This window comes from Pseudomonas yangonensis (assembly GCF_009932725.1).
Classification (GTDB): domain Bacteria; phylum Pseudomonadota; class Gammaproteobacteria; order Pseudomonadales; family Pseudomonadaceae; genus Aquipseudomonas; species Aquipseudomonas yangonensis.
Genome location: NZ_BLJU01000003.1, coordinates 226315 through 280374 on the forward strand (window position 1 = coordinate 226315; position 54060 = coordinate 280374).

The window sequence follows — 54060 nt, forward strand, 5'->3', positions numbered from 1 at the left end:
GTTCATGCCGATCACCAGCACTGCCATGGCGATGTAGGAGAAGGCCATGGCCGGCACCAGCACGTCGGCGAACTGGGCGATGCGCTTGATGCCGCCGAAGATGATCAGACCGATCACCACAGTCAGGGCGACGCCGCTGGCCAGGGTAGGGATACCGAAGGTGTCATGTAGCGAACTGGCGACAGTGAAGGACTGCACGGCGTTGAAGCCGAAGCCGAAGGTCACCAGCAGCAGGATCGACACGACGATGCCCAGCCAGCGCTGACCGAGGCCGTGCTGGATGTAGAACGCCGGGCCACCGCGGTAACCGCCATCGGCTTCGCGACGCTTGTACAACTGGGCCAGGGAGCACTCGAAGTAGCTGGTGGCCATGCCGACCAGCGCCACGACCCACATCCAGAAGATGGCGCCGGGACCTCCGAGCATGATCGCCACCGACACACCGGCAATGTTGCCGGCACCGACGCGGCCGGCCACCGACAGCATCAGGGCCTGGAACGAGCTGAGCTGGCCCGGCTGACGCTGCAACGCTTCGCTGAAGATGCGGAACATGCGGCCGAAGTAGCGGAGCTGGACGAAGCGCGAGGCGATGGTGAAGTACAGACCGAGACCGATCAGCATCACGATCAGCAGCTTGCTCCAGATGAGGTCATTGAGAAGATCGAGCATGGGAGGCTTTCTCTCTTGTTGTTCTGAATGGGGAATACGCCCCGCCGGGCGGATTGGAATGGTTCGTGATAGAGGCCTCGTCGGGCAATTTCGCAGGTCGCGGCTAGATGACGCGAGTTGATGCTAAAATCGCGTCATTCGCATCAGCTGGAGCGGCCATATGTCCGATTCCCTCGGCGCCAACCTGAAACTGCTCTGCAGCCATTACCGCTCGATTGCCGAGGTGTGTCGCAAGCTGTCGATCAACCGCGCACAGTTCAATCGCTACCTGGTCGGGCAGAGCCGCCCGACCACCCACAACCTCAAGCGCATCTGCGATTTCTTCGGCGTCGAGCCCTTCGAGCTGGCCATGCCGGCCGAGCAGTTCTCCCGCCTGATCGGTGCACGCAGTGGCGATGCACCGGTTCAGAGTAGCAGTGATCCGCTGCTGGAGCTGTTCACCCCACTGCGCCGGCAGGCCAGCCCGATGGAGCGCTACTGCGGCTACTACTTCGAATATTCCAATTGCATGTCGGTGCCGGGGCACGTGCTGCTGTCGCTGGTGCACCTGCGCGAGGAGCGCGGCAACTACCTGTTCGAACGCCAGGAGCGCCAGGAACGCCAGGAATCCACCCGCGGCGGCAGCGAGGACTGGGTGCGCTGTCGCTACCTGGGCACGGCCTTCTTCCTGCAAGACCGCCTGTTTCTGGTGGACTACGAGTCGCTCACCGGCAACGAGATGAGCCAGACCATCCTGATTCCCAGCTTCAAGAGCCGCATCATCCGCCTCAACGGCATCAAGACCGGCGTATCCAGCGGCGACCGCCGCACCCCGGCCTGCACCCGCGTGGTCTGGCAGTACCTGGGCAACGAGATCAACCGGGTCAATGCCTATCGTCAGCTGATGCTCTACGCACCGGACGACGCACGGATCGACGACGACATCCGCCAGCGCCTGGGCGGCGCGCAGCTGCGCGATGGACTCTTCGAGATGGAGTGACTGCCGGACGCCGCTCAGACGCTACGCGGCAGCCACAGCATCATCACCACGCAGAACAGCGTGAGGCCAATGCAGAACCACAGGAAGCGCCGCTGCCGGCGCAGCTGTGGCTGGTGAGTGGGCAAGGGCATGCCACAGTCGCCGCACTCCTGCGCGGAGGCAGATTGTGGGCGTTGGCAGTAGAGGCAGGTGCGGGTGCTCATGGCGCTACTCGAACTGCTCCAGGCGCTGCCGGTCGAGGATGCGAATGACCCGCGCCTGCTGGGTGATGATCTGTTCGTCGATCAGGCGGCGAATGATGCGCGAGAAGGTCTCGGGCTGAATCGACAGATGCCCGGCGATCAGTTGCCGGGCCATCGGCAGTTCCACTTCGTCGCTTTCGCTACGCGCCAGCTGGGTGAGCAGGTAACGCACCACGCGGTGAGTGGCGTTCTTCAGCGACAGCGTTTCGATCTCGTTGATGCGCTGGTGCAGACGAATGCACAGCTTGCCAAGCAGGGCGAAGGTCAGCCGCGAGTTGCCCTGCAGCAGCCGCATGTAGGTGGCATTGGCAAAGCGGTAGAGCTGAGTCGGGCCAAGCGCCTGGGCCGAGGCCACGTAGTCGGGGGTATCCATCAGCATCATCGCCTCGGCGAAGGTGTTGCGCTCGCCGATCACCTCGAAGACCTTTTCCTGGCCATCCGGGGTCAGGCGGTAGATCTTCACCGCGCCGGAGATCACGAAAAAGAACGCGTGCGCCGGCTCGCCCTGCATGAACAGGATGTCACCCTTGTCGAGATTGAGCAGTTGGCTGTCGGCCAGCAGCTCGTCCAGCTGTTCGTCGGCCATTGGCTCGAACAGGTGGTGGCTGCGCAGAATCTGGTGATGAACGCGATGCTGCACCCGGGACGATTCCTGGCTGCCCGACGAGGCGATCATTCGGGTCGCGGTGGTGTTACTGAGCATGCTCTGTCTCCGGGGGTTCGGCATAGCGGGCGATGCCGTCCAGGTCGAGGAGCGCCACATGTTGACGCCCCAGTTCCAGCAGTCCGCGCTCCTTCCAGGCGCTGAGCAGACGGCTGACGGTGTGCAGGGTGGTGCCGGTCATTTCCGCAAGGTTCTGACGCGACAGGGGAAAATCGATGCTGACGCCGTTGCCGGTGCTGCGCCCCGAATGCTGAGCCAGGCGCAGCAGGGCGTGCGCCAGGCGCTGCTCGACGCGCTCGGTGGACAGCTCGCGGATGCGCTGGTGGGCGTCCTGCAGGCGCTGCCCGAGCGCGCGCACCACATGATCGTTCAAGTGCGGGCAAACCCGGCTGAGCGACGCCCACTGCGCCGACGGCCAGCGCAGCACGCTGCTGTTCTCCACCGCGACGGCTGATGCCGGGAAATGGCTCAGCGCCATGGCGCGGGCGATGCCGAACAGCTCGCCGGCGCACACGTAGCGCACCACCACGCGCTCGCCGGCAGGGGTCAGCTGGGAAATCTGCAGATGGCCGCCGAGCAGAAAGAAGAAATGCCGGGCGGGCTCGCCCTGCTGGAAGACGAAATCTCCCGTCAGGACATCGCATTGCTGCGCATGCGCCACGGCGTCTTCGAGCTCGTTGTCGCTCAAGGGCGAGAACAGTGGCAGACGTGCGATCAGCTCGAGTTCGGGTGGCATAAGGCATCAATTCGGGTAATGCGACGGATGTGCTGATCGTAGCGCGTAGCCTGCGCCAGCCGCTGCGGTAAGTTGTCGCTGCCCGCCGCTTCTTTGTTCCAGGACAAAGAAGGCGAAGATGCCTTGCCCTGAAATGGTTCCAGCCAACCATAAAAGGGAACACAGCATGAAAGGCTTCAAACCGTTACTGATCGCCAGCGCCATCGCCCTGAGCTTCACCAGCACCTCGCTGCTGGCCGACACCACCGATGGCCTGGAGCGGGTCAAGGTCAACCTGGTCGCGCCGCCACAGGTCCATGCACATGAGCAGGCCACCAGCAGCAAGCCCAAGGTGGTGCAATTCCGCATGACCATCGAGGAGAAGAAGATGGTCATCGACGGCCAGGGCACCACCCTGCAGGCCATGACCTTCGACGGCTCCATGCCCGGCCCGACCATGGTCGTGCACGAGGGCGACTACGTGGAGCTCACCCTGGTCAACCCGGCCAGCAACAGCATGCCGCACAACATCGACTTCCATGCCGCCACCGGCGCGCTGGGCGGCGCCAAACTGACCCAGGTGGCACCGGGCGAAGAAGTGGTGCTGCGCTTCAAGGCCGACCGCAGCGGCACCTTCGTCTACCACTGCGCGCCGGAAGGCATGGTCGCCTGGCACGTGCTCGCCGGCATGAGCGGCACCCTGATGGTGTTACCGCGCGACGGTCTCAAGGACCCGGAAGGCAAGCCGCTGCACTACGACCGCGCCTACACCATCGGCGAATTCGACCTGTACATTCCCAAGGACAAGGACGGCAAATACAAGGACTACCCCGACCTTGGCTCCAGCTTCCAGGACTCGCGCGACGCCATGCGTACCCTGATCCCGACCCATGTGGTGTTCAACGGCAAGGTCGGTGCACTGACCGGTGACGGTGCTCTGACCGCCAAGGTTGGCGAGACCGTGCTGTTCATCCATTCGCAGGCCAACCGCGACACCCGCCCGCATCTGATCGGCGGCCACGGGGACTGGGTCTGGGAAACCGGCAAGTTCGACAACCCGCCGGAGAAGAATCTGGAAACCTGGTTCATCCGCGGAGGCTCCGCCGGTGCGGCGCTTTACACCTTCAAGCAGCCGGGCGTGTACGCCTACGTCAACCACAACCTGATCGAGGCGATGGAGCTGGGCGCTGCCGGCCACGTCAAGGTGGAAGGCGAGTGGAACGATGACCTGATGAAGCAGATCAAGGCCCCCGGCCCGATCACGGCGAAGTAAGGGCATGGCGATGAGAGCACTGCTGGTGGGTGCGCTGCTGCTCGGCGGCTGTATGCAGACGAGCGGCATCGACGAAAACGACTGGGTACGAATCGCCGCCGGCACCGCCCGGTACCAGGCCGTCGATGCCAGCGGTGCCGCCTTCGAACAGCACAGCGACGGCTTCGCCATCATGCGTCGCCAGGTCAGCCAGGCGGAGTACGCGGCATGCGTCGCGGCCAACGCCTGCCTGCCCCTGGATGGCGACTTGCGCGAGGCCGCCGCTGCCGATCTGGCCGTCGTGGGAGTCAGCTGGATGGACGCCAGCGCCTACGCCCAGTGGCTGACCCAGCGCACGGGCGTGGTTCATCGTCTGCCGACCTACGCAGAGTGGGTCCTGGCTGCTGGCGAGGCATTCCAGGACACTCCGGCACAGGTCTTCGACGACGCCCGCAACCCGGCGCAGCGCTGGCTGGCGGAGTACGAGCGCGAGTCCCGGCGCAAACCGCTGGACCCGAGGCCATTGGCCTTCGGCAGTCAGGGCAGCAACGCCAACGGGCTGCTGGACGTTGCCGGCAATATCTGGGAGTGGACCGACAGCTGCTTCGGCAAGGGCGATTTCTGCGGCATCCGCATCGCTGCGGGGCAACACCCCAGTGGGCTTTCCGACTTTGTCCGCGATCCGATCAGCGGCGCCTGCTCGGTGGGCGTGCCACCGAGCAACCTGGGGTTTCGATTGGTTCGGGAGTGACCAGCGGTCCCAGCCCTCTATTCGACAACAAGCCCGCTTCACAAAAAGCGGCGGCGCTTCGCCAACGGACTTGCCCATGCATGGAACGCCACGCACCAGCGACGCGTCGGGCCCGGCTCAGGCGAAGCGTGGACCAGGCCCGCGGATACAGCCAGAGCGTGCTGGCGATGAGGCAGTTGAAGGGCAGGCGATCATCGAACGCCTGCCCTCCCATTGGTTATCTGGCCGTCGCCGGCCAGGCTTTCACTTCAGCGTCAGCACCCACTCGGCCAGCGTCTTGGCTTCCTCCTCGGTGACCGGGTTTGGCGGCATCGGCATGGCGCCCCAGACGCCGGTGCTACCGTTCTTGATATGGCCGGCGAGCACGTCCGCCGCGCCGTCGACGCCTGCATTCTTCGCCGCCACATCCTTCAGGGACGGGCCGACCAGCTTGGCCTGCACGCTGTGGCAGGCACCGCAGGGCTTGCTCTTGAACAGCTCCTCGCCGGACGCAGCATGAGCATTGGGCAACACCGCCAGACTCAGCAGGGCCGCCAGCGGAATCAGCGCTTTCTTCATGATCACTTCCTCATCGCATGTTTGGCCTGCCGGATGCAGCTGGCGGCGGGCACATTGTTCGGGAGGGATCATAAACAGGGACATTTGCCGCGGTGCTTGACCGCAATCAAGTCTGCCGTGCGTGGTGCTTGAGAGCGCCCATCCGCCACCGCTAGCGTGCAGTCGAACCCGTAGCGAAACAGGAAAGGTCATGCACGACACCCCCTTCTACCAGGTACAGGGCAACGAACAGCTGCTGTTCGAACAGGCCTGGCAGCAGTGCATGCCGGTACTGCTCAAGGGCCCGACCGGCTGTGGCAAGACGCGCTTCGTCCAGCACATGGCGCAGCGCCTGCAGCTGCCGCTGTACACCGTGGCCTGTCATGACGACCTGAGCGCCGCGGACCTGGTCGGCCGCCATCTGATCGGCAGCGAAGGCACCTGGTGGCAGGATGGCCCGCTGACCCGCGCGGTACGCGAGGGCGGCATCTGCTACCTGGACGAGGTGGTCGAGGCGCGCCAGGACACCGTGGTGGTCATCCACCCGCTGGCCGACGACCGCCGCGAACTGTACCTGGAGCGCACCGGCGAAATCCTCCGGGCGCCGCCCGGTTTCATGCTGGTGGTGTCCTACAACCCCGGCTACCAGAATCTGCTCAAGGGCATGAAGCCCAGCACCCGGCAGCGCTTCGTGGCGCTGCGCTTCGATTACCCCGGCGTCGAGCAGGAGTGCCAGATCGTCGCCCGCGAGGCGCAGGTCAACGAGTCGCTGGCGCGCCGCCTGGTCGCTCTCGGCCAGGACATCCGCCGCCTCGAGCAGCACGACCTGGAGGAGGTCGCCTCGACCCGCCTGCTGATCTACGCCGCACGCCTGATCCACAACGGCATGGACGCCCGCACGGCGTGTCGCGCCTGTTTGGCCGAGCCGCTGTCGGATGACGCACAGACGGTCGCCGCTCTGATGGACCTGGTCGATGTCCATTTCGGCTGAGCACCAGGTCGCCCGCCTGCCGGGCGACCTGGCGATGTGGCTGTTCATCCTCGCCGAGCTGACGGTGTTCGCCCTGCTGATCCTCAGCTTCGCCATCACCCAGGCGCTGTCCGGCGCGCAGTTCGCCGCCAGCCGGGCGCTGCTCGACGGCTCCATCGGCCTGGCGCTGACCCTCAGCCTGCTCACGGCCGGTTTCTTCGCTGCGCTGGCGGTACAGCGGGTGCGCGCCGGGCACAGTCGACAGGCCAGCGCCTGGCTGCTCGCCGCGCTGGCCAGCGGCTGCGTCTACGGGGTGCTCAAGAGCCGCGAATTCGGCCATCTGATCGATGCCGGGCTGGGCATGGAGTACGACCGCTTCTTCACCCTGTACTGGATTCTCGGCGGCTTCCACTTCCTCCATGTGCTGCCCGGCCTGCTACTGTTCGCCTGGCTGGCCTGGCGCTGCCGGCGTGGCGTGTACGAACAGGCGGGCAAGCGCGGCGAGCTGGAGTCGTGCGTCCTGTACTGGCACATGATCGATCTGATCTGGGTGCTGCTGTTCCCCTTGCTCTATTTGCAGAGGTAAGCCGGATGAACGCCTTACTGTGCTGGCTGAGCCTGATACTGCTGTCGTTGCTGAGCCTGTGGCTGGTCACCGCGCCGATCGCTTCCTGGACTGCTCTGGCGCTGTCGGCGGCAGCGCTGGGCAAGGCCTGGCTGATCGTCGATGGCTTCATGGAGTTGCGCCACGGCCCGCGCCTTTGGCGCGCGTCGTTGCTGGCCTGGTCCCTGTGCATGGCGAGCGCGCTTTACTTCGCCAAGCCCTGAGCGCTGCCACCAACGGGCAGGTTCTCATCACCGTCCTGAACAGCCCCAGTCCCCTCGCGATTCCGGCTTCTTGATCGCCATCAAGCGGTTTTCCCGAGGCACCGTCCGAAAATGGCCCCGCCAAGCCTTTGAGGACATGACCATGTCGGAAACCTTCACCAAGGGAATGGCCAGAAATATCTACTTCGGGGGAAGCCTGTTCTTCATCCTGATATTCCTGGCCTTGACCTTCCACAGCGAACAAACCTTCCCCGAACGCACCAACGAACACCTGATGAACGAAGCGGTGGTGCGCGGCAAGCTGATCTGGGAGCAGAACAACTGCATCGGCTGCCACACCCTGCTGGGCGAGGGCGCCTACTTCGCACCGGAGCTGGGCAACGTGTTCGTCCGCCGCGGTGGCGAGCAACAGTTCAGCAGCTTCCTGCATGCATGGATGGCGGCCCAGCCGCTGGGCGTTCCCGGCCGCCGCGCCATGCCGCAATTCAACCTGAGCGACAAGGAAGTGGACGATCTTGCCGAGTTCCTCAAGTGGACCTCGAAGATCGATACCAACGACTGGCCGCCAAACAGGGAGGGCTGAGATATGACCACTGCCAATCCGCACCTGAAATTCGCCTCGCAAGCCGTGGCCAAACCCTACTTCGTGTTCGCCCTGATGCTGTTCGTCGGGCAGATCCTGTTCGGCCTGATCATGGGCCTGCAGTACGTGGTCGGTGACTTCCTGTTCCCGTTGATCCCCTTCAACGTGGCGCGCATGGTGCACACCAACCTGCTGATCGTCTGGCTGCTGTTCGGCTTCATGGGCGCGGCCTACTACCTGATCCCCGAAGAGGCCGACCGCGAACTGCACAGCCCGAAACTGGCCATCATCCTGTTCTGGGTGTTCGCCATCGCCGGCGTGCTGACCATCCTCGGCTACCTCGCCGTGCCCTACGCCACCCTGGCCAGGATCACCGGCAACGAGCTGCTGCCGACCATGGGCCGCGAGTTCCTCGAACAGCCGACGATCACCAAGGCCGGCATCGTGGTGGTCGCCCTGGGCTTCCTCTACAACATCGGCATGACCTTGCTCAAAGGTCGCAAGACCACGGTCAGCGTGGTGATGATGACCGGCCTGATCGGCCTGGCGGTAATGTTCCTGTTCTCCTTCTTCAACCCGGAAAACCTCGCCCGCGACAAGTACTACTGGTGGTGGGTGGTGCATCTGTGGGTGGAGGGCGTGTGGGAACTGATCATGGGTTCGATGCTGGCCTTCGTGCTGATCAAGATCACCGGCGTCGACCGCGAGGTGATCGAGAAGTGGCTGTACGTGATCATCGCCATGGCCCTGATCACCGGCATCATCGGCACCGGCCACCACTACTTCTGGATCGGCGCACCGGGCGTGTGGCTGTGGCTGGGTTCGATCTTCTCGGCCCTGGAACCGCTGCCGTTCTTCGCCATGGTGCTGTTCGCCTTCAACATGGTGCGCCGTCGGCGCCGCCAGCACCCCAACCGCGCAGCCGGCCTGTGGGCACTGGGCACCACCGTGACCGCGTTCTTCGGCGCCGGCGTGTGGGGCTTCCTGCACACCCTGGCGCCGGTGAACTACTACACCCACGGCACCCAACTGACCGCAGCGCATGGCCACCTGGCGTTCTACGGCGCCTACGCGATGATCGTCATGACCATGATTTCCTATGCCATGCCGCGCCTGCGTGGCATCGGTGAGGCGCCGCAGGAAAGCGCCCAGCGCGTCGAGATCGCCGGTTTCTGGCTGATGACCATCTCCATGGTGCTGATCACCCTGCTGCTGACCGCCGCCGGCGCCGCGCAGATCTGGCTGCAACGCTGGCCGGGCGACAACGAGGCCATGGCCTTCATGGCCACCATGGACCAGCTGGCACCGTACTTCTGGGCACGCCTGGTGGCCGGCATCGGCTTCGCCCTCGGCCTGGTCTGCTACCTGCTGAGCTTCGTGCAGCGCAAGAACATCGTCATGGCCACCGCCTGATCGACGACAAGGGGTAACGGTGGGAGGCGCTTCAGCGGCGACAGTCGCGGTTGAAGCCCCTCCCGCATCTCATTTTCAGGGAGTCGGCTATGGCCTTCAGCATCGAAGTCGAGGAATGGGTCGGCAGCGTCTGGCACCGTTTCATCACCCGCCGCAGCGACCCGGACTTCGCCCACGCCCAGGTGCAGCTGAGCGACCAGCAACGCGCCCTGTCACTGCTGTTTCACGCCATTGGTGGCGCCAGCGGCGTGCAGATCCAGGCCGCACAGCCGCGCGAGCTGCTGCTGCGGCGCAGCCTGCTGCAACAGGTCGCCGGCACCTGCCGGCAGATGCCGGTGGCCTGGCGCGATGCGCAGAACATGCGCCTGCCGCCGAGCCTCGCCGTGTTCCCGCAGGCCGAGCTGAACCGCGAGCTGTACCGCTGGCTGGCGATGCTCGGTGCGGTCGCCGACGGCATGCGCCACTGGGGGCGCGACAACCAGCGCTGGGTGACCGAGCTGCTGCGCCGTTACCCGGCCATGCGCCCCCGCTACCAACGGCTGGTCGATGCGCACCTGCGTCTGCGGCCCGCCCCCGACAGCCTGCCGCCTGCCAGCGCGGCGCTGGAGCGCGACCTGCGCCAGGCGCTGCGCGAACCCGGCAGCGTCACCCATTTCGCCCACGACGAACGCGCCCCCTGGCCGTTACCGTTGTGGCTGTATCCGCCGCAGGGCCAGGGCCCCGGCGCCTCCAGCGAACTGCCCGAGGAAGGTCAAGGCAGCGCCCGCAACCCCAACCCGGCGCAACGCTCACTGCGCAAGCGCGCCTCGCGCATCGACGACACCAGCGGCAAGGGCGGTCTGCTGCTGTTCCGCCTGGAGAATTTGTTCAGCTGGTCCGAGCACGTGCAGCTGGACCGCTGCAACGATGACAGCGAGGACCTCGATGCCGCCCGTGTGGCCGAGGACCTCGACGAGCTGACCCTGTCGCGCCAGCGCACGCGCAAGGGTGGCGGCCTGCATCTGGACCTCGACCTGCCGTCGCCGGAGCAGGACGACCTGCCGCTGGGCGAGGGCCTGCACCTGCCGGAGTGGGACTACCGCCGCTCGGTCCTGCTCGAACGCCACGTCAGCCTGCAGCTCTACCATCCGCGCGAGGCCGAGGCGCAGCCGTTGCCGATGCACCTGGCATTGCCGGCACGACGCCTGCGCCGTCAGTTCGAGGCGCTGCGCAACGACCGCCAATGGCTGCGCCAGCAGCCGCAGGGCAGCGAACTGGACCTCAGCGCCTGGCTCGACTTCCAGGTGCAGCGCCGACAGGGCGGGGCCTGCGACAAGGGCCTGTTTCTCGAACAGCGCAGCACTCGCCGCGAGCTGGCCTGCCTGCTGCTCGCCGACCTGTCGATGTCCACCGAATCGCACCTCAACGACGAGCAACGGGTCATCGACGTCATCCAGGACAGCCTGCTGCTGTTCGCCGAGGCGCTGTCGGCGGCCGGTGACGATTTCGCCCTGTATGGCTTCTCCTCGTTGCGCCGCCAGCAGGTGCGCATGCAGGAACTCAAGCCGTTCGGCCAGCGCTACGACGACCAGGCCCGCGGGCGGATCCTCGCCGTGCGTCCCGGCTACTACACGCGCATGGGCGCGGCCATCCGCCAGGCCACCCGCCTGCTCGGCGAGCGCCAGCAGAGCCAGCGCCTGCTGTTGCTGGTCACCGATGGCAAGCCCAACGACCTCGACCTCTACGAAGGCCGCTACGGCGTGGAGGACACCCGCGAGGCCGTGCTCGAAGCCCGCCGCGCCGGCGTGCTGCCGTTCTGCATCACCATCGACCAGCAGGCCGGCGACTACCTGCCGTACATGTTCGGCGCCGGCGGCTACACGCTGATCGACAAACCGCAGCATCTGCCGCTGTACCTACCGCAGCTGTATCGGCAACTGACCAGGCGCTGAAAGGAAGGGTTCGGCGGGCGAAAAAAAAGGGATGGCCGAGGCCATCCCTGAAGGTTGAGGCTGGTGAAGGCCTCCTATGAAAGCGGTTTGCTCAGGCAGCGTTGTCGCTGTTGTAGATCTCGCGATCCAGCTCCTTCTCGCTGCTGCCCACCAGGGTGGTGGTCATCAGGTCACCGGCGACGTTCACCGTGGTGCGTGCCATGTCGAGGATGCGGTCGATACCGGCGATCAGCGCCACGCCTTCCAGCGGCAGGCCGACCGAAGTCAGCACCAGGCCGAGCATGATCAGGCCGGCGCCGGGTACACCGGCGGTGCCGACCGAGGCCAGGGTGGCGGTGAGGATGATCATCAGGTACTGGCCGGCATTCAGATCGATGCCGAAGGCCTGGGCGATGAACAGCGCCAACACGCCCTGATAGATCGCAGTGCCGTCCATGTTGATGGTGGCGCCCACCGGCAGCACGAAGCCGGCCACGCCCTGCGACACGCCGAGGTTCTTGCGCGCGCACTCGATGGACACCGGCAAGGTGCCGGAGCTGCTCGAGGTACTGAATGCCACCGCCAGCGCCGGAGCGATACCGCGGAAGAAACGCAGCGGGCTGAGGCGCGCCAGGCCGCCGATCAGGCCGCCGTAGATCAGCAGCATGTGGGCGATGCTGGCCAGGTAGATCACCCCGATCACACCGGCCAGCGGCAGCAGCACTTCGATGCCGTGGGAGGCGACCACACCGGCGATCAGCGCGAATACGCCGATGGGGGCGAAACGCATCACCAGGTCGGTGAGCTTGTAGAACACCTCGGCCAGGCTGTCGAACAGCTTGACCACCGGCGCGGCCTTCTCGCCGATCAGGTTCATGCTCACGCCCAGGGCGATGGCGAAGACGATGATCTGCAGGATGTTGCCTTCGGCGAAGGCCATCACCGGGTTGGTCGGCACCAGGCCCACCAGGATCTGTACCAGCGAGGGTGCCTGCTTGGCCTCCTCACTGCCGCTGGCGACCATGTTCATGCCCTCACCCGGGCTGAACAGGGTGCCGAAGGCCAGGCCGATGCTCACCGCGAAGGCGGTGGTGAGCAGGTAGATGGCGATGGTCTTGACGCTGATGCGGCCCAGCTTGGCGCTGTCGCTCATGGCGGTAATGCCCGCCACCAGGGAGACGAACACCAGCGGCACGATCAGCATCTTGATCGCATTGAGGAACAGCTCGCCGACCGGCGCCAGCGCCAGGGCAAGGCTCTTGAACAGCATGCCGACCACCACGCCGAGCGCCAGACCGACGAGGATCTGCTGCCACAGCGGCACGCGGGCCAGGAAAGAAGGGGAAGCGGTATTGCTCTGACTCATATGGTTGTACACCCGGATTGTCGTTGTTGTGGGGCCGTCTGTGCGGCCTTGAGCGGTGCCGCCCCATGAACAGGCTCGAGGGCGGAAATGAACACGCCGCCCAAGGGGCGGCGTGCGTCATTCGGTGAATCAGCCCTGCAGCGGAACCAGGCGCGGGGCGATCATGTTCTCGGGGCGCAGGATGTCGGCCAGGGTGGCCTCGTCCAGCAGCTGCTCCTCGCGCACCAGCTCCAGCACGCCGCGCCCGCTTTCCAGAGCGACCTTGGCGATACGGGTGGCGTTCTCGTAGCCGATGTAGGGGTTGAGCGCGGTGATCAGACCGATGGAGTTTTCCATCAGCTCACGGCAACGGCCTTCGTTGGCGGTGATGCCGTCGATGCACAGCTCACGCAGCATATCCATGGCGCGGGTCAGCAGGCGGATCGAGTCGAAGATCTTGTAGGCGATCAAGGGCTCCATCACGTTCAGCTGCAGCTGGCCGCCTTCGGCCGCCATGGTCAGCGCCAGGTCGTTGCCGATCACTTCGAAGGCCACCTGGTTGACCGCCTCGGGGATCACCGGGTTGACCTTGCCCGGCATGATCGAACTGCCCGGCTGACGCGCCGGCAGGTTGATCTCGTTGATGCCGGTACGCGGGCCGCTGGACAGCAGGCGCAAGTCGTTGCAGATCTTCGACAGCTTGACCGCGGTGCGCTTGAGCATGCCGGAGAACAGCACGAAGGCGCCCATGTCGCTGGTGGCTTCGATCAGGTCGGCAGCCGGGGTCAGCGGGTGGCCGCTGATGATGGCCAGGCGCTTGACCGCCAGGGCCTGGTATTTCGGGTCGGCGTTGATGCCGGTGCCGATCGCGGTACCGCCCAGGTTGACTTCGGTGAGCAGGGTCGGCGCCAGCAGTTTCAGGTGCTGCAGGTCTTCGCCGAGGGTGGTGGCGAAGGCGCGGAATTCCTGGCCGAGGGTCATCGGCACCGCGTCCTGCAGCTGGGTGCGGCCCATCTTCAGCACGTGGCCGAACTCCAGGCCCTTGGCCGCCAGCGACTGGATCAGCTTGTCCAGCGCGCCCAGCAGGCTGTCGTGGCCGAGCAGCAGGCCGAGACGAATGGCGGTCGGGTAGGCGTCGTTGGTCGATTGCGCCATGTTCACGTCGTTGTTCGGGTGCAGGTGCTGGTACTGGCCCTTCTCATGCCCCATGGCCTCGAGGGCGATGTTGGCGATCACCTCGTTGGCGTTCATGTTGGTCGAGGTGCCGGCGCCGCCCTGGATCATGTCGACCACGAACTGATCGTGGAACTCGCCCTGGATGATGCGCGCACAGGCGGTGCTGATCGCCGTGTGCTTGGCCGCGGACAGGTGGCCCAGCTCGCGGTTGGCGTCAGCCGAGGCCTGCTTGACCATGGCCAGGCCGATCACCAGTTTCGGGTAGTGCGACAGCGGCACGCCGGACAGGCGGAAGTTCTGCACGGCGCGCAGGGTCTGGATGCCGTAATAGGCATCGGCGGGGACTTCGAGGGTGCCGAGCAGGTCTTTTTCGACGCGAACAGATGCAGCAGAGGACATGATAGAGATGACTCTTGGGAAATACGGCGAGTGCCGCGATGCCCATAGAATATGGGCTCCGACCGTACCGCTACCAATGCCGTTGCTTGCTGCCCTATGCACAATCGGCATAATGTGGATGTGACGTCGATCGCTACGGCGGCGTACATGACCTCCCTGGAGGGGCTTCAGCCGTGTCCGCTCGCCGCTGAAGCGCCGCCCACGATTCGTACCCTGCCTATAGTGCGTAGCCCGGATGCAATCCGGGGCAACGTGACGGGCCAACCCCGGATTGCATCCGGGCTACGGAGACTCGATGAACCTGGAAACCAAGTGGCTGGAAGACTTCGTCGCCCTGGCGGGCACGCGCAGCTTCTCCCAGGCCGCAGACAAGCGCTTCGTCACCCAGCCGGCGTTCAGTCGGCGCATTCGCAGCCTGGAGGCGATGCTCGGCCTGACCCTGGTCGACCGCTCCTGCACCCCTATCGAACTGACCGAAGCCGGCCGGCTGTTTCTGGTCACTGCACGCAGCCTTGTCGAGCAGCTCGGCGAGGTGGTGCGCCATCTGCACAATCTTGAGGGTCAGCAGGGCGAAGTGCTGTCGATTGCCGCCGCGCACTCGCTGACCTTGGGCTTCTTCCCGGAATGGATCGCCCGTCTGCGCCGCGAAGGCCTGCCGCTGAGCACCCGCCTGGTGGCGACCAACGTCGGCGAGGCGGTGCATTCGCTGCGTGAGGGCGCCTGCGACCTGATCCTCGCGTACTATGACCCGGACGCCGCGTTGCAGATGGACCCAGCGATCTTTCCGTCGCTGCACCTGGGCGCCACCTCCATGTTGCCGGTATGCGCGGTGAACGAGTCCGGCGCGCCGCTGTACGACCTCGACAATGGCCAGAGCGTACCGCTGCTGGCCTACAGCGCCGGTGCCTTTCTCGGTCGTTCGGTGAACCTGCTGCTGCGCCAGCGCGCCCTGCGCTCGACCACCGTGTACGAAACCGCCATGGCCGACAGCCTCAAGAGCATGGCACTGCAGGGCATGGGCGTAGCCTGGGTGCCACGCCTGTCGGTCACCGCCGAACTGGCCCGCGGCGAACTGGCCATCTGCGGCGCAGAGCACTGGCAGATCCCGCTGGAAATCCGCCTGTACCGCTGCGCCCTGGTGCGCAAGGCAGCGGTGCGTTTGCTCTGGCGCAAGCTGGAGACGGGGGAAGTGGGCGGTTGAGCGGGCAGGGTGCGCTGCCGCGCCGGCTTTAGCAGGACAAAGACATTCGCGGCTGAAGCCGCTCCTAAGGAAAACTGCGAAACCTGTAGGAGCGGCTGGGCGGCATTACGCTTCAGCCGCGGGCTGCTAGTGACGAATCACTTACCCGACTTGATCGAGGTCCATGCCCGCGTACGCACGCGCTCGATCTTCTGCGGCAGCGGCTGCACCACGTACAGCGACTTCTGCAGCTCCGGCGTCGGGGTCAGGTCATGGTCATCGGCGATTTCCGCGCCCACCAGCTCCATGCCCGGCACGTTGGGGTTGGGGTAGCCGAGAAAATCGCTGATCGGCGCGATCACCTTGGGTTCGAGCAGGTGGTTGATGAAGGCGTGGGCTTCGTCGACGTTCTTCGCGCTCTTGGGGATGGCCCAGGTGTCGAACCAGATCGGCGCGCCTTCCTTGGGCAGGCGCCAGTTGATCACCACGCCGTTGCCGGCTTCCTTGGCGCGGTTGGCGAACTGGTAGAAGCTGCCGGAATAGCCGATGGCCACGCAGATGTCGCCGTTGGCGATATCGGTCATGTACTTGGCCGAATGGAAATAGGCCACGTACGGGCGCACCTTGAGCAGCAGCTCGGTGACCTTGTCGTAGTCGGCGGGATTGGCGCTGTTGGGGTCCAGGCCCAGGTAGTGCAGGGCAATGGGGATGATCTCGGTAGGCGAGTCGAGCATGGCCACGCCGCAGGATTTCAGCTTCTCCATGTACTCGGGCTTGAACACCAGATCCCAGCTGTTGACCGGCGCATCGTCGCCGAGCGCGGCCTTGACCTTGTCCGGGTTGTAGCCGATCAGCACGGTGCCGTACATGTAGGGCACGCCGTACTGGTTGCCCGGGTCGTTCTTCTCCAGCAGGCCGAGCAGCACCGGGTCGAGGTTCTTCCAGTTGGGCAGCTTGGACTTGTCCAGCGGGGTGAACACGCCGGCCTTGATCTGGGTTTCGAGGAACTGGTTGGAGGGGATCACCAGGTCATAGCCGGAGTTGCCGGTAAGCAGCTTGGCTTCCAGCGCCTCGTTGGTCTCGAAGGTGTCCCAGGTGATCTGGATGCCGGATTGCTTCTGGAAGTCCTTGGGTACCTCCGGGAGGATGTAATCCGCCCAGTTGTACACGCGCAGCTCCTTGGCCTGCACCGCGCCGCTGAGCAGGGTGGCGCCGCACAGGGCGGCGCCGAGCATCTGTTTGATGGCTTTCATCGTTTCTCACCCCTGAAATGTTGCTCTTGTTTGGCAGGTTCTTGATCGCGGACGAGGCGTCATTCAGGCGCCCTCGAAGCCTTCCAGCACGTTGACCGCGTTGACGCCGATGGCCTCCACCGCGTAGCCGCCTTCCATGATGAACAGCGTCGGCAGGCCCAGCGCGGCGATGCGCCGGCCCATGGCCAGGTAGTCCGGGCTGTCGAGCTTGAACTGCGAAATCGGGTCTTCCATGTAGGTGTCCACGCCCAGCGATACCACCAGCACCTCGGCGCCATATCCGGCGATGCGCTGGCAGGCCTGTTCCAGCGCTGCGCTCCAGGTCTCCCAGGAGCTGCCCATCGGCAACGGGTAGTTGAAGTTGCAGCCCTCACCGTCGCCCTCGCCCAGTTCGTCGGCATAACCGAGGAAGAACGGGAATTCCTCGGCGGGATCGCCATGGATCGAGGCGAACAGCACGTCGCTGCGCTGGTAGAAGATGTCCTGAGTGCCGTTGCCGTGGTGGTAATCGACATCGAGGATGGCGACTTTCTTGCGGCCCTGATCGAGGAAGGCCTGGGCGGCGATGGCGGCGTTGTTGAGGTAGCAGTAACCGCCCATCACGTCGCCAGCGGCGTGGTGGCCTGGCGGACGGCACAGGGCGAAGGTACTGTGGGCGCCATTGGCGATCTCGGCCTGGGCGCTGAGCGCCACCTGCGCGGCGCTGTAGGCGGCCTGCCAGGTGCCGGCGGTGATCGGCGCACCGCCGTCGAAGCTGTAGTAGCCGAGCTGGCCGTGCAGGTCATTGGGGATCATCCGCCGCAGGGTGCGCGCCGGCCAGGTGAACGGCAGCAGGTCGCCCTTGCCGCCCTGCTCCTGCCAGCGCGCCCAGGCACTCTTGAAGAATTCCAGGTAGGCCTTGCTGTGGATGCGCTCGATGGGCGCCAGGCCGAAATCCTTGGGCGCGCGGATTTCGCCCAGCCGGCGATCCTTGACCCGTTGCAGTATATGGTCGGCGCGCTGCGGCTTCTCGAAGCAGGGCATCAGTTGCCCGTCGATCAGCTCGCATTTGCCGTGGTGCAGGTGGTGGTCGTCACTGTAGTAGGTGAGCATGCAAGGCGCTCCAGGCTCGTTGTTGTGCCTGCATTGTTCGCCTGCTCGGCCGGCGTCGAGAACGCTGGCAACGGCCAAAAGGGGATCGAAATGGCCAAATTGCAATGGCACAGCCCTGGACCGCACGCCCCGAGTCCGGCCGCGCTGTGGGAGGCCCTTCAGCGGCGAGCCTTTATCGCGGCTGAAGCCGCTCCTACGGATCGAGTGGTTCTCACGTTCCCCGTGGGGGTACATATCGGAGGCTGCGCGCTCGCTGCCAAGTACTGTCAATCAGAGAGCCGTGTCAGGGGTTCCCATGCAGCGTGGCAACCATCAAGCGAAATGGCCAGATTTCACACCCACATACGAGGCCGTGGGAGGCGCTTCAGCGGCGAGCCTTTATCGCGGCTGAAGCCGCTCCCACGAGGCGGCTGGTGGCCGGATGCAACCTGGCGAAAGGCGCCAGGCATTCCCGGATTGCATCCGGGTCAGGCACGAAAGCGACTCGGCGGCACGCCACTCCAGCGCTGGAAGGCATGGCGGAAGCTGGCCGTTTCGCTGAATCCCAGCACTTCAGCGATGCGGTACACGGGCCACTGCTGCTCGCTGAGCAGCGCCTTGGCGCGTTCGAAGCGCAGCTCGTCGAGCAGGCCCTGGTAGCTGGTGCCCAGCTCCTGCAGATGGCGGCGCAGGGTGCGCGGCGAGCAGTGCATCTGCTGCGCCAGGTTCTCCAGCCCCGGTGGCTCGGCCAGTTGTGCGGCGAGCAACTGGCGCACCCGCTCCAGCCAGGCCTGGCGGCTGCCGAACTCGGCGTTCAGGCGGCGGCAGCGCTCCACCATGTCGCCATGGGTGACGCTGTCGGCCAGCGGCAAACGGCGCTCCAGCAACTCGGCGGGAAAAGCGAAGGCATTACGCTGCGCTACGAAACGCAGCGGGCAGGGAAAGCTGTGCGCGTAGCGTTTCACGTAGCGCGGCCGGGCATGGGTGAACTCTGCGCCTGACAGCGGTAGCGGTTGGCGCAGCAGTTCGTCGCCGATCAGCTTCAGCGAGGCCAGACACATTTCAACGTTGAATACTTCCAGCGCTTCGGCATGGTGGTAGCCGCTGGCGCTGATCCAGGCCTGCTCGCCCTCTACTTGCAGGTCGAGACGAAAATAGGTGCCGAGCAGTGCCGGGTACTGCAGCAACAGGCGCCAGGCGTCACCAAAGGTGGCAGCCGAGAGCGCGGCGTAACCGAGCAGCCCATAGGAGGAAACATGCAGACTGCGCCCCAGCTCCAGCCCCAGATCGGCACGCAGGGCCAGGGCATTGGCGCACACCTGCAGTTCCTGCACCCGGGTGATGCGCGCATCGGCATTGTCCAGATCGGCCGCACCAATCCCGCTCCCAGCCAGCAATTGCGGTTGCAGCTCGGGCTGGTCGGCGAAGCGTTGCAGGATCAGGGAAACCACGTGCAGGGTGGTCAGCGAGGCGTGCAGCATGATGCGTTCCGTCAGTGCAGATGGACAAAAGAACGCAAGAAGCATGCCTTGCACTTTCATATGCCAAGGCATTCAGGCCGGCGTCGTGCGCCGCGTACTCGTGCAAGGTCTGCCAAAGGTCGGGCGTGCTAAAGTCCGCTGCCGTTTTCAAGGATGAACCCCATGCGACCCCTGCTGCGTACCGCTTTGCTACCCGTTTGCCTGCTACTCGCTGCCTGCGGGCAGGAACCCCAGGTCAAACTGCGATTCGACGAATCCATTCGTGAGGGTGCCGGCATAAGAGGCACCTATCTCGATAGCCTGCAACGACTCTTCCAGGAGTTGGGTTATCGCCCGGGCCATCTGCGTTACACGCTGGTCGATGGTGATGAGCAGGCGCTTATGGTCAGGCTGCAGTCCAAGCCACTGGAGCCTGTGCAGCGTGAAGCCCTGACCGCGCGTTTGAAGCCGATCTTGCAGGCCAGAGAACACTGGCCGGCCACCCTAGAGATTACCGGCATCGAGGGTGAGCTGCCGATGCCGCTGCGCACCTCGTTCATCGCCCGTGGCCGACCGTTCCTGGTCAAGCAAGAGAAGCTCAACGCGCTTGCCCGAACCTCTGCATTGGAAGAAGTGTTCTGCCGTATCGAGGTGCAGCTGAATGAGCAACTGCCCGCGCTGAGTTTTCAACGAGCCCGAAACTGGGGCGATGAAGGCAAGCCGGGCAGCATTGGCCAGCTCTACCTGGACATGGAAGGCGAGCGCAGGCCGGCCAGGCTTCACTTCAGCGATCCGGAGTTGCAAAGGGCCGTGGACGAACGCCGGGTAGAAGTGATCATCGACAACGACGACGACCTGACAGGGCCTATCAGGAAACTGGTGTTCGAGATCGGCAGCATGGGCAAACACGTCCTGATCGGACAGCGCACGCTACTGGGCGACGGCTATCACGAGCGCTGCGCAGACCTTGAGGTAGAGGTTGGCCGGCCCTTCACCCTGTTCATGGGCCAGGGCGTCGATCGCCTGACGGCATTCGAGCTGCTCCACAACGAGGGGTAATACCCGCCCGAAGGCGGGGATCCTGATTAGCGGTTACGCAGAATGGCGTTGATGAAATCGCCCTGGTTGGGCTCTTGCGGATGGGTGGTGAACTGCAAGCGGCCGTCCTTCTCACGCAGTTTCATCTGCTCGCCGAATTGGCAGTCGACGCCATCGAGGGTTTTGGCCTCGGCCTTGTAGCGATCATCCTTGCCACACAGATAGGCCATCTGGTTGACCACCTCTGCGCAGAAACTCGGCACGCTGAGGCTGATCAGTTGCTCGTCGGCCATGCCTTTCCAGTCGACACTGGTGCTCAGCTGCGCACCACAGGCCTGCGAGGCTTCAGCGTCCGCCGCCTGCAAGCGCGCACTGTACTCGGCCACGCGTTTTTCACGGTCGAAGGCGGCCAGCTTGGCCTGTACGCCGTCCTTCTCCTGCTTCTGGTAGAGCGCGAGCAGCTCGCCTGGCTTGAGCGCCTTGCTCTTGTCTTCGTCGTAACCCAGCTCGAAACCCTGAGTATCAGGCAGGTTGAGCTGGAAGCTCTCACCACTCCAGGCACGGCGCTTGTTCAACAGGTTGTAGGCACGACCGTCGAGGCGAATGCTGTAGTCGCGCTGCTCGTTGCCCAGCTCGCGCACCTCGGTGAGAAACACCACCTCGTCGAGCGGATGGTTGATACCGCGCACCTGTACCAGGGCCTGTTTGCCGTCAGCTGACGGGGCAAGCGCCAAACTGACGCCCTGGCCGGCGTCGAATACCTGCGGATGCTTGGCCAGTTCAAGGGCGGACACCTGCAGCGAGAGAAGGGAAAGGGCAAAGCACGACAGATAGCGATTCATGCGGCACGTCCTTGTACGGGAATGAAGGCTGTGCAGTATAGCCAGCGCCAGGACGGCAATCTGTGCGCCCGTCCTCGCACGGGTTGTAGGAAAATCGCCAGTCGACGACTGGCGACCCTCCCTGCCGGCTCAGAACTGCAGCACCACCCGCCCCTCGATCTGTCCGCCGCGCATCTGATCGAAGATGCCGTTGATGTTGTCCAGGCTGTCGCTGTGCACCGTGGCCTTGACCAACCCTTCGCCGGCGAAGTCCAGCGCCTCCTGCAGATCGGCGCGGGTGCCGACGATGGAGCCGGTGATGCTGATGGCCTTGAGCACCACGTCGAAGATCGGCGTGGGGAAGTCGCCCGGCGGCAGACCGACCAACGCCACCGTACCGTGCCGGCGCGCCATGCCGATGGCCTGGCCGAAGGCGGCGTTGGACACCGCGGTGACCAGCACGCCATGGGCGCCGCCGATATCGCGCTGCACCACCTCGGCCGGGTTCTCCTTGCGCGCGTTGATGGTCAGGCTGGCACCGAGCTTGCGCGCCAACTCCAGCTTGGCGTCGTCGACATCCACCGCGACCACGTGCAGACCCATGGCGCGGGCGTACTGCACGGCCACGTGACCAAGACCGCCAATGCCGGAGATGGCCACCCACTGGCCAGGGCGTGCCCTGGTTTCCTTAAGGCCCTTGTAAACCGTAACCCCGGCGCAAAGGATCGGCGCGATTTCCAGAAAATCCACGCTTTTCGGCAGAATACCGACGTAGTTCGGGTCAGCCAGCACGTATTCGGCGTAACCACCGTTGATCGAATAGCCGGTGTTCTGCTGACTCTCGCAGAGCGTTTCCCAGCCGGTCAGGCAGTGTTCGCAACAGCCACAGGCGGTGTAGAGCCAGGGCACGCCGACACGGTCGCCTTCCTTCACCCGAGTCACGCCGCTGCCGACCGCCGCCACGTAGCCGACGCCCTCGTGACCGGGAATGAACGGCAGGCTCGGCTTCACCGGCCAGTCGCCTTCGGCTGCGTGCAGGTCGGTGTGGCATACGCCCGACGCTTCGATCTTCACCAGAATCTGCCCCGGGCCGGGTAGCGGGGTTTTCACCTCCTCGATACGCAGCGGCTGGCCAAAGGCGTGGACGACTGCGGCTTTCATGGTCTGGTTCATACGCTGTTCCTCTTCCATGCGAGTGTCTGGCCAGTGTGCGCGCGCAGCCCACGCCGGCATTGCTCCAGAGCAAGGTTTAGGCGGTTTTCCCCGCATCGCACCGCCGGCATGACAAACGGTCGTCGCCACTGCCCGTCAGCGGCGCCTTTGCGTTATACTGCGCGGCCTTCGGCCGGCAGCACCGGCCAACGAATCATGACAAGCCACGCTGGCTAGCCCGCGTGGCTTGTTGGTTTTTGACGCGCCGCGAGGCGCCCGAGAGAAGAGGCACTTTGATGAGCGCACTGGTTGGCGTGATCATGGGCTCCAAGTCCGATTGGTCCACCCTTAGCCACACCGCCGAGATGCTGGACAAGCTGGGCATCCCTCACGAGGTCAAGGTGGTCTCCGCCCACCGCACCCCGGACCTGCTGTTCCAGTACGCCGAAGAGGCCGAGGCCCGCGGCATCCAGGTGATCATCGCCGGTGCCGGTGGCGCCGCTCACCTGCCGGGCATGTGCGCGGCCAAGACCCACCTGCCGGTGCTTGGCGTGCCGGTGCAGTCGTCCATGCTCTCGGGCGTCGACTCGCTGCTGTCGATCGTGCAGATGCCGGCCGGCATCCCGGTCGCCACCCTGGCCATCGGCAAGGCCGGCGCGGTCAACGCCGCCCTGCTCGCCGCCAGCATCCTCGGTCACCAGCACCCGCAGTTCCATGCGGCGCTGAAGCAGTTCCGCGACGAGCAGACCAACACCGTGCTGGAAAATCCGGACCCGAGGGCGCAGTAATGAAGATCGGCGTGATCGGTGGCGGCCAGCTGGGCCGCATGATGGCCCTGGCGGGCACTCCGCTGGGCATGAATTTCGCCTTCCTCGACCCGGCGCCGGACGCCTGCGCCCAGGCGCTTGGCGAGCATATCCGCGCCGACTACGGCGATCAGGATCACCTGCGCCAGCTGGCCGACGAAGTCGACCTGGTCACCTTCGAATTCGAGAGCGTGCCGGCGGAAACCGTGGCCTTCCTTTCGCAGTTCGTGCCGGTCTACCCGAGTGCCGAAGCCCTGCGCATCGCCCGTGACCGCTGGTTCGAGAAATCCATGTTCCGCGAGCTGGGCATCCCCACGCCCGAGTTCGCCGACATCCAGTCGCAGGCCGACCTCGATGCCGCCGTGGCCAGCATCGGCCTGCCGGCCGTGATGAAGACCCGCACCCTGGGCTACGACGGCAAGGGCCAGAAGGTCCTGCGCAAGCCGGAAGACGTCACCGGCGCCTTCGCCGAGCTGGGCAGCGTGCCATGCATCCTCGAAGGTTTCGTGCCCTTTACCGGCGAGGTGTCGCTGATCGCCGTGCGCGCCCGCGACGGTGAAACCCGCTTCTACCCGCTGGTGCACAACACCCACGACAGCGGCATCCTGGCCCTGTCCATCGCCAGCACCGATCACCCGCTGCAGGCGCTGGCCGAGGACTACGTCGGCCGCGTGCTGCACAAGCTCGACTACGTTGGCGTGCTGGCCTTCGAGTTCTTCGAGGTGGACGGCGGCCTCAAGGCCAACGAGATCGCCCCGCGCGTGCACAACTCTGGGCACTGGACCATCGAGGGCGCCGAGTGCAGCCAGTTCGAGAACCACCTGCGCGCCGTCGCCGGCCTGCCGCTGGGCTCCACCGCCAAGCTGGGCGAAAGCGCGATGCTCAATTTCATCGGCGAAGTGCCGCCGGTGGACAAGGTGATCGGCATCACCGACTGCCATCTGCACCACTACGGCAAAGCCTTCAAGGCCGGCCGCAAGGTCGGCCACGCCACCCTGCGCAGCGCCGACCGGGCCAGCCTCGATGCCGGTATCGCTGCCGTCGAAGCCCTGATCAGCAAGACGTAATCCGGCCACTGGCGAACCGATAGTACCTGCGTCGGTCAGATATCAGGTTGCCGCAATCGCGGTGACCTGGATCAAGGAGATACGCCAATGGGCATTATCGGCACCATTTTCATCGGCCTGATCGTCGGTCTGGTCGCACGCTTCCTCAAACCCGGCGATGACAGCATGGGCTGGATCATGACCATCCTGCTCGGCATCGGCGGCTCCATTGCGGCCACCTACGGCGGCCAGGCGCTGGGCATCTATGAAGCCGGCGAGGCCGCCGGTTTTATCGGCGCAGTGATCGGCGCCATCGTTCTGCTGGTAATCTACGGCGCGATCAAGAAGAGCTGAGGCCCTTCTTCAAGGAGCCGATGGACGCCTGGTCCCTCGGCTTCTCATTCACGCCGCCACGAGATGCCTAATTCCATGCGCCACCTGCTGTTCGCCCTGTTACTGCTTACCGGCCTGGCTCACGCCGAACTGCCGGAAACCGACTGGCTCGACCTGATGCCTCCCGAGGACCGCAAGGCCCTCGAGGAAATGCCCGAGATCAGCCATGACAGCCCCGAAGGCGACAGCACCTTCTATAGTGAAGGCGGGCTGCGCCAGCAGGACCAGGACCTGCCGGCCGTGATGTACTCCACCAAGACCGTCGCCGCACTCGACGGCAAGGCGATCCGCCTGGGCGGCTATCCGGTGCCGCTGGAAAACGACGAGAAAGGCAACAGCACCCTGTTCTTCCTGGTGCCCTATCCGGGCGCCTGCATCCACGTGCCGCCACCACCACCCAACCAGCTGGTGCTGGTGCGCTACCCCAAGGGCATCGCACTCGAGGACATCTACGCACCGCTGTGGGTCAGCGGCACGCTGAAGGTGGAGCAGATCAGCAACGAGCTGGCCGACGCCGCCTACGCCATGGACGCTGGCGAAGTGCGCTTGGTGACCGACGCAGATCTTTATTGATCGCCCTGGAGTCCGCGCATGAAAGCTGCCGCCCTGATATTGCTGTGCCTGTTCGCCAGCGCCGCGCTGGCCCTTGAGCCAGGCGAGCGCCTGGCGCCCTGGACGCTGCTGGATCAGTTCGATGCGCCCTACACCCTGAACGACGAGACGCAGATCCTGCTGGTCGCCCGCGATATGGACGGCGCCAAGCTGGTCAACGCCGCGCTGGAAGGTCAGCCAAAGGGTTATCTCGAGCAGCGCTACGCGGTCTTTCTCGCCGACATCAGCCGCATGCCCGGCGTCATCGCCAGCCTCTTCGCCCTGCCGAAGATGCGCGACTACAACTACCGCATCCTGCTCGACCGCGACGCCCGCATCGCGCCGCGCTATCCGGCTGGCGAGGGCGAAGTGCTGTGGTTGCAGCTAAAGGATGGGCAGCTGGTTCGGCAACAGGCCTTCACCAGCGCCGAGCCGCTTCGCCAGGCGCTGGAACAGCAGGGGCCGCACTAACCGGCCAGTGGCTCGCTGGACAGTCGCAGCTCCAGCCGATGCCGCTCGCCAGCGTTCAGCTGCACGACGTCTTCCAGTACGTTGGCCGTCTCGATGCAGAGCATGTTCTGCCAGGCGTCATCGGGAAACTGCGACAGCCGCCTGGCCTTGTCGATCCACGGATTCCACAGCACGGCCGAACGTGAACCACGGGCATCCAGATGGATGCGCCGGCCCCAGCCGGGGTCGACGATGCTCAACCGAGCTGCGGTATCCAGATAGATGCGATCGGTTTCCGCGTCGAACACCAGCGCGTCCAGCTGACGCAGCTCCTGCCAGTTCTGCAGCGTGTCGATATAACGACAGGCCTGCAGTCCCTCGACGCTGACCTGACGCACATCGCTGACGGCGAAGTAGCTGTGCAGCGCCTGGCTCAGGGTCAGCGGCGTGACGCCCCGGTTGTGGGTTTCCAGGCTCATGCCGAGGTCCTGCGCCAGGCGCACGACGAAGGTCAGACCGGCATCCCGGGGCCAGCCTTCCAGAGGCTGGGTGCGCGTGTCATAGGCAAAGCGCAGGGTGACGACATCATCCTCTTCGTCGATGCCTCGCAACTCCCAGTCCAGCGCCCGCACCAGGCCATGGGCCGGCGCCTGCTCCAGCTGATAATGCGCCTGCACGGCCTGCGGATTGCGCCGCAGATCACCGAACCAGGGCCAGCACACCGGCACTCCACCGCGCACGCTCTGCCCACGCTGATACGCCGCATCCGGGCTCAGCCAGATCAGCGGGGGCTGGTCGCCCTGCCGGTAGCTGAGGACCTGCGCGCCTTGCTCAGCCACCAGCAGCTCGCTGCCAGCAGCGCGGATCCGCCAGCAGGTCAGTTGGTCCAGTTCCACGCGTTCGACTTGGGCGGTACTCATGACGACCTCTCGTTGAGATAGATGACCGATAGTGTGACAACGCAGGAAGCAAAACGCCCGTCACAGGGACGGGCGTCTGCTGACTGCAAGCTATGACCTACTTGCCGTAAACCTGTTCCGGCAGCCAGGTGATCAGGCCCGGGAAGATATAGGCGATCACCAGTAGCAGAATCTGGATCAGGATGAACGGCACCACACCCTTGTAGATGGTGCTGGTGGCAATGCTCGCCGGCGTCACGCCACGCAGGTAGAACAGGGCGAAGCCGAACGGTGGCGTAAGGAAGGACGTCTGCAGGTTCAGCGCAATCATCACGCCCAGCCAGATCGGGTCGAGCCCCATGGCCAGCAGCACCGGCCCGACGATCGGCACCACCACGAAGGTGATCTCGATGAAATCGAGGATGAAGCCGAGCAGGAAGATCACCACCATCACCAGGAAGAACGCACCGAGCACGCCGCCTGGCAACTGCGCGAACACGTCCTCGATCAGCACTTCGCCGCCGAAGCCGCGGAACACCAGGGAGAACAGCGAAGCACCGATCAGGATCATGAAGACCATGGCACTGATTTCGGTAGTGCCGTACGCCACCTCCTTGAGCTGGCCGAAGTTCAGCTTGCCCTTGCTGAAGGCCAGCAGCATCGCGCCTACGGCGCCCAATGCAGCCGCTTCGGTGGGGGTTGCGTAACCTGCGAGAATCGACCCCAGCACCGCGCCGATCAGGATCAGCGGCGGCACCAGTGCCTTGGCCAGCTTGCCCCATTCGATGGGACCGAGTTCTTCCTGTGGCAACGCCGGCAGTTTCTTCGGCTGGAAGATCGCAGTGGCGATGATGTAGAGGATGTACAGGCCGACCAGCAGCAGGCCGGGCAGCAGCGCGCCGACGAACAGGTCACCGACCGAAACGGTCTTCGGTGAGAAGATGCCCATTTTCAGCTGCGCCTGCTGATAGGCGCTGGACATCACGTCGCCCAGCAGCACCAGCACGATGGATGGCGGGATGATCTGGCCCAGCGTGCCGGTAGCGGCCAGGGTGCCGGTGGAGATGGCCGGGTCGTAGCCGCGGCGCAGCATGGTCGGCAGCGCCAGCAGGCCCATCGTCACCACGGTGGCACCGACGATGCCCGTGGAGGCCGCCAGCAACGCGCCGACCACGCACACGGAAATCGCCAGACCGCCGCGCAGGGTACCGAACAGGCGCGACATGGACTCAAGCAGATCTTCAGCCACTCGCGAGCGTTCCAGCATCACGCCCATGAACACGAACAGCGGCACGGCGAGCATGGTCTGGTTGTTCATGATGCCGAACAGGCGGTTCGGCAGGGCGCTCAGATAACCTGGATCGAAGGTGCCGGTAAGCACGCCGATACCGGCGAACAGCAGGGAAACGCCGGCCAGGGTGAAAGCCACCGGGAAGCCGGCCATCAAGGCCAAGCAAATACTGACGAACAGCAGAATCGCCATCAACTCAGCCATGTTTCACCTCCGGAGCCGGCAGGCGACCGCTGATGACGTAGAGCGCCTTGATCAGATTGGAAATGCCCTGCAGTACCAGGCTGACGACCAGCACCAGGATGATGCTCTTCTGCAGGAAGACGAACTTGAGGCCGCCGGACTCGCTGGAGGCCTCCAGCGTCGCCCAGGAGTTGCTGACGTAATCCCAGCTGGCCCAGCCGAGGAACAGCGCCACCGGCAGCAGGAACAGCAGGTTACCGAAGATCTCCACCAGCGCCTGACGGCGGCCGCTGAACTTCTGGTAGAAGATGTCGACACGCACATGGCCGTTGCGCTGCAGCACCCAGGCTGCGGCCCCCATGAACACCAGTGCGTGAGCGTATAGAACTGCCTCCTGCAGAGCGGTCGCACCGATACCGAAGCCGTATCGCAGGACCACGACGATGGCGGTACCGATCACCAGAAACACGGTCAGCCATGCGCAGGCCTTGCCGAACCAGCTGTTGAGAGCATCGATCAAATTTGCAATAGCGAGGGGAAATGAAGGCTTGTCGGACATAGTGAGTCCTTATCGTTATGAGTAGGAGACAGACAGCGGCCGATTGGCTGCACATCACGCCACCAGCGGCCTTGTGGGCCGCAGGCCGGCGATTCTAGGCAGGCAAAGGGTATTGCAGCAATGCCCGTACAACTTTAGTCGCAGTCGCTAGGCTTGTAGGTCACGAACCCCTATGTTATTCACGCCCGGTCTACCCCCGGCGATCCCGTGGTAAGACCAATACAACAATAAAGGAGCATTGCATGAAACGTCGCGACATACTCGCCGCAGCGGGCGTAGGCCTTGCAGCAACCGCGCTGGCTGGCTGCAAAGAAGAAGCCAAGAGCGCCGCAGCACCTCAAGAGGGTTCGAGTTCCCAAACCTTCAACTGGAAGATGGTCACCTCCTGGCCGAAGAACTTCCCGGGCGTCGGCGTGGGGGCCGAGCGCTTCGCCAAGCTGGTCGACGAAATGAGTAACGGCCGCCTGAAGGTCAAGGTGTACGCGGCCGGCGAATTGGTACCGGCACTGGAAGTGTTCGATGCAGTCTCCCGCGGTACCGCCGAAATGGGTCACGGCGCACCCTACTACTGGAAAGGCAAGGTACCGGCGGCCCAGTTCTTCTGCGCCTCGCCGTTCGGCCCCAATGCCCAGGAAATGAACGCCTGGCTGCATCGCGGCGGCGGTCAGCAGCTGTGGGAAGAGGTGTACAAACCGTTCGGCGTACTGCCGATGGCCTGCGGCAACACCGGCGTACAAACCGCCGGCTGGTTCAACAAGGAAATCAACTCGGTCGACGACTTCAAGGGCCTGAAGATGCGCACCCCCGGCCTGGGCGGCGAAGTGCTGACCAAGATGGGCGGTACCGTGGTCAACATGCCGGCCGGTGAAATCTTTACCGCCATGCAGACCGGCGCCATCGACGCCACCGAGTGGATCGGTCCATACAACGACCTGGCCCTTGGCCTGCACAAGGCAGCCAAGTACTACTACACGCCGGGCTGGCAGGAGCCGAGCGTACTGTTCGAACTGGACGTCAACCTAAAGGCCTGGGAAACCCTGCCGGCCGATCTGCAGGCCATCGTTCGTGCCGCCGCACGCGACGTCAACGGCGACATGCTCGACGACTACAACGCCAAGAACATGGAAGCCATGGAACAGCTCAAGGCCGATGGCGTGGAAGTACGCCGCCTGCCGGATGAAGTCCTGGCCCGCCTGAAGGAAGTGGCGGCCGAAGTGGTCGACGCCAGCGCAGCGGCCGACCCGGCAGCGAGCAAGGTCTGGGAGCATCAGAAAGCCTATCTCAAGCGCCTGTACGACTACGCCGAAAGCAACGAGAAGGACATCTACAACATCCGCGGCTGAGCGCCAGGACAAAATGAAAACGCCGGCTTCTAGCCGGCGTTTTCATTACTGTCATTCGCTTGTACGGCGCATGCCCGTTCAGCCGCGCCTAGGCGGTACCGGGCGGGTGCGGCCACTGCCGTCGATGGCGACGAATACGAATACGGCCTCGGTGACCTTGCGCCATTCGTTGGACAGCGGATCGTCGCTCCAGACCTCGACCATCATCTGGATCGAACTGCGGCCGATCTCCAGCGCCTGGGTGTAGAAGGACAGTTGCGCACCCACCGCGACCGGCACCAGAAAGGCCATGCGATCGATAGCCACGGTCGCCACGCGGCCACCTGCGACCTTACTCGCCATCGCGGTGCCGGCGAGATCCATCTGCGATACCAGCCAGCCACCATAAATGTCACCAAAACCGTTGGTCTCGCGCGGCAACGCGGTGATCTGCAGGGCGAGATCACCCTGGGGAATCGGGTCTTCCTGTTCGTAGTCGTTCATTTGGCTCGAGACTCGCGGCGCGGTTGTTGTTCTGGGCGCGGAACCCGCATGGCACACGGGCGCAGCGAGTATACCGACTGCGCAGTCGACGGGCGACCACTCTGGCCTGCCATAACGCCTCAAACCGCTGCGGCTCGTCGGGCAAAACGCACGACCAGAACAACCTCATTCGGGCAGGATGCCCGCCACAATGTGCCATCAAGCAAATATAACTCGATGATTCTAAAGACTTTTATATAAGCGATCAGTCTGGCACGGGCGCTGCAATGTCTTTATTGGGCGACCGGTCAAGTACCGGCCGCGAAGCAAGAAAAGGACGAGACGGACATGCCAGACCCCTGCGCCATCCGCCTCAAACGCAACAGGAGAACGGCCATGTGGATAGTTGCTCTGGTACTTGCCAGCTTGCTGCTTCTGCTCAGTTTGACGCTTGCCAGCGTCCTGCTGATTGGCCAAACCCTGTGCGCGAGCCGCAACACCGCGGAGCTGGAGCTGCCCACGGGCGCTGCGCCCCAGCCTCTGCTGCCGAGCAACGCGCAAGACCCCTGGCCTGCCTGGGCCATTATCCACTGAGGAGAAACACCATGCTTAGTTGGGCAGTCACATTCCTGATCATCGCCATCATCGCCGCTGTACTGGGCTTCGGTGGTATCGCCGGCACCGCTGCAGGTATCGCCAAGATTCTATTCGTGGTGTTCCTGGTGCTGTTCATCATCTCGTTCGTCATGGGCCGCCGCCCGCGGATGTAGGGAGACGTAGATGCATTCGATCCACGCCATCGCTGCCGCCCTGTTGATGGGCGGCGCCCTGGCGGCTCAGGCCGCCGACCGCGATGCCAGCTTCCAGCCAGGCGAGTTGCTGAGCAGCAATGCCGAGTACCGCGAGGCCTGGCAGGATCTGGTCAAGGATGAAGAGCGCCTGCCGGACTGGCTGATCAATCTCAGCGGCCTGTCCACCCCCATGCAGGCGGTGGAAGCCGACAATGACCGCTATCTGGTGGGCCAGGTATGCGAGGCACAACGATGCTTCAGCCAGCGTGCCTATGTTGCCTTCGAGTGGGAGGACGATGACGCCTATGCGCTTTACGTGCAGGTGCCGGACGGCCTGCCCGAAGACCGCGTGCCAAGCGAGCATGCCACTTTGCGCTGGTTGGGCGACCCGGACGAGGAGGTCCAGCAGATGCTGATGGAACAGCTGCGCAGCGATCCCAACTGGTATTGAGTAACGACCGTTTGCCGGCTGTCCCATAAGTCCCCGCCGGCACGTTATCATCCCCCGCCATAACGGCATGCCCTCCCTCGTCCGGCGCTTCGCGCCACCTTTTCCCCAAGGAGAAGGCCATCAAGGAAGGCGTCGCTCGCGACTTCGAGCTAAGGGGGATCGCAATGCTCAATGGCCTTTGGCTGGGCTTTTTTCTGCTGGGTGCCATCGCCGCTCTGGCGCGCTGGTTGATCGGCGGCGACGCCAGCGTGTTCGGCGCCATGGTCGAGAGCCTGTTCGCCATGGCCAAGCTCTCGGTGGAGCTGATGGTGGTGTTGTTCGGCACCCTGACGCTGTGGCTGGGCCTGCTGCGTATCGCCGAGAAAGCCGGACTGGTCGATCTGCTGGCACGTCTGCTGGGGCCGCTGTTCGCCCGCCTGATGCCGGAGGTGCCGCGCGGCCACCCGGCGCTGGGGCTGATCAGCATGAACTTCGCAGCCAACGGCCTGGGCCTGGACAACGCCGCCACGCCGATCGGCCTCAAGGCCATGCGCGCCCTGCAGGACCTCAACCCGAGCGCTACCACGGCGAGCAATGCGCAGATCCTGTTCCTCGTTCTCAATACCTCCTCGCTGACCCTGCTGCCGGTGTCAATCTTCATGTACCGCGTGCAGCAAGGCGCCGAGGATCCGACCCTGGTGTTCCTGCCCATCCTGCTGGCCACCAGCGCCTCGACCCTGGCGGGTCTGCTGGCGGTGGCTGTGATGCAGCGTCTGCGTCTGTGGGACCCGGTGGTGCTGGCCTACCTGATTCCTACCGCGCTGCTGCTGGGCGGCTTCATGGCGCTGCTCGCCGGCATGAGCGCCACGGCTCTGGCGGCGCTTTCCTCGCTGCTCGGCAATCTCACCCTGTTCGGCCTGATCATGCTGTTTCTGGTGGTTGGCGCCCTGCGCAAGGTTCCGGTGTACGAGAGCTTTGTCGATGGCGCCAAGGAAGGTTTCGATGTAGCCAAGAGCCTGCTGCCGTATCTGGTCGCCATGCTCTGCGCCATCGGCGTGCTGCGTGCATCCGGCGCGCTGGATTTCGGCCTGGACGGCATCCGTTGGCTGGTCGAGACGCTGGGCTGGGATACGCGCTTCGTCGACGCCCTGCCCACTGCGCTGATCAAGCCGTTCTCCGGCGGCGCAGCGCGCGCCATGCTGATCGAGACCATGGAAAACTTCGGTGTCGACAGCTTCCCGGCACTGGTGGCGGCCACGGTACAGGGCAGCACCGAAACCACCTTCTATGTGCTGGCGGTGTACTTCGGCGCGGTCGGCCTGCAGCGCGCCCGCCATGCCGTGGGCTGCGCGCTGGTCGCCGATGCAGCGGGGATCATCGCCGCGATTGCCGTGTGCTACTGGTTCTTCGGCTAGGCACCTGTCACTCGCCAAAGCCGAGGGTTCTGCCCGCCCAGGTCAGCAAGGGATCGTCGTGCTGGTATTCGCGCAATGCCAGGAGCTTGGGCGCGATGAAGGTCTCGAAGTCCTCGGCCTGCTCGAAATACACCCCGGTGAAGATGGTAAACATCGATTTGTTGCCGACCGTGGCATAGAACAGATTGCCAACCGGCTCGCCGTCCTGGGTCAGCAGCTTGAGACTGGCGCGACTGGCCAGCCTGGTTTCCAGCGGCAGATCCTCTTGCAGCAGACCGCTGTCACGCAGACCGAAGGAGGCGCCGAAGGTCTCGGCGTAGCTGGTCATCAGTGCATCGCCGGCGCGTGGATACAGCGAGACGCCGGTGTAGAGGTAGAACCAGTCGCTGCCCCGGCTTTCGAAACTGAGGTCGATGGTGCGCGTGGCATAGGTCACCACCTTCTGGTAGCGACCCTCCTGCGGCGCCTCGTAGCTGGCGAAGTCTTCCCCGCTGAGCAGCAGGCGGCGCTCCTCGGCTAGCGGCGGTTCGTTGTCGATGCAACCTGCGAGCGACAGCAGGCTCATCAGCAGCAAGAGTCTGAACATGGCATTTCCTCCCTGAAATCAGCCCGGGCAGCTTGCCCGATCCTGCCGCACCTGGCCACCAGGCACTTCCGGCAATGTGCGCATCGGCACAGCCTTCAGCCGCCTGCCGCAAGCACTGAACCGGCGGCCAAACAATGGCGTCGCCGCCGATACAGCCTTGCCGCTTGCGTCAGGGCATCAACTGCCGCTCAGGCGAAAGCCGACCTTGAGCGTGACCTGATAATGCGCCACTTTGCCGTTCTCGATATGGCCACGGGTGCCCATCACCTCGAACCAGTCCATGTTGCGCACGCTCTTGGCGCACTCGGCCAACGCGTTCTCGATGGCTTCTTCAATGCTGGTCGGCGATGTACCGACGATTTCGATTTTCTTGTAAGTGTGATGGTTAGACATGACGCGCCTCCGCTCGTTGTGGAAATACTCTCAAAACTAGACGCCGGAACAGGCTCAACGTTCTCACGATGTCTATCCATGGCCGCCATCCCGTTCCCAACCCATGTCCGCCAGGCTTACAATCGTTAAAAATTCCCATTTACACCATCATTTCTATTGGGGCCCGTAATGTCCACGGCATCCTGCAATACGGATCTGCACAGGCTCTACCGCGAGCATCATGGCTGGCTGAACGGCTGGCTGCGCCAGCGCCTGAACAATTCGGCCGATGCCGCCGATCTGGCTCAGGACACCTTTGTCCGGGTGTTGCAGGCGCGTAATGCCGGCGCGCTGCGTGAACCGCGACCTTATCTGGTAACGGTCGCCCGGGGTCTGGTAATCGATCTCTATCGCCGCCGTTCGCTGGAGCAGGCCTATCTGGAGGCGTTGGCATTGCGTCCGGAGCAGTACGCGCCGTCGGCCGAGGAGCGCGTGCTGATTCTCGACAACCTGGAGGCCATCGACCGCATGCTCGACGGCATGGGCGAGCGCACGCGGGGCATCTTCCTCGCCGTGCAGCTCGACGGCCTGAGCTACGAAAAGACAGCGCTGCGCATGGGCGTTTCCGTGACCACGGTGCGCAAACACCTGGCCAAGGCGCTGCTGCACTGCCTGCTGCTGGAGGAGGCATGAAGGCGATTCTCGCCGAGGCGGTGGACTGGTATGTGCGGCTCAACGACAGCCAGGCCGATGCCGCCACCGAGCACGCGTGGCAGCGCTGGTTGCACGCCGATCCTCGCCATGCTGAGGCGTGGCAGCGCCTGCAGCGCTTGCAGCAGCGCCTGGCAGTGACTTCGCCGCAGTTGGCCGCCGCTGCACTGCAGGGCGCGCATCAGGGCCGGCGCACAGCGCTGAAGACGCTGGCGGTGCTGCTTGGCGCCGGTGTGGTCGGCTGGCAGGGCTATCGCGTCTCACCGCTGAGCGCCGATTACACAACGCGGGTCGGTGAGCGCAAGCGGGTGATGCTGGCCGATGGCAGTCGCCTGGAACTCAATACCGCCACCCGGGTGGATATCCGCTTCGATACGGCGCAGCGCCTGATCCACCTGCAGGAGGGGGAAATCCTCGTGCAGAGCGGGCCGGACGTGCGGCCGCTGCGGGTGCAGACCGCCGAGGGCAGCATCCGCGCGCTGGGTACACGCTTCCTGGTGCGCCAGTTGGAAGAGCGCAGCGAGGTCACGGTCGAGGAGCACGCCGTGGAGGTTCAGCCACGCCTGGCCACGGCCGCGCCGACGCGGGTGGAGGCCGGGCAGGGGGTTAGGTTCAGCGCGCAGTGCGCGGGGGTCGTGCAGGCGTCCACGGCCAATGCTTCGGCCTGGACCCAGGGCAGGCTGGTGGCGGTCGACTGGCGGCTGGATCGCCTGCTTGGCGAGCTGTCGCGCTATCGTCATGGCTACCTCGGTTGCGCGCCGCAGGTGGCGGCCATGCGCCTGTCCGGCGCCTTCCAGCTGGATGACGAGGAAGCCATTCTGGCCAGCCTGGAGGACGCCCTGCCGGTCAGGGTGCAGCGCCTGACGCGCTACTGGGTGCGTATCGAACAGCGCGGCGCGTAGTCGCGGCGAATGAGCTTCAACCGAACGCATCGAACGCCGCTTGAGCAGCCCTGTAGCCCGGATGAAATCAGCGGCGATTGGATATCCCGCCCGATTTTTTCCCGGATTTCATCCGGGCTACCCGCCTGGCTGAGCATCCTTGCTAAGCAGAAAGTTTTCTCACTCATCGGTAACAGATTCTCATTGCCTGTTCGGCTCCCTCTGCACGCGCGCAGACGCCGCTAATGCTAATTGTCCAGGAGCCCCCGATGTCCGCTTGCCCTTCCCCGCTCGCCCGCAGCATTCGCCAGGCCGCACTGACGCTGAGCCTTTCCGGCTCGCTGTTGGCGACTGCCAGTGCCTGGGCGGAGCCGCTTAGCTACAGCATCCCCGCCGGTAGCCTGGCCGCTGCGCTGAGCCAGTTCGCCGCCGCCAGTGGCGTTACTCTGAGCTTCGGCAGCGGTGAAACCGCGAACCTCGAAAGCGCCGGCCTGCACGGCGAATATGAGGTGGAAGAAGGCTTTGCCCGGCTGCTGCAGGGCAGCGGCCTGAGCGTGCGGAAGGCCGGCGGCAAGCGCTACGTGCTGGTACGCGCCCAATCGGGCGAGGCGCTGGAGCTTAGCGCGACAACGGTCACCAGCGGTCAACTGGGCGTGACCACGGAGGGCACGGGCAGTTACACCACCGCCTCGGCCAGCACCGCAACCGGGCTCAATCTGTCGATGCGCGAAACGCCTCAGGCCATCAGCGTGGTGACCCGTCAGCAGATCGAGGATCAGAACCTCACCGATATTACCCAGGTGCTCGAACGGACCCCGGGCGTGGTGGCCAACAACATGGGGCCCGCCGGCAGTGACGCCAACCAGATCTATGTGCGCGGTCTGCCGATCGACAATATCCAGGTCGATGGCATCAGCCGCCCCAGCACCTATGGCTTCAACGATGACCTGGCCGACATGGCCATCTACGACCGCGTCGAAGTGGTGCGCGGCGCCACCGGCCTGATGTCGGGCACAGGCGACCCGAGTGCCACGGTCAACCTGATCCGCAAGAAGCCGACCCTGCAGACGCAGCGCAAGCTGACCCTGCAGGCCGGCCGCTGGGACAATTACCGCAGCGAGCTGGACGTCTCCGGCAGGCTCTCGGACAGCGGCCACCTACGTGGCCGGGTGGTCGCGGCGAAGACCGACAGCAAGAGCCATGTCAACCGTCAGGCGCTGGAAAAGCAGGTGGCTTACGGCGTGCTGGAGTGGGACATCAGCGACACCAGCATGCTGACCGTCGGTGCCGAGTATCAGGACCTGGACAACGACGGCGCCGGCAACCACGGCTTTCCGATGTACAACAGCGACGGCAGCCACTTCAAACCGTCGCGCTCGTTCAACTCCGGCGCCGACTGGGGCTACCACAAGCGCGAGACCAAGACCCTGTTCACCACCCTGGAGCATGCGCTGAGCAACGGCTGGCAGGTCAAGTTCAATGCAGAGCACAGTCGCCGCAGTTATGACGATGCCTTCGCCACCGCTGCCAATGGCCGGGTCAACGCCGATGGTAGCGGCGTCAGCACCTGGACCGGGCGCTGGGCTGCCGAGCCTCGGCAGACCTCGTTCGACCTGTCGGCCACCGGGCCCTTTGCCTTGTTATCCCGCGAACACGAGCTGTACCTGGGCGCCAGCCACCACCGGGCTTACTACCGCAATGGCGGCTATCCGCTGTGGACGTTCCAGGATATCGACAACATTCATACCTGGGATGGCTCGCTGGCGGTGCCTGACGCCATCCATAACCAATCCACGGAAGACGCACTGAATGAGACCCAACTGGGCCTGGTGGCAGCGGCCCGCTGGAGCCTGACCGACAGCCTCGCGCTGATCACCGGGGCGCGGGTCATCGACTGGCAGCGCGACAAGTCGTCTCACTCTCTGGCAAGCGGCGAGGTCACCCGCTCCAAGGAGCAGGAGAACGGCATCGTCACGCCCTATGTGGGCCTGGTCTACGACCTCAATGACAACTGGTCGGCCTACGCCAGCTATACCACCATCTTCAATCCGCAGGACCGCCAGCAGTTCGACGGCACTTATCTCGAACCCAAGGAAGGCGAAAACTACGAGCTGGGCCTCAAGGCCGAGTTCTGGGACAAGCGCCTGACCGCCGGTCTGAGCGTGTTCGAGGTGCAACAAGACAACCTGCCGGTGGCCGACCCGGACAATCCCGGTTATTCCATCGCCAAGTCCGGCACCAAGACCCGTGGCTTCGAGGTGGAAATGGCCGGCGAGCTGCTGCCGGACTGGCAGGTCTCGGCCAGTTACAGCTATGCGGTGATCAAGGATTCCGACGCTGAGCGCCTGCTCAGCGAAGTGCCGCGCGATACCCTCAAGTTGTTCACCACCTATCGCCTGCAATCGCAGCCGCAGCTGAAGGTGGGCGGCGGCGTGCGCTGGCAGGGTGAGGAGTATTACAAAAGTTCCGGCCCGAATGGCGAGACCTTCACGCAGGCCCCCTACAGCGTGGTGGACCTGATGGCGCAGTATGCCCTCACGCCCGAAACCAGCGTCTCACTCAACCTGAACAATGCGCTCGACGAAACCTACTACACGGCAATCGGCCCACGCGGCTGGTACGGCACCCCACGCAACCTCACCGCGACGCTGGTGCATGCGTTCTGAGCAACGGGCACGCAAGCGGCAAGGCCGGGATACCCGCTCGGCGAATGTGCAAAAGCGGGAAGCGCTGGTTCAGCGCCCCGCCCAGGGCCGGCTCGCCTGGCAGCATCAAGCCCCACATCTCGCCGGCAATCTGGAAAACGCCATGCCAACCCCTGGCTGTGGCTACGTCGTCCAGCGCGATGATGCCTGGAGCCTGGAGTCATCGCTCAAACGGGCATTGATCCAGCTAACCCCATCCTCGATTCCGCCAAAGGGATAGAGGTGCCAGCCGATGCTGCCCAGTTGCCTGCCACCCAAGCCGGCCTGCAGCTGGTCCCAGTAACGTTCGGCGCCCACGCGCTGCATCAGATTGGTCATCGACAAGCCGTAACGCCGCAGGATCGAAGCTGAGGTCGCCACTCCGAACTGACGGGCGAAGCGCAGCAGCTTGCCGACATCGGCCGGCCCGGGCACGCCGATGCGCACAGGCGTGTCGATACCCTGCTGGCGCAGTTGCTCGATCCAGCGCACCACCGCCTCGGCATCGAAGCCGAACTGCGTGGTGATCTCCACGGCGCAGCCAGCCTCTCGCAGAAAATCCAGCTTCCATTGCAGGGCGCGCATGAGCTCACCCTTGTCGATCTTCGGGTGTCCTTCCGGGTAACCGGTGATCACCACCTGATCGATGCCGTGGCGCTCCAGCACACCACTGGCCAGCAGCGCCAGGGAGTCCTGGTAGGGCCCGGCAGGCGTGGCCGGGTCACCGCCGACGAACATGAAGCGCTTGGGCGCCGCCTGCTCGATCAGCGCGCCGATCAGGTCGTCACGATCGCCCTCGCTGCGCAGCCGGCGTGAGGAAATGATCGGCACCGGCTCGGCGCCGCAGGCCCGGATGATCTTCGCCGCATGAATACGCTGGGCGTGATCCTCATTGCCCAGAAAGGCAATGTTGATCGGCGTGCCGGCCGGTATCGACGCCCACGCCTGCTCGACTTCGCGGATACCCTTGCCGGTCACCTCCAGCGTATAGGGGGTGAAATCGACGGCACTGCTGCAAAGGTTGGACATCGATGCCTCGTCTGAACCGGCCGGACCGCTGAGGGAAAGGAAAGTCCGGCGATGCTAGCAACCGACTCTGCGCCCTGCCTCGCTGGTAACGTCGCGCTCTTGGACAGAGACGACCTGGCCGCTACCCTTGCTCAGGCCGCCAGCTCTTCACGCAACCAGTGCGCCAGGCGCTCGCTGCGCGGGTCGGTGCGGCGCGTCCACAGCGCCAGGCAGCCACTGGTTTCGACGAAGCCCCAGGGCGCGACCAGACGACCGGCGCGCAGGTCGTCGGCCACCAGCGTTTCCGGCGCGATGGCAACGCCAAGCCCGGCGGCCGCCGCCTCCAGCAAATAATAGAGATGCTCGAAACCCTGGCCCTGTTGCAGTCGCTCGGGCGCCAGGCCCTGGGCCTGTGCCCACTGCGGCCAGGCCTGCGGGCGCGAGGTGGTATGCAGCAGCGCCTCGGCGTAGAGCGCCTTGGGCAAGGCAGCAGCCAACTGCGCATGGTTGGCATAGCGCGGGCTGAGCACCGGGCCGATGCGCTCGGGCGCCAGCTCGAATACCTGCATGTCGGCCGGCCAGGGCGGGTCGGCGAACAGCAGAGTGGCATCCACCTCGGCGCTGCGCGGGTCCAACTCGCCCTGGCTGGCCGAGAGTTGCAGGCGCAGTTCGGGCAATTCGCGCTGCAGGCGATCGAGACGCGGGATGAACCAGCGCGCCAGCAGGCTGCCGGGGCAACCGAGCACGAAGGGGCGCTCTTCGGTTTCGCGACGCAGCGTGGCGCAGGTTTCGCGCAGGCGCTCGAAGGCCTCCGAAGCGGCATCGCGCAGGCGAACGCCGGCGGCAGTAAGCTTGACGCCACGGCCGTCCTTGTCGAACAGACCGAGGCCCAGTTGCTCTTCGAGTACGCGAATCTGCCGGCTGACCGCGCCGTGAGTGACGTGCAGCTCCTCGGCGGCGCGGCTGACGCTTTGCAGGCGGGCGGCCGCCTCGAAGGCGCGCAGCGCGTTGAGTGGGGGCAGATCGCGGCTCATGGGAGAGGTGATTTTTCCTGACAAGTCAGGGGCATCTAATCACGTTCCCCGCGGGTCGCCAACCGCCGCCTGCTTATTGCCGCTGCAGACGGTGGCCGAAGCCGCTGGTTTCCATCTCCGGGTCGTCCCCTTGCCAGGTGACCTGCTGATCAGTCCCATTGACCTCCAGCCGCACTGGCCCTCGTAGATCGAGCGTGAGTACGTTGCCGCCGCCATATAGCACGACCTGTGCGGGCTGCTGACCGTCGCCCTGCACCTGGGCCGTGATCCGGTGATCGGCACCGTCCACATCCAGGCCACCGAGCCGCGCAGCCTCTATCTGGTTCTCCCCGCCGGTCACTTCCAGGCTGGCGGCATTGTCCAGGCTGACCACGTGTTTCGAACCGTGCACCTCGACGCGGCCACAGTCGCCACTCAAACGGAAGTGGTTGTCGGCGCCGCTAATGCTGACGTCCTGCCCCTTGCACGTGACATCGCGTGAGTTGCCAATACCATGGAGCTCCAGTGTCGCAGCCTGAGCCGTCGTCGCCAGCGCTGCGCAGATTACGCTGACCGCCATTACCTTGTGCATTCGTGTCTCTCCCTGTGGGGCGACGCCATGCCGCCTGCGGCTGGGACAGATTAGGCAGCGCCGAGTTCTGCTCATGTGTCGCGCGCGTGCGCTGCGTCACACCGGCAGGCCTCTTTATTTGTGAGTTTTTCTGACAAATCAACTCAATCAAATCGCTTTTCACCACGTCTCATGGGGCTAGAATGGGCCCATCACTCACTCGCCCTGCCAGCCACTGGCTGTCGACAAGGAGCACGCCATGACCTCATTTCGCACCGGCCCCGACGCTCGCGGCCTGTTCGGCCGCTTCGGTGGTCAGTTCGTCGCCGAGACCCTGATGCCGCTGATCAACTCGCTGGCCGCCGAATACGAGCAGGCCAAGAACGATCCGGCCTTCCTCGAAGAGCTGGCCTACTTCCAGCGCGACTACATCGGCCGCGCCAGCCCGCTGTATTACGCCGAGCGCCTTTCCGAGCACTTCGGCGGAGCGAAGATCTACCTCAAGCGCGAAGACCTGAATCACACCGGCGCGCACAAGATCAACAACTGCATCGGCCAGATCCTCCTGGCCAAGCGCATGGGCAAGCAGCGCATCATCGCCGAGACCGGCGCCGGCATGCACGGCGTGGCCACCGCCACCGTGGCCGCGCGCTTCGGCATGCAGTGCGTGGTGTACATGGGCACCACCGACATCGACCGCCAGCAGGCCAACGTCTTCCGCATGAAGCTGCTCGGCGCCGAGGTGATTCCGGTCACCGCCGGCACCGGCACCCTCAAGGACGCCATGAACGAGGCCCTGCGCGACTGGGTGACCAACGTCCACAACACCTTCTACCTGATCGGCACCGCTGCCGGCCCGCATCCGTACCCGGCCATGGTCCGCGACTTCCAGTCGGTGATCGGCAACGAAGTGCGTGAGCAGATCCTGGCGAAGGAAGGGCGTTTGCCCGACTCGCTGGTGGCCTGCATCGGCGGCGGCTCCAACGCCATCGGCCTGTTCCACCCCTTCCTCGACGACCAAGGCGTGCAGATCGTCGGCGTCGAGGCTGCGGGCCACGGCATCGACACCGGCAAGCATGCGGCGAGCATGGCCGGCGGCGCACCGGGCGTGCTGCACGGCAACCGCACCTTCCTGCTGCAGGACGAGGACGGCCAGATCACCGATGCCCACTCGATTTCCGCCGGCCTCGACTACCCCGGCGTCGGCCCGGAACACGCCTGGTTGCACGAGATCAAGCGCGTCGAGTACGTGCCGATCAGCGATGACGAAGCCCTCGAAGCCTTCCACCAGTGCTGCCGCCTGGAAGGCATCATCCCGGCCCTGGAAAGCGCCCACGCGCTGGCCGAAGCCTTCAAGCGTGCGCCGAAGCTGCCCAAGGATCACCTGATGGTGATCAACCTGTCCGGTCGTGGCGACAAGGACATGCAGACCGTGATGCACCACATGCAGGACAACCAGGAGAAGCACGCATGAGCCGCCTGCAGAACCGTTTCGCCGAACTGAAAGCGGAGAACCGCGCCGCGCTGGTGACCTTCATCACCGCCGGTGACCCCGACTACGCCACCTCGCTGAGCATCCTCAAGGGTCTGCCGGACGCCGGTGCCGACGTGATCGAGCTGGGCATGCCGTTCACCGACCCGATGGCCGACGGCCCGGCCATCCAGCTCGCCAACATCCGCGCACTGGCCGGCAAACAAGGCATGCAGCAGACGCTACAGATGGTTCGCGAATTCCGCCAAGGCAACCAGAGCACGCCACTGGTGCTGATGGGCTACTACAACCCCATCTTCGTCTACGGCGTGGAGCGCTTCATAAGTGACGCCAAAGAGGCCGGCGTCGACGGCCTGATCGTGGTCGACCTGCCGCCAGAGCATAACGACGAGCTGTGCGAGCCGGCGCAGAGCGCAGGCATGGACTTCATCCGCCTGACCACCCCAACCACCGACGACGACCGCCTGCCCACCGTGCTGGCCGGCAGCTCCGGCTTCGTCTACTACGTGTCGGTGGCCGGCGTCACCGGTGCCGGTGCGGCGACCATGGATCATGTCGAGGAAGCTGTGGCCCGCCTGCGTCGCCACACCGATCTGCCGCTGTGCATCGGCTTCGGCATCCGCACCCCGGAGCACGCTGCCGAAGTGGCCAGGCGCGCCGAGGGCGCGGTGGTCGGCTCGGCGCTGATCGACAAGATCGCCGAGGCGAAAAGCTCGCAGCAAGCCATCGACGGCGTGCTCGGCCTGTGCCGCGAACTGGCCGAAGGGGTACGCGGCGCGCGCCGCTGATCGCTTTCGATCCCCCCAAAAAAACCGCTGCACCTGGCGACAGGGCAGCGGTTTTTTCATTATGGCGTCAGCCGTCTATTCGCCCGCACGTTTGAGCAACTGCTTGCAACGCTCGGATAGGTGCACCACACGCAGATGCTTGCCGGCGCGTTCGTAGCGTTCGCGCAGGGTCTTCAGCGCGGCAATGGCCGAGTAGTCGACGAAGCTCAGGTGGCGGCAGTCCAGGGTCACCTGCTGCGGGTCGTCGGCCGGCTCGAACTGCGCCAGGAAGGTGGTGCAGGAGGCGAAGAACAGCGTGCCATGCACGCGGTACAGCTTGCTGCCGTCAGCCTGCATGTCGCTGTCGGCGTAGAGTTCGCGGGCATGCTGCCAGGCGAAGTTGAGCGCGGCGATGACGATGCCGCAGAGCACAGCGGTGGCCAGGTCGGTGGCCACGGTGATGGCCGTCACGGCGACTATCACCAGCACGTCGTTGGCCGGCACCTTGCCGGCCACGCGCAGGGAGCCCCAGGCGAAGGTCTGCTGCGCCACCACGAACATCACACCGACCAGTGCCGCCAGCGGAATGCGTTCGATCAGCGGCGAGAGGAACAGCACGAAGAGCAGGATCATCACCCCGGCGACCACGCCGGACAGTCGCCCGCGCCCGCCGGAGCTAAGGTTGATCACGGTCTGGCCGATCATCGCGCAGCCGCCCATGCCGCCGAACAGGCCGGAGGTCATGTTGGCCACGCCGAGCGCCACGCATTCGCGATCCGGATGGCCACGGGTGGCGGTGATCTCGTCGGTGAGGTTCAGCGTCAGCAGGGTTTCCAGCAGGCCGACCAGGGCCATCAGTATCGCGTAGGGGGCGATGATGGCCAACGTATCCAGGTTCCAGGGGATGTCCGGCAGCACCAGGCTCGGCAGGCCGCCGGCAATATGCGCCATATCGCCCAGGGTGTGGGTCGGCAGCTCCAGCAGGTAGACCAGCGCGCCAATGCCGAGGATCGCCACCAGCGCCGGCGGCACCGCGCGGGTCAGGCGTGGCAGCAGGTAGACGATGACCATGGTCAGCGCCACCAGACCGAGCATCAGGTACAGCGCCTTGCCCTGCAGCCAGTGGCCGTCGTGCTGGAAATGCTCGAGCTGGGCCAGGGCGATGATGATCGCCAGGCCGTTGACGAAGCCCAGCATCACCGGGTGTGGCACCATGCGGATCAGCTTGCCCAGGCGCAGCAGACCGAACGCCAGCATGATCAGGCCGCCGAGCAGCACCGTGGCCAGCAGGTACTGCACGCCGTGCTGCACCACCAGGGCGACGATCACCACCGCCATCGAGCCGGCCGCGCCGGAGATCATGCCCGGCCGGCCGCCGAACAGCGCGGTGAGGGTGCAGATGATGAAGGCGCCGTACAGCCCCATCAGCGGGTTGACCTGGGCCACCAGGGCGAAGGCGATGCATTCGGGCACCAGGGCGAAGGACGAGGTCAGGCCGGCCAGCAGGTCGGCGCGCAAGCTTGCAGATTTCATGAGCAGGTGCGGGTCGCTAGAAGGGCGCGCATGGTAACCCCCGAGTCCGCTGACGGCCAACGGTCCTGCCCACTGGTTCCTGACGAGGCCATGCCGTAGGGTGGACGACGCACGATGACCACAACGAACAGGAGACCTCCCCATGAGCAAGAACCTGCTGATCACCGGCGCCAGCCGTGGCATCGGCCGCGCCACCGCCTTGCTGGCCGCCGAGCACGGTTGGCGCGTAGGCGTGAACTACCGTACTGATAGCGCCGCAGCCGAGAGTGTGGTGGCGCAGATCGAAGCCATGGGCGGCACTGCCGTCGCCTTACCGGGCGATGTGGCGGTTGAAGAGGATGTGCAGCGCCTGTTCGCGGCCATGGACAAGTTCGGCCCGCTGCACGGTCTGGTGGTCAATGCCGGCATCGTCGCGCCGCCCATGCCGCTGCTGGAAATGAGCGGCGAGCGCCTGCGACGGATGTTCGAGGTCAACGTGCTGGGCAGCTACCTGACCGCTCGCGAAGGCGCCCGGCGCATGGCGCGCAGCCGCGGCGGCGAGGGCGGTTCGATGGTGCTGGTGTCGTCCATCGCCGCCAGTCTCGGTTCGCCCTTCGAATACGTCGACTACGCCGGGGCAAAAGGCGCCATGGACGTGCTGACCCGCGGCCTGGCCAAGGAGCTCGGTGGCGAAGGCGTGCGGGTCAATGCCGTGCGCCCCGGGCTGATCGACACCGAGATCCACGCCAGCGGCGGCCAGCCGGATCGCGCCGAGCGCCTCGGCAGAACCACGCCGCTGGGGCGCGCCGGACGTGCCGAGGAAGTCGCGGAAGCGATCATCTGGCTGCTCGATGACAAGGCCAGCTACACAACCGGTGCACTGATCGATATTGCCGGCGGCCGATAGCGCCCAGAGTCGTGGCTAAAGCCCCTCACACACATTGGTGGTCAGGCCTGCGCACCAAAACTAACGGCTTAATCCCAGCGCGGCGCAAAGCCCGGGTTGGCAACGCGCTCGCCACGATCCAGCGCCTCGATGGCTGCCATGTCTTCGGTGCTCAGGCGCAGCTCGGCAGCGGCCAGGTTGGCGGCCAGGTTCTCGCGCCTGGTCGAGGAGGGGATCACCGTATAGCCCTGCTGCAGCGACCAGGCCAGGGCAACCTGTGCCGGGCTGGCGCCATGGGCGGCGGCGATGCGCTGGATCTCCGGTTCGGCCAGCACCTTGCCGTAGGCCAGCGGCATGTAGGCGGTCAGATGGATACCCTGCTGCCGGGCGAATGCCACCAGCTTGCGGTTCTGCAGCAGCGGATGGATTTCCACCTGGTTGGTGGCGATCTCGTCCACGCCCACGGCCTCGATGGCCTGGCGCAAATGGGCGATGGTGAAGTTGGACACACCGATGGCCGCGGTCAGCCCCTGGCGCTTGGCCTCGAGCAGTTCGCCCAGATACTGCGCCACGGGAATCTCGTCATTCGGCGACGGCCAGTGGATCAGGGTCAGGTCGACCCGCTCCAGGCCCAGGCGCTGCAGGCTCTCGCGCAGGCTGGGAAGCACCCGGCCACTGCCGAGGTTCTCGGTCCACACCTTGGTGGTGACGAACAGCTCGTCACGCGCCACGCCGCTGTCGGCAATGGCCTGGCCGACCTCGGCCTCGTTGCCGTAGATCTGCGCCGTGTCGATATGCCGGTAGCCCAGCTCCAGACCGGTACGCACCGAGTCGACGGCGACCTGCTCCTTGAGACGGAAGGTGCCGAGGCCGAAGGGGGGAATGAATTTCATGAGAAGCTCCTCATAGATCGGGAAACGCTGGCCGAGCATCGGGGCGCAACGGGTATCGAAAGGTTCGGCACCATCGATCAGGCAAAAGTTGCAGCACCTTGCCTGGCGGCGAGCGGGGTTGAGGTGGCGCAGTATCCGCGCCAGACTCCTGCGGAAAAAGCCGGAAGCTCCGCAAACACCTTTGACTGAAGATCAACAATGAAAACCAGCCTGGATGAAATGCTCGCCTTCGTCAGCGTGGTCGACAGCGGTTCGATCAGCGCCGCGGCCGAGCAGCTGGAACAAACCGCCTCGGGTGTCAGTCGCGCGCTGAGTCGCCTGGAGGAAAAGCTTGGCGTTACCCTGCTGCGTCGCACCACGCGACGCCTGGAGCTGACCGAAGAGGGCGAGGTGTTCCTGGCTCAGGCGCGGCGCATCCTGGCCAGCGTCGAGGAAGCCGAGGAGCAGATGACCCTGCGTCGCCAGGCACCGGCAGGGCGCTTGCGCATAAACACCGCTTCGCCCTTCATGCTGCATGCGATCGTGCCGCTGATCGGCGAATTTCGCGCGCTTTATCCGCAGATCGAGCTGGAACTGAACAGTGACGACCGTATCATCGACCTGCTGGAACGACGCACAGACCTGGCCATCCGCATCGGTCATCTGCCGGACTCCAGCCTGCACGCGCGGCCCCTGTGTCACAGCTATCGTCGCGTGCTGGCCAGCCCCAAGTACCTGCGCCGGCATGGCACGCCGGCACGCACCGAAGACCTGTCTGGACACAGCCTGATCGGTTTCACCGAGCCCGACAGCCTCAATGAATGGCCTCTGCGCCATGCCCTCGGCGAGCGCTGGCGCATCACTCCAAGCCTGCGCGCCTCCAGCGGCGATACCGTTCTCGCGCTGGCCCTGGCCGGCGAGGGTGTGGTGTGCCTGTCGGATTTCATGACCGATACCGCTCGCGCCAGCGGCGCACTGGTGGAGGTGCTGGCCGAGCAACGGGTGGAGGTGCGCCAGCCAATCAACGCGGTGTACTACCGCAACACCGCGCTGGCGTCGCGCATCACCTGTTTTCTCGATTTCCTTAGCGAGCGACTGGGCTGCCCGGCCTGAGACACAACGACCGTAGCCCGGATGCAATCCGGGGCCTTGTGACTGTTTCCCCGGATTGCATCCGGGCTACACGACAGCACAACGAAAAAGGGCGACTCACCGAGTCGCCCTTTTCTGCATCAGCGTCAGGTCATTGCGCGGCCTGCAGGCTCCACTCGGCCAGCTTCTGCTGCTTGTAGCTGAGGGCGGCGGCCGGCACCGGGGTGACCTTGCCAGTCTCCATCCAGCGCTTGAGGCGGTTGGCGTCGGCCATATGGGTGTACTTGCCGAAGGCGCCGAGCACCACGAAAGCCACCGGACGGTTGGCGATGGTGGTGGCCATCACCAGGCAGCGACCGGCGGCGTTGGTGAAGCCGGTTTTGCTCAGGTTGATGTTCCAGTCGGCCTTGCGCACCAGCGCATTGGTATTGCGAAAGCCCAGGGTGTAATTGGGCTTGCGGAAGGCCACGGTGGCTTCGGAATCGGTGCTGAACTGGTGGATCAGCGGGTACTGGTTGGCCGCCTTGACCATCAGCGCCAGATCACGCGCGGTGGCAACGTTCTGTTCGGACAGGCCGGTGGGTTCGACGAAGTGGCTGTTGTGCATGCCCAGCGCCCTGGCCTTGGCGTTCATCGCCGCGACGAAGGCCGCGTGGCCGCCCGGATAATGGTGGGCGAGGCTGGCGGCGGCACGGTTCTCCGAAGACATCAGCGCCAGGTGCAGCATGTCGCGCCGGCTGATCTCGCTGCCAATGCGCACGCGGGAGAACACGCCCTGCATTTCCTTGGTGTCGCGGATGGTGATCGGCAATACCTCGTCCAGCGGCAGCTTGGCGTCGAGCACCACCATGGCGGTCATCAGTTTGGTGACCGAGGCGACCGGCAGGCGCAGGTCCGCGTTGCTGGAATACAGCTCCTGGCCGGTTTTCAGATCGATCAGCAAGGCGCTGCCTGCGGCCAGCTCCTGCTTGGGCTGGGCCGGCGCGGCCTGGAGGTTCGAAACAACAAGGCTACCGCACAGCAGCAGGCCCAAAATCGAATGACGAAGTTTCACGGTTCAGCTCACCGGTTGGAGTGGAGGGGCCGCAAGCACATCTCGCACGATGGCGGTGTGCGGCGGCGCTCAGTATAGGGACTCATCGCTCGCTATTGCAGTATGGCCCGGTTAAACGGTCGCCGCTGGCGAATCCAGCTCGGCCTGCAACCAGTCGACGAAACGCGCGGTCAGACGCTGACGCCTTTTACGCTCGGGCAGTACCAGGTAGTAGCCGAGCGCCGAATGCGCTTCGGCCTCGCCCAGACGACAGAGCAACCCCTGAGCGAGAAGTTCATCCACCAGATGGCGCCAACCGATGGCCACGCCCTGCCCGGCGATGGCGGCCTGGATCAGCAGGGTGTAGTTGTCGAAGCGCAGGGCGCCGGGCGTGGGCAGGCAGGCGATACCCAGCGCGCGAAACAATCCCTCCCAATCGAACCAGCGCGAGCGGTGTTCCGGACGCAGGTGCAGCAGCGGCAGCTCGGTCAGCACCTGAGCCGGCAGCGGAGGCTGACGCTCGCCGAGCAGGCGCGGGCTGCACACCGGAAACACCTCTTCGTGAAACAGCAGATGCGCCTCGCCGTGCTTGAAACGGCCATCGCCGAAGCGGATCGCCACGTCGATGTCACTGGGCACCGTGGCCGGATCGCGCTCGCTGGTGATCAGGCTGACGTCCACCTCCGGGTACAGGCGATTGAAACGCTGCAGGCGCGGCATCAGCCAGTAGGCGGCGAAGGCAAAGTCGGTGGCCACCTGCAGCACCTCATGTTGCTGACGCGTGGTGACGGCAGCAAGACCGGTATCGAGGGCCGCCAGCCCTTCCTGCACATGCGCCAGCAGCAGCTCACCGGCCTCGGTCAGGACGATGCCGCGATAGATGCGGTCGAACAGGCGCGTGGCCAGCTGCTGCTCGAGGCGTTTGATCTGCTGGCTGATGGCCGGCTGGCTGCTGCCCAGTTCGCTGGCCGCTGCGGTGAAACTGAGCTGGCGCGCCGCCGACTCGAACACCCGCAGCGCGTCGAGCGACAGCCCATCGATGGCATTGAACATAAGCTCTGCTTATCCGAGGCATGTGTCGCAGCCGGGTTTACCCTGCTGCCGTTCTACCGGAATCATGGCACCCGCACTGTCGCATAAACCAACAATATGGAATAGCCGACCTCATGAAGCGCCCGAACATCCTCTTCATCATGGCCGACCAGATGGCCGCACCGATCCTGCCGCTGCACGATGCCGCCTCGCCGGTGCAGATGCCGCACCTGATGAAGCTGGCCGAGCAGGCCGTGGTGTTCGACTCGGCCTATTGCAACAGCCCGCTCTGTGCGCCGTCGCGCTTCACTCTGGTCAGCGGCCGGCTACCATCGAAAATCGGCGCCTATGACAACGCCGCGGATTTTCCCGCCGATGTACCGACCTACGCCCACTACCTGCGCCGCCTCGGCTACCGCACGGCGCTGTCGGGCAAGATGCACTTCTGCGGCCCGGACCAGCTGCATGGCTATGAGGAGCGCCTGACCAGCGACATCTATCCGGCCGACTACGGCTGGGCGGTGAACTGGGACGAGCCGGACGTACGCGCCAGCTGGTACCACAACATGTCCTCGGTGCTGCAGGCCGGCCCCTGCGTGCGCAGCAACCAGCTGGATTTCGACGAAGAGGTGGTGTTCAAGGCGCGCCAGTATCTCTATGACCACGTGCGCCTGACGCCGGAGCAGCCGTTCTGCCTGACCGTGTCGATGACCCACCCGCACGACCCCTACACCATTCCCCGCGAATACTGGGATCGCTACGAAGGTGTGGATATTCCCATGCCGCGCCAGCACATCGAGCAGAGCGAGCAGGACCCGCACTCGCGGCGCCTGCTCAAGGTCATCGACCTGTGGGACAAGCCGCTGCCCGAGGACAAGATCCGCGACGCCCGCCGCGCCTACTTTGGTGCCTGCAGCTATATCGACGACAACATCGGCAAGCTGCTGGGGACCCTGGAGGAATGCGGCCTGGCCGAAGACACCCTGGTCGTCTTCTCCGGCGACCATGGCGACATGCTTGGCGAGCGCGGCCTCTGGTACAAGATGCACTGGTTCGAGATGTCCGCCCGCGTGCCGCTGCTGGTCCATGCACCGAAGCGCTTTGCCGCGCATCGGGTCAGCCAGTCGGTCTCCACCCTCGATCTGCTGCCTACCCTGGTGGAACTGGCCGGCGGCCAGATCGAGCAGGGCCTGGAACTGGAAGGTCGCTCCCTGCTGCCGCACCTCGAGGGTGAGGGTGGGCATGACGAAGTGCTCGGCGAATACATGGCCGAAGGCACGCTCAGCCCGCTAATGATGATTCGCCGCGGACCCTGGAAGTTCGTCTATTCCGAGGACGATCCGCTGCTGCTGTTCAACCTGCAGCACGACCCGGCCGAGCGCGAGAACCTCGCCGGCAGTGCCGACCATCAGAACCTGCTCGCTGAGTTCATCGCCGAAGCGCGCGAGCGCTGGGACATTAGCGCCATCCACGCCGCAACATTGGCCAGCCAACGCCGCCGCCGACTGGTGGCCGAGGCCCTGAGCCAGGGCAAGCTGACCAGCTGGGATCACCAGCCCTGGGTTGATGCCAGCCAGCAGTACATGCGCAACCACATCGATCTCGACGACCTGGAGCGCCGCGCCCGTTTCCCTCAGGTATGAACCTTTACCGACTGCCGCCCCCAAAACAGAAGAAAAAAGGAGAGACGCCATGAACCGATTCAGTGTGCTGTTACTCGCCACCGCGCTCAGCAGCGCCGGCAATGTCTGGGCCGAGGATGCAGCCTGCAGCACGGTCAAGCTCGGTGATCCCGGCTGGAGCGACATCGCCGTGACCAACGGCATCGCCAGCTTCCTGCTCGACGGCCTGGGCTACGAGACGCAAAGCCAGACCCTGGCCGTGCCGATCATCTTCGCCGGGCTGCAGAAGGGGCAGATCGACGTGTTCCTCGGCAACTGGATGCCGGCGCAGCAGAGCAACTACGACAAGTTCGTCGCCAGCGGCGATCTGGACAAGCTGGCGCAGAACCTCGAAGGCACCGAGTACACCCTGGCCGTGCCAGCCTATGCCTACGATGCGGGGGTAAAGACCTTCGCCGATCTGGACAAACACGCCGACAAGTTCGACAAGAAGCTCTACGGCATCGCCTCCGGCTCGCCGGGTAACGATTCGATAAAGCAGATGATCGCCGCCGACGAGTTCGGTCTGGGCGACTGGAAACTGGTGGAATCCAGCGAGCAGGCGATGCTGGTGCAAGTGGGCCGCGCGGTGAAACGCGAGCAGTTCGTGGTCTTCCTCGGCTGGACGCCGCACCCGATGAACGTGCAGTACGACATGAAGTACCTCAAGGGCGGCGAGAAGTACTTCGGCGACAGCGGCCAGGTCAATACCCTGGCGCGCAAGGGCTATGCCGAGCAGTGCCCGAACGTCGGCAAGCTCCTGACCCAGTTGCGCTTCACCCAGGACATGGAGAACAGCATCATGGACCAAGTACTGAGCAAGCAGGCCAGCAACGACGCCGCGATCAAGGCCTGGCTCAAGGCCAACCCGCAGGTGCTCGATGGCTGGCTGCAGGGCGTCACCACCCGTGACGGCGGCGATGGCCTGGCTGCGGTGAAGGCGCGACTTTGAATTAACCGCCGCAAGTGAGTAGGGTGGAGTCGCCTGCGGCCCACCCTTGAACCGAACCATGCGCCTACCCGACCGACAGACCCTGCTGCCGTTTCTCCGCTGGTTGCCCGGCACCAGTCGCAAGACCCTCGGCAACGACCTGCTGGTGGGCCTGACCGGCGCCATCCTGGCCCTGCCGCAGTCGCTGGCCTACGCGCTGATCGCCGGCCTGCCCGCGGAGTACGGGCTGTACGCGGCCATCGTGCCGGTGATCATCGCCTGCCTGTGGGGCTCGTCCTGGCACCTGATCTGCGGGCCGACCGCCGCCATCTCCATCGTCCTGTTCACCAGCGTCACGCCCATGGCGCGCATGGGCAGCGACGAATTCATCGCCTTGATCCTGCTGCTGACCTTTCTCGCCGGGCTGTTCCAGTGGCTGCTCGGCCTGTTGCGCTTCGGCGCACTGGTGAACTTCGTCTCGCAGTCGGTGGTGCTCGGCTTCACCCTCGGCGCGGCGCTGGTAATCGCCATCGGCCAGATGCCCAACCTGCTCGGCGTCGAGGTCGCCAGCCAACCGACGGCGCTGACCAGCCTGCTGCAGATCGGCCAGCACCTGTCCGAGGCGCACTGGCCGAGCCTGGCGCTGGCGGCCTTTACCCTGCTGCTCAGCGTGGCCGTGCGCAAACTCTGGCCGAAGGCACCCGCACTGCTGATCGGCCTGGTCTGCGGCAGTCTGCTGACCTGGCTGCTACCGGCACGCTTCACCGCTGACATCGCCCTGGTGGCGCCGTTCGAAGGTGGCCTGCCACCTTTGACCATGCTGAATTTCGACCTCGACGACGTGCTGCGCCTGCTGCCGGCAGCGGTAGCCTGCGGCATGCTCGGGCTGGTCACCAGTCTGTCCATCGCCCGCGCGCTGGCGGTGAAGTCGCACCAGTTCCTCGATGCCAACCAGGAAGTGCGCGCCCAGGGCCTGTCGAACATGATCGGCCCGTGGTTTTCCGGCTCGCTGTCGGCCGGCTCCTTCACCCGCTCGGCGCTGAACCTGCAGGCCGGCGCACGCACACCGCTGGCCGGGGTGTTCTCGGCATTGCTGGTGGCGCTGTTCGCGGTGTTCGGCGCAGCGCTGCTGACGCATATCCCGCTGCCGGTGATGGCCGCCGGTATCCTGCTGATCTGCTGGGGCCTGGTGGATCTGCCGGCGATCCGAGCGCTGCGCAAGGTCAGTCGTGCCGAGTTCGTGGTGATGCTGCTGACCTTCGTCGCCACCCTGGTGCTGGAGCTGCAGACGGCAATCTACGCCGGTGTACTGGCCTCGCTGTTCTTCTACCTCAAGCGCACCTCGCAGCCGCGCGTGCGCCTGTGGCACGACGGCGACGACGAAATTCTGCGCATCGACGGCTCGATCTTCTTCGGCGCCTGCCAGTACATCCAGCAATTGCTGCAGCGCAGCCGCGGCCAACGCCTGGTGATCGACGCAAGGCACATCAACTTCATCGACTATGCCGGGGTGGAGATGCTGCACCAGGAAGCGCGCCGCCTGCAGGCGCTGCAGCGCAGCCTGGTGTTGCGTCAGGCGCGGCCGCAGGTGGTGGAGGAAATCCTCAAGCTGGAAGGTGCGCAAAGCTGCCCGGTGTTGTTCGAGGATTGAGCCAGACAGCTCGCTCCGGCGCTCATTCGTCTTCGAGTGCGCTCAGGTCCAGCGGGCGTACCTGGCCGAGCCAAAGGGACCAGTCGCGGTGGTCGCGCAGATCGTCACCGGTAATCGGATGAACCAGCACATTGAGGCCGTCGCGCCGCTGCATCAGCCAGGGCACCAGCTCAGCGAACAGCTCGGGGCGGAAGGCCAGCTGGCAGCTCCAGTCCGGATGCGGACCGACCGGGCGCTC

57 protein-coding genes (2 of these 57 cut by a window edge) are annotated in these 54060 nt (G+C 64.9%); 31 read left to right on the plus strand and 26 right to left on the minus strand.

The genetic code is table 11. The features are described 5' to 3' along the window. Positions 1-669: the 5' portion of an alanine/glycine:cation symporter family protein gene (locus GYB81_RS06655; RefSeq protein ID WP_161864151.1), read on the minus strand. 771 nt of this gene lie to the left of the window's left edge; 669 of the gene's 1440 nt are visible here — the first part of the coding sequence; it begins with the start codon at positions 667-669; its stop codon lies beyond the left edge, outside the window. Positions 670-829: 160 nt separating this feature from the next. On the opposite strand from GYB81_RS06655, the gene GYB81_RS06660 reads away from it, so the two are divergent. Further along, on the plus strand, positions 830-1648 hold the full coding sequence (locus GYB81_RS06660) for a helix-turn-helix domain-containing protein (RefSeq protein ID WP_161864152.1): 819 nt from the start codon (positions 830-832) through the stop codon (positions 1646-1648). Between the two features lie 14 nt (positions 1649-1662). Here the strand turns inward: GYB81_RS06660 and GYB81_RS06665 are convergent, their stop codons facing one another. From GYB81_RS06665 to GYB81_RS06675, 3 genes are read right to left on the minus strand one after another with little or no spacing between them, the layout of a single operon-like run. After that, the gene (locus tag GYB81_RS06665; RefSeq protein WP_161864153.1) at positions 1663-1851 is read right to left on the minus strand and encodes a protein DnrP; all 189 of its coding nucleotides are present in this window, start codon (positions 1849-1851) and stop codon (positions 1663-1665) included. A 4-nt stretch (positions 1852-1855) separates the two neighbouring features. Further along, positions 1856-2566, minus strand: a complete 711-nt coding sequence (locus tag GYB81_RS06670) for a Crp/Fnr family transcriptional regulator (RefSeq protein ID WP_161864364.1) — start codon at positions 2564-2566, stop codon at positions 1856-1858. Between the two features lie 16 nt (positions 2567-2582). Next, positions 2583-3290, minus strand: coding sequence for a Crp/Fnr family transcriptional regulator (locus GYB81_RS06675; RefSeq protein WP_161864154.1), 708 nt, complete (start codon positions 3288-3290; stop codon positions 2583-2585). Positions 3291-3456: 166 nt separating this feature from the next. Between GYB81_RS06675 and nirK the strand changes: the two genes are divergently transcribed. Together nirK and GYB81_RS06685 are read left to right on the plus strand one after the other, a co-directional pair. Continuing rightward, entirely contained in the window at positions 3457-4542 is a 1086-nt protein-coding gene (nirK, locus tag GYB81_RS06680) for a copper-containing nitrite reductase (protein ID WP_161864155.1), read from the plus strand. A 4-nt stretch (positions 4543-4546) separates the two neighbouring features. Further along, positions 4547-5272: a formylglycine-generating enzyme family protein gene (locus tag GYB81_RS06685; protein WP_233787496.1), complete on the plus strand. Its 726-nt coding sequence runs from the start codon at positions 4547-4549 to the stop codon at positions 5270-5272. 243 nt (positions 5273-5515) lie between these two features. On the opposite strand, the gene GYB81_RS06690 is transcribed toward GYB81_RS06685, so the two are convergent. After that, positions 5516-5830 (minus strand): c-type cytochrome, encoded by a 315-nt coding sequence (locus tag GYB81_RS06690; protein ID WP_161864156.1) that lies wholly within the window; start codon positions 5828-5830, stop codon positions 5516-5518. 190 nt (positions 5831-6020) lie between these two features. Between GYB81_RS06690 and GYB81_RS06695 the strand changes: the two genes are divergently transcribed. The 6 genes from GYB81_RS06695 to GYB81_RS06720 all read left to right on the plus strand — a co-directional run bounded on the left by GYB81_RS06695 (position 6021) and on the right by GYB81_RS06720 (position 11534). Continuing rightward, positions 6021-6800: a CbbQ/NirQ/NorQ/GpvN family protein gene (locus GYB81_RS06695; protein ID WP_161864157.1), complete on the plus strand. Its 780-nt coding sequence runs from the start codon at positions 6021-6023 to the stop codon at positions 6798-6800. Next, a complete protein-coding gene (locus GYB81_RS06700) occupies positions 6784-7365 on the plus strand; it encodes a cytochrome c oxidase subunit 3 (RefSeq protein ID WP_161864158.1) in 582 nt (193 codons plus the stop codon). The genes GYB81_RS06695 and GYB81_RS06700 overlap by 17 nt, the downstream gene beginning before the upstream one ends. A gap of 5 nt (positions 7366-7370) precedes the next feature. After that, positions 7371-7607 (plus strand): cytochrome C oxidase subunit IV family protein, encoded by a 237-nt coding sequence (locus GYB81_RS06705; RefSeq protein ID WP_161864159.1) that lies wholly within the window; start codon positions 7371-7373, stop codon positions 7605-7607. Positions 7608-7749: 142 nt separating this feature from the next. Then, entirely contained in the window at positions 7750-8190 is a 441-nt protein-coding gene (locus GYB81_RS06710; RefSeq protein ID WP_161864366.1) for a c-type cytochrome, read from the plus strand. 3 nt (positions 8191-8193) lie between these two features. Beyond that, positions 8194-9603 (plus strand): cbb3-type cytochrome c oxidase subunit I, encoded by a 1410-nt coding sequence (locus tag GYB81_RS06715; RefSeq protein ID WP_161864160.1) that lies wholly within the window; start codon positions 8194-8196, stop codon positions 9601-9603. Positions 9604-9692: 89 nt separating this feature from the next. Next, positions 9693-11534 carry a nitric oxide reductase activation protein NorD gene (locus tag GYB81_RS06720; RefSeq protein WP_161864161.1) on the plus strand — a complete coding sequence of 614 codons (1842 nt, stop codon included), beginning with the start codon at positions 9693-9695 and terminating at the stop codon, positions 11532-11534. 91 nt (positions 11535-11625) lie between these two features. Here the strand turns inward: GYB81_RS06720 and GYB81_RS06725 are convergent, their stop codons facing one another. Together GYB81_RS06725 and aspA are read right to left on the minus strand one after the other, a co-directional pair. Then, positions 11626-12879: a dicarboxylate/amino acid:cation symporter gene (locus tag GYB81_RS06725; protein WP_161864162.1), complete on the minus strand. Its 1254-nt coding sequence runs from the start codon at positions 12877-12879 to the stop codon at positions 11626-11628. Between the two features lie 129 nt (positions 12880-13008). Next, positions 13009-14433: an aspartate ammonia-lyase gene (gene aspA / locus GYB81_RS06730; protein WP_161864163.1), complete on the minus strand. Its 1425-nt coding sequence runs from the start codon at positions 14431-14433 to the stop codon at positions 13009-13011. Between the two features lie 295 nt (positions 14434-14728). On the opposite strand from aspA, the gene GYB81_RS06735 reads away from it, so the two are divergent. Next, positions 14729-15634, plus strand: a complete 906-nt coding sequence (locus GYB81_RS06735; RefSeq protein WP_161864164.1) for a LysR substrate-binding domain-containing protein — start codon at positions 14729-14731, stop codon at positions 15632-15634. A 137-nt stretch (positions 15635-15771) separates the two neighbouring features. Here the strand turns inward: GYB81_RS06735 and GYB81_RS06740 are convergent, their stop codons facing one another. From GYB81_RS06740 to GYB81_RS06750, 3 genes are all read right to left on the minus strand, one after another. Then, positions 15772-16866, minus strand: coding sequence for a polyamine ABC transporter substrate-binding protein (locus tag GYB81_RS06740; protein WP_161864165.1), 1095 nt, complete (start codon positions 16864-16866; stop codon positions 15772-15774). A gap of 63 nt (positions 16867-16929) precedes the next feature. Continuing rightward, a complete protein-coding gene (locus tag GYB81_RS06745; RefSeq protein WP_161864166.1) occupies positions 16930-17958 on the minus strand; it encodes a histone deacetylase family protein in 1029 nt (342 codons plus the stop codon). A gap of 467 nt (positions 17959-18425) precedes the next feature. Beyond that, positions 18426-19418 (minus strand): AraC family transcriptional regulator, encoded by a 993-nt coding sequence (locus GYB81_RS06750; RefSeq protein WP_161864167.1) that lies wholly within the window; start codon positions 19416-19418, stop codon positions 18426-18428. A 162-nt stretch (positions 19419-19580) separates the two neighbouring features. Between GYB81_RS06750 and GYB81_RS06755 the strand changes: the two genes are divergently transcribed. Next, entirely contained in the window at positions 19581-20456 is an 876-nt protein-coding gene (locus tag GYB81_RS06755; RefSeq protein ID WP_161864168.1) for a hypothetical protein, read from the plus strand. A gap of 26 nt (positions 20457-20482) precedes the next feature. Here the strand turns inward: GYB81_RS06755 and GYB81_RS06760 are convergent, their stop codons facing one another. After that, entirely contained in the window at positions 20483-21277 is a 795-nt protein-coding gene (locus GYB81_RS06760) for a hypothetical protein (RefSeq protein ID WP_161864169.1), read from the minus strand. A 129-nt stretch (positions 21278-21406) separates the two neighbouring features. After that, entirely contained in the window at positions 21407-22429 is a 1023-nt protein-coding gene (gene adhP / locus GYB81_RS06765; RefSeq protein ID WP_161864170.1) for an alcohol dehydrogenase AdhP, read from the minus strand. A 275-nt stretch (positions 22430-22704) separates the two neighbouring features. On the opposite strand from adhP, the gene purE reads away from it, so the two are divergent. The 5 genes from purE to GYB81_RS06790 all read left to right on the plus strand — a co-directional run bounded on the left by purE (position 22705) and on the right by GYB81_RS06790 (position 25715). Then, a complete protein-coding gene (purE, locus tag GYB81_RS06770) occupies positions 22705-23196 on the plus strand; it encodes a 5-(carboxyamino)imidazole ribonucleotide mutase (protein ID WP_011920449.1) in 492 nt (163 codons plus the stop codon). Next, a complete protein-coding gene (locus GYB81_RS06775) occupies positions 23196-24281 on the plus strand; it encodes a 5-(carboxyamino)imidazole ribonucleotide synthase (RefSeq protein ID WP_161897758.1) in 1086 nt (361 codons plus the stop codon). The genes purE and GYB81_RS06775 overlap by 1 nt, the downstream gene beginning before the upstream one ends. 87 nt (positions 24282-24368) lie before the next feature. Continuing rightward, positions 24369-24614: a GlsB/YeaQ/YmgE family stress response membrane protein gene (locus GYB81_RS06780; protein WP_161864172.1), complete on the plus strand. Its 246-nt coding sequence runs from the start codon at positions 24369-24371 to the stop codon at positions 24612-24614. Positions 24615-24689: 75 nt separating this feature from the next. After that, positions 24690-25226, plus strand: a complete 537-nt coding sequence (locus GYB81_RS06785) for a DUF3299 domain-containing protein (protein WP_161864173.1) — start codon at positions 24690-24692, stop codon at positions 25224-25226. Between the two features lie 18 nt (positions 25227-25244). Then, positions 25245-25715 carry an FAD/FMN-containing dehydrogenase gene (locus GYB81_RS06790; RefSeq protein ID WP_161897759.1) on the plus strand — a complete coding sequence of 157 codons (471 nt, stop codon included), beginning with the start codon at positions 25245-25247 and terminating at the stop codon, positions 25713-25715. On the opposite strand, the gene GYB81_RS06795 is transcribed toward GYB81_RS06790, so the two are convergent. The 3 genes from GYB81_RS06795 to GYB81_RS06805 all read right to left on the minus strand — a co-directional run bounded on the left by GYB81_RS06795 (position 25712) and on the right by GYB81_RS06805 (position 28626). Then, a complete protein-coding gene (locus GYB81_RS06795) occupies positions 25712-26614 on the minus strand; it encodes a D-hexose-6-phosphate mutarotase (protein WP_161864175.1) in 903 nt (300 codons plus the stop codon). The two genes, GYB81_RS06790 and GYB81_RS06795, sit on opposite strands and share 4 nt — an antisense overlap. A gap of 97 nt (positions 26615-26711) precedes the next feature. After that, a complete protein-coding gene (locus GYB81_RS06800) occupies positions 26712-28088 on the minus strand; it encodes a TRAP transporter large permease (protein WP_161897760.1) in 1377 nt (458 codons plus the stop codon). Then, positions 28081-28626 (minus strand): TRAP transporter small permease subunit, encoded by a 546-nt coding sequence (locus tag GYB81_RS06805; RefSeq protein WP_161864177.1) that lies wholly within the window; start codon positions 28624-28626, stop codon positions 28081-28083. Before GYB81_RS06805 ends, GYB81_RS06800 begins: the two co-directional genes overlap by 8 nt. 242 nt (positions 28627-28868) lie before the next feature. On the opposite strand from GYB81_RS06805, the gene GYB81_RS06810 reads away from it, so the two are divergent. Beyond that, positions 28869-29969 carry a TRAP transporter substrate-binding protein gene (locus GYB81_RS06810; RefSeq protein ID WP_161864178.1) on the plus strand — a complete coding sequence of 367 codons (1101 nt, stop codon included), beginning with the start codon at positions 28869-28871 and terminating at the stop codon, positions 29967-29969. Between the two features lie 78 nt (positions 29970-30047). Here the strand turns inward: GYB81_RS06810 and GYB81_RS06815 are convergent, their stop codons facing one another. Next, positions 30048-30452, minus strand: coding sequence for an acyl-CoA thioesterase (locus GYB81_RS06815; protein WP_013713264.1), 405 nt, complete (start codon positions 30450-30452; stop codon positions 30048-30050). A gap of 375 nt (positions 30453-30827) precedes the next feature. Here GYB81_RS06815 and GYB81_RS06820 point away from each other — a divergent pair, with 375 nt between their 5' ends. The 4 genes from GYB81_RS06820 (at position 30828) to GYB81_RS06835 (ending at position 33067) form a co-directional block, all read left to right on the plus strand. After that, positions 30828-31025: a hypothetical protein gene (locus GYB81_RS06820; protein WP_161864179.1), complete on the plus strand. Its 198-nt coding sequence runs from the start codon at positions 30828-30830 to the stop codon at positions 31023-31025. Between the two features lie 11 nt (positions 31026-31036). Then, positions 31037-31201 (plus strand): DUF1328 domain-containing protein, encoded by a 165-nt coding sequence (locus tag GYB81_RS06825; protein WP_024306218.1) that lies wholly within the window; start codon positions 31037-31039, stop codon positions 31199-31201. Positions 31202-31211: 10 nt separating this feature from the next. After that, positions 31212-31673 (plus strand): inhibitor of vertebrate lysozyme family protein, encoded by a 462-nt coding sequence (locus tag GYB81_RS06830; RefSeq protein WP_161897761.1) that lies wholly within the window; start codon positions 31212-31214, stop codon positions 31671-31673. 164 nt (positions 31674-31837) lie between these two features. After that, positions 31838-33067 carry a nucleoside recognition domain-containing protein gene (locus GYB81_RS06835; protein ID WP_161897762.1) on the plus strand — a complete coding sequence of 410 codons (1230 nt, stop codon included), beginning with the start codon at positions 31838-31840 and terminating at the stop codon, positions 33065-33067. Positions 33068-33074: 7 nt separating this feature from the next. Here the strand turns inward: GYB81_RS06835 and GYB81_RS06840 are convergent, their stop codons facing one another. Together GYB81_RS06840 and GYB81_RS06845 are read right to left on the minus strand one after the other, a co-directional pair. Then, positions 33075-33653, minus strand: coding sequence for a hypothetical protein (locus tag GYB81_RS06840; RefSeq protein ID WP_161864182.1), 579 nt, complete (start codon positions 33651-33653; stop codon positions 33075-33077). Between the two features lie 177 nt (positions 33654-33830). After that, positions 33831-34046 carry a dodecin gene (locus GYB81_RS06845; protein WP_161864183.1) on the minus strand — a complete coding sequence of 72 codons (216 nt, stop codon included), beginning with the start codon at positions 34044-34046 and terminating at the stop codon, positions 33831-33833. 168 nt (positions 34047-34214) lie between these two features. On the opposite strand from GYB81_RS06845, the gene GYB81_RS06850 reads away from it, so the two are divergent. The 3 genes from GYB81_RS06850 to GYB81_RS06860 all read left to right on the plus strand — a co-directional run bounded on the left by GYB81_RS06850 (position 34215) and on the right by GYB81_RS06860 (position 38283). Next, on the plus strand, positions 34215-34718 hold the full coding sequence (locus GYB81_RS06850) for a sigma-70 family RNA polymerase sigma factor (protein ID WP_161897763.1): 504 nt from the start codon (positions 34215-34217) through the stop codon (positions 34716-34718). Further along, a complete protein-coding gene (locus GYB81_RS06855) occupies positions 34715-35638 on the plus strand; it encodes a FecR domain-containing protein (RefSeq protein WP_161897764.1) in 924 nt (307 codons plus the stop codon). The genes GYB81_RS06850 and GYB81_RS06855 overlap by 4 nt, the downstream gene beginning before the upstream one ends. A gap of 248 nt (positions 35639-35886) precedes the next feature. Then, a complete protein-coding gene (locus tag GYB81_RS06860; RefSeq protein ID WP_161897765.1) occupies positions 35887-38283 on the plus strand; it encodes a TonB-dependent siderophore receptor in 2397 nt (798 codons plus the stop codon). A gap of 162 nt (positions 38284-38445) precedes the next feature. On the opposite strand, the gene GYB81_RS06865 is transcribed toward GYB81_RS06860, so the two are convergent. The 3 genes from GYB81_RS06865 to GYB81_RS06875 form a co-directional block, all read right to left on the minus strand. Continuing rightward, on the minus strand, positions 38446-39330 hold the full coding sequence (locus GYB81_RS06865; protein WP_161897766.1) for a methylenetetrahydrofolate reductase: 885 nt from the start codon (positions 39328-39330) through the stop codon (positions 38446-38448). 131 nt (positions 39331-39461) lie between these two features. Then, positions 39462-40343 carry a LysR family transcriptional regulator gene (locus GYB81_RS06870; RefSeq protein WP_161897767.1) on the minus strand — a complete coding sequence of 294 codons (882 nt, stop codon included), beginning with the start codon at positions 40341-40343 and terminating at the stop codon, positions 39462-39464. A 73-nt stretch (positions 40344-40416) separates the two neighbouring features. Further along, positions 40417-40914 (minus strand): DUF3060 domain-containing protein, encoded by a 498-nt coding sequence (locus GYB81_RS06875; RefSeq protein WP_161864189.1) that lies wholly within the window; start codon positions 40912-40914, stop codon positions 40417-40419. A gap of 238 nt (positions 40915-41152) precedes the next feature. Here GYB81_RS06875 and trpB point away from each other — a divergent pair, with 238 nt between their 5' ends. After that, on the plus strand, positions 41153-42367 hold the full coding sequence (trpB, locus tag GYB81_RS06880) for a tryptophan synthase subunit beta (protein ID WP_161897768.1): 1215 nt from the start codon (positions 41153-41155) through the stop codon (positions 42365-42367). Next, positions 42364-43173, plus strand: coding sequence for a tryptophan synthase subunit alpha (gene trpA, locus GYB81_RS06885; RefSeq protein WP_161897769.1), 810 nt, complete (start codon positions 42364-42366; stop codon positions 43171-43173). Before trpB ends, trpA begins: the two co-directional genes overlap by 4 nt. A gap of 75 nt (positions 43174-43248) precedes the next feature. Here the strand turns inward: trpA and GYB81_RS06890 are convergent, their stop codons facing one another. Then, entirely contained in the window at positions 43249-44685 is a 1437-nt protein-coding gene (locus GYB81_RS06890) for a SulP family inorganic anion transporter (RefSeq protein ID WP_161897770.1), read from the minus strand. 142 nt (positions 44686-44827) lie between these two features. On the opposite strand from GYB81_RS06890, the gene GYB81_RS06895 reads away from it, so the two are divergent. Next, positions 44828-45571, plus strand: coding sequence for an SDR family oxidoreductase (locus GYB81_RS06895; protein WP_161897771.1), 744 nt, complete (start codon positions 44828-44830; stop codon positions 45569-45571). A gap of 68 nt (positions 45572-45639) precedes the next feature. Here GYB81_RS06895 and dkgB read toward each other — a convergent pair whose 3' ends face one another. Then, positions 45640-46443: a 2,5-didehydrogluconate reductase DkgB gene (dkgB, locus tag GYB81_RS06900; protein ID WP_161897772.1), complete on the minus strand. Its 804-nt coding sequence runs from the start codon at positions 46441-46443 to the stop codon at positions 45640-45642. Positions 46444-46641: 198 nt separating this feature from the next. On the opposite strand from dkgB, the gene GYB81_RS06905 reads away from it, so the two are divergent. Continuing rightward, on the plus strand, positions 46642-47535 hold the full coding sequence (locus GYB81_RS06905) for a LysR substrate-binding domain-containing protein (protein WP_161897773.1): 894 nt from the start codon (positions 46642-46644) through the stop codon (positions 47533-47535). Positions 47536-47665: 130 nt separating this feature from the next. Here the strand turns inward: GYB81_RS06905 and pbpG are convergent, their stop codons facing one another. Together pbpG and GYB81_RS06915 are read right to left on the minus strand one after the other, a co-directional pair. Continuing rightward, positions 47666-48568 (minus strand): D-alanyl-D-alanine endopeptidase, encoded by a 903-nt coding sequence (pbpG, locus tag GYB81_RS06910; RefSeq protein ID WP_161864196.1) that lies wholly within the window; start codon positions 48566-48568, stop codon positions 47666-47668. A 111-nt stretch (positions 48569-48679) separates the two neighbouring features. Then, positions 48680-49600, minus strand: a complete 921-nt coding sequence (locus tag GYB81_RS06915) for a choline sulfate utilization transcriptional regulator (RefSeq protein ID WP_161897774.1) — start codon at positions 49598-49600, stop codon at positions 48680-48682. Positions 49601-49713: 113 nt separating this feature from the next. Between GYB81_RS06915 and betC the strand changes: the two genes are divergently transcribed. Genes betC through GYB81_RS06930 form a run of 3 tightly spaced genes read left to right on the plus strand, consistent with a single transcriptional unit; the run spans position 49714 to position 53822 of the window. Next, complete coding sequence (betC, locus tag GYB81_RS06920; RefSeq protein ID WP_161897775.1) at positions 49714-51222, plus strand: choline-sulfatase; 1509 nt, start codon at positions 49714-49716, stop codon at positions 51220-51222. 49 nt (positions 51223-51271) lie between these two features. Further along, positions 51272-52192, plus strand: a complete 921-nt coding sequence (locus GYB81_RS06925; protein ID WP_161897776.1) for a choline ABC transporter substrate-binding protein — start codon at positions 51272-51274, stop codon at positions 52190-52192. A 58-nt stretch (positions 52193-52250) separates the two neighbouring features. Then, the gene (locus GYB81_RS06930; protein WP_161897777.1) at positions 52251-53822 is read left to right on the plus strand and encodes a SulP family inorganic anion transporter; all 1572 of its coding nucleotides are present in this window, start codon (positions 52251-52253) and stop codon (positions 53820-53822) included. A 22-nt stretch (positions 53823-53844) separates the two neighbouring features. Here GYB81_RS06930 and GYB81_RS06935 read toward each other — a convergent pair whose 3' ends face one another. Then, on the minus strand, positions 53845-54060 hold the 3' portion of the coding sequence (locus GYB81_RS06935; protein ID WP_161864201.1) for a DOPA 4,5-dioxygenase family protein. 135 nt of this gene lie beyond the right edge of the window; the window shows 216 of its 351 coding nt (coding positions 136-351); its start codon lies beyond the right edge, outside the window — the gene reads right to left on this strand; its stop codon occupies positions 53845-53847.

What these genes read in the sequence shown, in the direction of transcription:
- GYB81_RS06850 (WP_161897763.1), top strand. Translation starts at nt 34,215, where the DNA reads ATGTCCACGGCATCCTGCAATACGGATCTGCACAGGCTCTACCGCGAG.
- trpB (WP_161897768.1), top strand. Translation starts at nt 41,153, where the DNA reads ATGACCTCATTTCGCACCGGCCCCGACGCTCGCGGCCTGTTCGGCCGC.
- GYB81_RS06725 (WP_161864162.1), bottom strand. Translation starts at nt 12,879, where the DNA reads ATGAGTCAGAGCAATACCGCTTCCCCTTCTTTCCTGGCCCGCGTGCCG.
- GYB81_RS06825 (WP_024306218.1), top strand. Translation starts at nt 31,037, where the DNA reads ATGCTTAGTTGGGCAGTCACATTCCTGATCATCGCCATCATCGCCGCT.
- GYB81_RS06710 (WP_161864366.1), top strand. Translation starts at nt 7,750, where the DNA reads ATGTCGGAAACCTTCACCAAGGGAATGGCCAGAAATATCTACTTCGGG.
- GYB81_RS06760 (WP_161864169.1), bottom strand. Translation starts at nt 21,277, where the DNA reads ATGAATCGCTATCTGTCGTGCTTTGCCCTTTCCCTTCTCTCGCTGCAG.
- GYB81_RS06735 (WP_161864164.1), top strand. Translation starts at nt 14,729, where the DNA reads ATGAACCTGGAAACCAAGTGGCTGGAAGACTTCGTCGCCCTGGCGGGC.
- GYB81_RS06870 (WP_161897767.1), bottom strand. Translation starts at nt 40,343, where the DNA reads ATGAGCCGCGATCTGCCCCCACTCAACGCGCTGCGCGCCTTCGAGGCG.
- GYB81_RS06855 (WP_161897764.1), top strand. Translation starts at nt 34,715, where the DNA reads ATGAAGGCGATTCTCGCCGAGGCGGTGGACTGGTATGTGCGGCTCAAC.
- GYB81_RS06670 (WP_161864364.1), bottom strand. Translation starts at nt 2,566, where the DNA reads ATGATCGCCTCGTCGGGCAGCCAGGAATCGTCCCGGGTGCAGCATCGC.
- GYB81_RS06745 (WP_161864166.1), bottom strand. Translation starts at nt 17,958, where the DNA reads ATGCTCACCTACTACAGTGACGACCACCACCTGCACCACGGCAAATGC.
- GYB81_RS06695 (WP_161864157.1), top strand. Translation starts at nt 6,021, where the DNA reads ATGCACGACACCCCCTTCTACCAGGTACAGGGCAACGAACAGCTGCTG.
- dkgB (WP_161897772.1), bottom strand. Translation starts at nt 46,443, where the DNA reads ATGAAATTCATTCCCCCCTTCGGCCTCGGCACCTTCCGTCTCAAGGAG.
- GYB81_RS06890 (WP_161897770.1), bottom strand. Translation starts at nt 44,685, where the DNA reads ATGAAATCTGCAAGCTTGCGCGCCGACCTGCTGGCCGGCCTGACCTCG.
- GYB81_RS06820 (WP_161864179.1), top strand. Translation starts at nt 30,828, where the DNA reads ATGTGGATAGTTGCTCTGGTACTTGCCAGCTTGCTGCTTCTGCTCAGT.
- GYB81_RS06800 (WP_161897760.1), bottom strand. Translation starts at nt 28,088, where the DNA reads ATGGCTGAGTTGATGGCGATTCTGCTGTTCGTCAGTATTTGCTTGGCC.
- aspA (WP_161864163.1), bottom strand. Translation starts at nt 14,433, where the DNA reads ATGTCCTCTGCTGCATCTGTTCGCGTCGAAAAAGACCTGCTCGGCACC.
- GYB81_RS06835 (WP_161897762.1), top strand. Translation starts at nt 31,838, where the DNA reads ATGCTCAATGGCCTTTGGCTGGGCTTTTTTCTGCTGGGTGCCATCGCC.
- GYB81_RS06690 (WP_161864156.1), bottom strand. Translation starts at nt 5,830, where the DNA reads ATGAAGAAAGCGCTGATTCCGCTGGCGGCCCTGCTGAGTCTGGCGGTG.
- GYB81_RS06915 (WP_161897774.1), bottom strand. Translation starts at nt 49,600, where the DNA reads ATGTTCAATGCCATCGATGGGCTGTCGCTCGACGCGCTGCGGGTGTTC.
- GYB81_RS06925 (WP_161897776.1), top strand. Translation starts at nt 51,272, where the DNA reads ATGAACCGATTCAGTGTGCTGTTACTCGCCACCGCGCTCAGCAGCGCC.
- GYB81_RS06895 (WP_161897771.1), top strand. Translation starts at nt 44,828, where the DNA reads ATGAGCAAGAACCTGCTGATCACCGGCGCCAGCCGTGGCATCGGCCGC.
- GYB81_RS06750 (WP_161864167.1), bottom strand. Translation starts at nt 19,418, where the DNA reads ATGCTGCACGCCTCGCTGACCACCCTGCACGTGGTTTCCCTGATCCTG.
- GYB81_RS06740 (WP_161864165.1), bottom strand. Translation starts at nt 16,866, where the DNA reads ATGAAAGCCATCAAACAGATGCTCGGCGCCGCCCTGTGCGGCGCCACC.
- GYB81_RS06665 (WP_161864153.1), bottom strand. Translation starts at nt 1,851, where the DNA reads ATGAGCACCCGCACCTGCCTCTACTGCCAACGCCCACAATCTGCCTCC.
- GYB81_RS06865 (WP_161897766.1), bottom strand. Translation starts at nt 39,330, where the DNA reads ATGTCCAACCTTTGCAGCAGTGCCGTCGATTTCACCCCCTATACGCTG.
- trpA (WP_161897769.1), top strand. Translation starts at nt 42,364, where the DNA reads ATGAGCCGCCTGCAGAACCGTTTCGCCGAACTGAAAGCGGAGAACCGC.
- GYB81_RS06845 (WP_161864183.1), bottom strand. Translation starts at nt 34,046, where the DNA reads ATGTCTAACCATCACACTTACAAGAAAATCGAAATCGTCGGTACATCG.
- GYB81_RS06810 (WP_161864178.1), top strand. Translation starts at nt 28,869, where the DNA reads ATGAAACGTCGCGACATACTCGCCGCAGCGGGCGTAGGCCTTGCAGCA.
- GYB81_RS06660 (WP_161864152.1), top strand. Translation starts at nt 830, where the DNA reads ATGTCCGATTCCCTCGGCGCCAACCTGAAACTGCTCTGCAGCCATTAC.
- betC (WP_161897775.1), top strand. Translation starts at nt 49,714, where the DNA reads ATGAAGCGCCCGAACATCCTCTTCATCATGGCCGACCAGATGGCCGCA.
- GYB81_RS06755 (WP_161864168.1), top strand. Translation starts at nt 19,581, where the DNA reads ATGCGACCCCTGCTGCGTACCGCTTTGCTACCCGTTTGCCTGCTACTC.
- GYB81_RS06785 (WP_161864173.1), top strand. Translation starts at nt 24,690, where the DNA reads ATGCGCCACCTGCTGTTCGCCCTGTTACTGCTTACCGGCCTGGCTCAC.
- GYB81_RS06795 (WP_161864175.1), bottom strand. Translation starts at nt 26,614, where the DNA reads ATGAGTACCGCCCAAGTCGAACGCGTGGAACTGGACCAACTGACCTGC.
- GYB81_RS06780 (WP_161864172.1), top strand. Translation starts at nt 24,369, where the DNA reads ATGGGCATTATCGGCACCATTTTCATCGGCCTGATCGTCGGTCTGGTC.
- GYB81_RS06875 (WP_161864189.1), bottom strand. Translation starts at nt 40,914, where the DNA reads ATGCACAAGGTAATGGCGGTCAGCGTAATCTGCGCAGCGCTGGCGACG.
- GYB81_RS06720 (WP_161864161.1), top strand. Translation starts at nt 9,693, where the DNA reads ATGGCCTTCAGCATCGAAGTCGAGGAATGGGTCGGCAGCGTCTGGCAC.
- GYB81_RS06775 (WP_161897758.1), top strand. Translation starts at nt 23,196, where the DNA reads ATGAAGATCGGCGTGATCGGTGGCGGCCAGCTGGGCCGCATGATGGCC.
- GYB81_RS06905 (WP_161897773.1), top strand. Translation starts at nt 46,642, where the DNA reads ATGAAAACCAGCCTGGATGAAATGCTCGCCTTCGTCAGCGTGGTCGAC.
- GYB81_RS06685 (WP_233787496.1), top strand. Translation starts at nt 4,547, where the DNA reads ATGGCGATGAGAGCACTGCTGGTGGGTGCGCTGCTGCTCGGCGGCTGT.
- GYB81_RS06860 (WP_161897765.1), top strand. Translation starts at nt 35,887, where the DNA reads ATGTCCGCTTGCCCTTCCCCGCTCGCCCGCAGCATTCGCCAGGCCGCA.
- nirK (WP_161864155.1), top strand. Translation starts at nt 3,457, where the DNA reads ATGAAAGGCTTCAAACCGTTACTGATCGCCAGCGCCATCGCCCTGAGC.
- purE (WP_011920449.1), top strand. Translation starts at nt 22,705, where the DNA reads ATGAGCGCACTGGTTGGCGTGATCATGGGCTCCAAGTCCGATTGGTCC.
- GYB81_RS06815 (WP_013713264.1), bottom strand. Translation starts at nt 30,452, where the DNA reads ATGAACGACTACGAACAGGAAGACCCGATTCCCCAGGGTGATCTCGCC.
- GYB81_RS06790 (WP_161897759.1), top strand. Translation starts at nt 25,245, where the DNA reads ATGAAAGCTGCCGCCCTGATATTGCTGTGCCTGTTCGCCAGCGCCGCG.
- adhP (WP_161864170.1), bottom strand. Translation starts at nt 22,429, where the DNA reads ATGAACCAGACCATGAAAGCCGCAGTCGTCCACGCCTTTGGCCAGCCG.
- GYB81_RS06830 (WP_161897761.1), top strand. Translation starts at nt 31,212, where the DNA reads ATGCATTCGATCCACGCCATCGCTGCCGCCCTGTTGATGGGCGGCGCC.
- GYB81_RS06840 (WP_161864182.1), bottom strand. Translation starts at nt 33,653, where the DNA reads ATGTTCAGACTCTTGCTGCTGATGAGCCTGCTGTCGCTCGCAGGTTGC.
- GYB81_RS06675 (WP_161864154.1), bottom strand. Translation starts at nt 3,290, where the DNA reads ATGCCACCCGAACTCGAGCTGATCGCACGTCTGCCACTGTTCTCGCCC.
- GYB81_RS06715 (WP_161864160.1), top strand. Translation starts at nt 8,194, where the DNA reads ATGACCACTGCCAATCCGCACCTGAAATTCGCCTCGCAAGCCGTGGCC.
- GYB81_RS06700 (WP_161864158.1), top strand. Translation starts at nt 6,784, where the DNA reads ATGTCCATTTCGGCTGAGCACCAGGTCGCCCGCCTGCCGGGCGACCTG.
- GYB81_RS06805 (WP_161864177.1), bottom strand. Translation starts at nt 28,626, where the DNA reads ATGTCCGACAAGCCTTCATTTCCCCTCGCTATTGCAAATTTGATCGAT.
- GYB81_RS06930 (WP_161897777.1), top strand. Translation starts at nt 52,251, where the DNA reads ATGCGCCTACCCGACCGACAGACCCTGCTGCCGTTTCTCCGCTGGTTG.
- GYB81_RS06705 (WP_161864159.1), top strand. Translation starts at nt 7,371, where the DNA reads ATGAACGCCTTACTGTGCTGGCTGAGCCTGATACTGCTGTCGTTGCTG.